This window comes from Actinoplanes subtropicus (assembly GCF_000721705.1).
Taxonomy (GTDB): Bacteria; Actinomycetota; Actinomycetes; order Mycobacteriales; family Micromonosporaceae; genus Actinoplanes; species Actinoplanes subtropicus.
This window is the reverse complement of record NZ_JOJL01000006.1, coordinates 111,481-168,953: the sequence shown is the minus strand read 5'-3', so window position 1 is coordinate 168,953 and position 57,473 is coordinate 111,481. Positions and strand designations below refer to the sequence as shown.

The window sequence follows — 57,473 nt, the reverse complement described above, 5'->3', positions numbered from 1 at the left end:
GCCGTCTTCCGTCCGGGCGTACACCGTCGTGCCGTCCGGCCCGAAGACCGCCAATTCGCCTGGGCAGACCAAGGTGTCCACCGCCGTGGCCAGCTCCCGCTCGACGATCCGCCGCGCCCCGCGTGGCCCGATCCGCAGAAGTGCCCGCTTTCCGTCCGGCGACACGTCCAGGAGGGACACGAGCCCGCCGGTCGCCACCACCGTGCGGCTGCCCGTTTCCGGATCGACCAGGATCGCGGTGGTCAAGTTCTCGGTCAGCGCCAGCAGCGGCCGCCACGGCAGCCAGCGCATGTTCTCCGCGGTGTCCGCGCCGAAACCGGCCACCTGGCGCAGCCCCGACCCGTCCGGCCGCACCAGCCACACCTCGTGTCGCGGCGCGCCACCGGGCGCCACCTGGCAGGCCAGCCAGTCGCCGCTGCTCGACCACTGCACCGCCGCGACCGGCGACTCTCCGGTGTCCACCAGGAACGCCCGCGCGCCGCCGACCGGTTGCACCCACGCCTGCGGCCGTCCGCCACGGTCGGAGATGTAGGCGCAGTGGCTGCCGTCCGGCGCGAGCGCCGGCCCCCAGCTCCGGCCGGTGTCGGGTGGGCGGACGCTGCTCCAGCCCACCGGCCGCACGAGCTGTTCCCTCATGAAGCGTCCTCCTCAGATCCGCTTGTCCTGCAGCCACATCTCCAGCAGGGCGAGCTGCCACAACTGGTTCGCGCCCAGTGTCGTACGCGGGGTGTTCGGATCGGCCAGCAATCGCGCGACGTACTCCGGCCGGAACAATCCGCGCGCCCGGGCCGCCGGCGACAGCAGCGCGTCGCGGACCCGGTCGAGCATCGGCCCCTGGAGATGCCGGATGCCCGGAACCGGGAAGTACCCCTTGGTCCGGTCGATCACCTCGTCGGGAACCACCCCGCGGGCCGCTTCCTTGAGGACCCCCTTGCCGCCGTGCGCCAGCTTGAGCTCGGGCGGGCAGGCCGCGGCCAGCTCGACGAACTCGTGGTCGAGGAACGGCACCCGCGCCTCCAGGCCGTACGCCATGGTCATGTTGTCCACCCGCTTCACCGGGTCGTCGACCAGCATCACCTCGGAGTCGATCCGCAGCGCCGCGTCGACTGCGGTGTCCGCGCCCGGCCGGCCGAAGCTGGCCGCCACGAAGTCGCGGCTCACGTCATCGGCAACCAGCCACTCCGGGGCCAGCTGCCGGGCCAACTCCTGGTACGGACGATCGAAGAACTCCCGCGCGTACGCGTCGACCGCGCGCCCGCGCGGCACCCCGGCCAGCGGCGGGTACCAGCTGTAACCGGCCAGGATCTCGTCCGCCCCCTGCCCCGACTGGACGACCTTGACCTGCTTCGACACGTCCTCGCTGAGCAGGTTGAAGGCGATGCAGTCGTGGCTGACCATCGGCTCGCTCATCGCCGCGACGGTCCGGTCGACGGCCGGCAGGAACCGGTCCCGCCCGATCCGGATCTGGTGGTGGTCGGTGCCGAACTGCTTGGCGACCAGGTCGGAGTAGGCGAACTCGTCGCCGCTCTCCCCACCGGCCGCCTCGAACCCGATGCTGAACGTGGTCAGCCCGCGCTGCCCCTGCCCAGCGAGCAGCGCCACGATGTAGCTCGAGTCGATCCCCCCGGAGAGCAGCACCCCGACCGGCACGTCGGCGACCATCCGCCGCTCGACCGCGATCCGCAGCCGCTCGTGGATCAGCTCGGGCCAGTCGGCTGCGTCGATGTGCCGGGTGAAGGAGGCCGCCCAATAGAGCTCGTCCCGGTAGCTGCCGTCGGCGCGGATCGTTCGAATCGTCGCGGGCGGCAGCTTCCGTACGCCGGAAAGGATCGTCCGCGGCGCGGGGACCACCGAGTGGAACGTCATGTAGTGCTGCAACGCGACCTTGTCGATCGAGGTGTCCACGTCCCCGGCCGCGAGCAGCGCCGGCAGCGTCGAGGCGAACCGCAGCCGCCCGGGTGCCCCGGCCAGGTACAGCGGCTTGATCCCGAGCCGGTCCCGCGCCAGGACGACCTCGCCCGACTCGTGCGACAGGATCGCGAAGGCGAACATCCCGAGGAACCGCTGCACGCACGAGGAACCCCACCGGTGGTACGCCTTCAGGATCACCTCCGTGTCCGACGTGGAGACGAAGCTGTACCCGTACGCCAAAAGCTCTTCTCGAAGCTCTCGGTAGTTGTAGATGCAGCCGTTGAAGACCACAGTGAGCCCCAGCGAGGCATCGGTCATCGGCTGCCCACCCGCGTCGGAGAGGTCAATGATCTTCAGTCGGCGGTGACCGAACGCTACCGGCCCGCGCTCGAAGAAGCCCTCGCCGTCCGGCCCGCGCGACGCCAGGGCCGGCAGCATCCGCCGGACCGCATCGGCGTCCGCCGGACGGCCGTCGAACCGGAGCTCACCGGCGAGTCCGCACATGCATCCTCCTCAAGACAGCAACCAGGTGTCCTTGGATCCGCCGCCCCGTGAAGAGTTGACGATCATGCTCCCGGCCGGGGCGACCCGGGTCAGCGCGGCCGGCGCGACCACCGGCGACGAGGCGCCGGTGAAGACGAAGGCGCGCAGGTCCACATGGCGGGGCGTGAGCCGATGCCCGTCGAAGACGGGATGTGTGGAGAGTCGCACCACCTCCTGCGCCACCCACCGGTGCGGCGCCGCGAGGATCTGCCGGCGCAGCGCCGCGAGCTCCTCCCGCGACGCGTGCGGGCCGATCACGATGCGGTCCCCGCCGTACCCGTCGACCGGCTTGCAGACCAGCTCGTCCAGCCTGCCGAGAACCTCCCCGGCCTGGGCCGGGATCCCGCAAAGATACGTCGGGACGTCCGCCAGCAGCGGCTTCTCGCCCAGGTAGTACTCGATGAGCCGGGGCACGTAGGCGTACACGGCCTTGTCATCGCCGATCCCGTTCCCCAAGGCGTTGGCCAGGGTCACGGTGTCCGCATGCAGCGCGGCCACCAGGCTCGGACCCAGTGGCATCCCGTCCGCGCCCGGCGAGTGCACGAGGCTGTCCTCCCCCATCCGCAGATAGATCACGTCGACCCGGTGACGCTTGCCGTCCCGCATCCGGTAGACGCGGGTGTCCTCGACGAACAGCTCGGTCGAGCGCACCACCGGCACGCCCATCTCCTCGGCCAGAATCCGGTGCTCGAACCAGGCCGCGTCGTCCGGCCCCTCGCTCAGCACCACCACCCGCGGATCGTCGCCGGCCGCCGGGCGGGCCGCCTCGCGCAGCACCCGCAGCAGCAACGCCGGGGTCGGCTCGACCGAGAGCAGTCCCTCGGGCACCGGCAGCTCGGGCAGCACGCTCGTGGTCAGGCGACGGTTCTGCATCGCGTACCCGATCCCGGACGGCACCCGCAGGTTGTCCTCCAGCACGCACCAGTTCCCACCGACGTCGCGCACCAGGTCCACCCCGGCCACCTGGGCACGCACGCCGTCGTGGCCGACCAGGGCGCCGCTGGGCCGCAGCTCCGGCGACCGGTCGATCACCCAGCCGGGCATCACGCCGTCGCGGACCACGGCCCGCTGGCCGTACACGTCGCTCACGAACCGATCGAGCGCCCGGACCCGCTGCACCAGCCCCGCGCTCAGCCGCCGCCAGTCCTCGGCCGGCACGATCCGCGGCACGAGATCGAAGGGGAACAGCCGGGTCGCCGCCTCACCGGCCACGCTGAACGTGATGCCCCTCGATCGCTGCTCATCGTCCCGGGCGTCCTCGCGGCGGCGGAGGCCGGCCGAACCGAGCCGGCTCAGGACCTGAACAATTCCGGCGTACGCGGGGACGACGTCACCACCGGCGAAAGCCTCGTCGCCGCTTCCGGCGTACGGGAAAAGGGCCGCCGCACCGGTACCGCTCCGCCCCGCCCAGCCGATCCCGTTCGATCCGCCACGCGTGTCCTCCACGACCAGGTCCACCACGTCGGCGATTCGGCCGCGCCGGGCCAGCGCCCGGCGTTGGCGGGCGGCCGAGCTGCCCCGGTTCAGCGCGCGAACCGACAGGTCGAAGACCTGCTCCCAGTCACCCAGCTCCTCCAGCTGCGACCGGAGCTCGCCGACCAGGCGCTGCACCGCCACCCTGGCCGGGACCGGCGCCGGCGAGCGCGGCAGGTCCAGCAGGTCGCCCTCGAGGCCGGACCGCGCGGCCCGCCACATCGCCGCTCGATGCAGCGGCGGACGCACATGCCGCACCGGCGGGCCGGCCCGATGCTCCTGCCGCGCCCGCAGCACCAGCGCCCGGAACAGCCCGGCCAGAAGCACCACCGTGTCCACATCCGGGCTCGAATCGGTGACCCGCAGCTCGACCGTGGGCAGGTGCGCCGACGGGCGAACGTCGAAGTAGACCATCTTCGGGTCGCTGATCGTGCCGGAGGTGATCAGGTCGGCGACCAACTCGTCGTGCTCGTCCGCCGAGCGCAGCACACCCGGGTCGCCGGCGGTCGGCCAGCGCATCCAGACCAGCGACCGGACGCTCGCGTAGCCGGAGTCCTCGCCCATCCAGTAGGGCGAGCTCGCCGAGAGCGCGAGCAACACGGGCAGCGCCGGCGCGACCCGCTGGGCGACCGCGACCGCCTCGTCCCGGTCCGGCACGCCCACGTGCACCTGAGCGCCGCAGATCAGCTGCTCCCGGGCGAGCAGCTGGTAGTCGTCGAGCATTCGCCGGTAGCGCGAGGTGGGGGTCACGGGCAGTGACTCCAGGTCGACCAGCGGGACGGTGCCGGCCGCGACCAGGCCCAGCCCTTTTGTCTCGGCCTCCCTGATCGCCCCACGCCGTAGGCCGACGATTCCGTTCCGCAAGCCGTCCAGGGTCCCGGCCACCGGGGTGTTGGTCTCGACCACCGAGCGGTGCAGCTCGGCGGAGTAGCCGTCGGTGTCGAGGCGGGCCAGGATCTCGGGCGCCCTCGGCACCAGCTCCCGGGTGACCAGATCGACGACGTGCAGCTCCTCCTCGACGCCGAGGGTGAGATCCGCGTCCTGAACGGCTTCGTACGCCGTCACGGGGAGAGACTCCGTCATGCCCTACCCTCGCCATCGCTTGTACCGGATGTGTGACGTGCCTGTTTCGCGCCTGTGCCATACCGGGCGACGTCCCGCCGCGGCATCAACCGGAAACGTTCGCCGCCTAGTCTTTCCGACCATGGTGGAGGCGGCGGATCTGCTGGTGCGGACCCTCGGCGAGGGCCGGATCGACTCACCGTTGCAAGGTTTGCTCGACCGGCGTGGCACCACCGAGCACTACGTCGACGAGGCGGATCGCGTGCTGTTCGACGACACCCTGGCCATGGTGGGCGAGCGGATCGGCAAGCCGCCGTCGTTCGAGCCCAGCGGTCCGCGGCGCCGTATCTTCTTCGACCCGGCGAAGATCCGGGTGGGCATCGTGACCTGCGGCGGGCTGTGCCCGGGACTCAACGACGTGATCCGCGGGCTGGTCCTGGAGCTGACCTCGCACTATGGCGTGTCGCGTATCGTCGGGTTCCGCAACGGCTACCGCGGGCTGGTCGCCCGGCACGGGCACGACGTGATCGACCTGACGCCGGCCGGGGTGCAACACGTCAACGAGCAGGGCGGGACCATCCTCGGCACCTCGCGCGGCAACCAGGATCCGGTCGAGATCGTCGACTGCCTCGACCACCTCGGCGTGAACATCCTGTTCGTGATCGGTGGCGACGGCTCGATGCGCGGAGCCCAGCGGATCGCCCAGGAGATCACCGCCCGCGACCGGCGGATCGCGGTGGTCGGCGTGCCGAAGACGATCGACAACGACATCCCGTGGATCGGGCACAGCTTCGGGTTCCAGACCGCGTTCGGCAAGGCGACCGAGTCGATCCGAGCCGCGCACACCGAGGCCATGGCCCAGCCCGGCGGCGTCGGCCTGGTGCAGCTGATGGGCCGGCACTCGGGCTTCATCGCCTGCTACGCGGCGCTGGCCACCAACGACGCCGACTACGTGCTGATCCCCGAGGTGCCGGTCGATCTGGGCGGGTTCCTGCCCCACCTGCGGCAGCGCGTACGCGAACGCGGGCACGCGCTCGTGGTGGTCGCCGAGGGCGCCGGCCAGGAGTACCTGGCGGCGGACGGCGCGGACGCCTCGGGCAACCGGCTCCTCGGCGACTTCGGCATCTACCTGCGCGGCCGGGTCCTGTCCGACTTCGCGACGGCCGGACAGGAGATCAACCTCAAGTACATCGACCCGAGCTACGTGATCCGCAGCGTCCCCGCCAACCCGTACGACAGCGTGTATTGCCTGCGTCTCGCCCAAGCGGCCGTGCACGCGGCGATGGCCGGCCGCACCGAGATGGTGGTCGGCAGCTGGCGGAACCGGTTCGTGCACGTGCCGATACCGCTGACCGTAGCCTCCAGGAACCAGGTCGACCCCGGGGGCGACCTGTGGATGTCTGTGCTGGAGGCGACGGGCCAGCCGACGTCGTTCGCCGTCCCGGACCGCGCCGCGGCGTAGAGACCTTCGGCAAGGACGCCGGCCTCGACACGGCCGAGCGGTTGTTGCGGCGCCGGGTGAGCCGGGGCGAGCTGCCGCCCCATCACGCACAGGGCCGGATGGGTGAGCTCATCTTGCCGTACGGAACTGGGCCGGCAAGCCATCGAGCAACTGGCTCAGCAGCGGGTATCCGCCGTCGACGCGGATCACTTGGCCGGTGACCGCGGCGAAGGCGCCGTCCACGAGCGCGGCGATCGGGCGGGCAATGTCTTCCGGCCGCAGCATCGCGCCGGTCACCGACCGGTCGCCGAAGTGGCGCCGGATGCCGTCAGTGAACACCTCGGCGGTGGCGTCGGTGCCCACCGCGCCGGGGGCGACGGCGTTGACCGTGATGCCGTCCCGGATGACTTCGCCGGCGATCTGCTGGGTGAAGGCGTTCACGGCGGCCTTGGCGGTGGACTGGGCGGCGCTGCCGATGATCAGCTCGGCCGCGGTGGCGGAGACGTAGACGATTCGGCCGGACCGCCGTTGGCGCATGACCGGCAGCACCCGTCCGGTCAAGTGGTAGACGCCGGCCAGCTCATCGTTCATCTTGGCGGCGAATGCCGCCCACGGCACCTGCTCCAGTGGGCCGAAAGGTGGCGTCGCGGTGTGGGCGTTGGCGACCAGAACGTCGATCCGGCCGTGCTCGGCGATCACCCGATCCACCAGCGCGAGCACCTGGGCCTCGTCGGTCACATCGGCCTGCATCGCCTGCGCGGCGTCGATCTGCTCGGCCACCAGTTGCGCGGACCCGGCGTCGCGCAGGTAGTTGACGATCACGTGATAGCCGAGCCGGCCCAACTCGCGGGCGGTCGCGGCCCCGATCCCGCGGCCGGCCCCGCTGACCAGTGCCACCTGCTTGCGGTTCATCTGTCTCTCCTGGGTTGTCGTACGAAGACGGGAGGACGCTAGGTTGTGGGCTTACATTTTGTAAGTACGCACCGTGGGGTGAGCCCTGGATACGGCGGTAGGTGAGCAGGTGGAGGAGAGCGACGCCCGGTGGATCAGTGACACGTTCCACAGCAACTGTCCCGGGCGGGAGGTGATGGAACACGTCACCGGACGGTGGGTTCCGCTGATCCTGGCTGCCCTGGCGCCGGGTCCGATGCGCTTCTTCGAGTTGCGGGAGCGAATCGAGGGCATCAGCGAGAAGATGCTCTCCGCCAAACTGAGGACTCTGGTCCGCGACGGGCTGGTGGAGCGCACTGTGGAGCCGACCACCCCGCCCCAGGTCAGCTACCAGCTGACCGAGTTGGGTCGAGGCTTGTCCCGCCCGTTCGCCCAACTGGTCCGCTGGATCTCGGCGCACACCCCGGAGATCATCGAGGCCCAGCATCGCTACGACCACGGCCTGAACGCGACTGACCAAATGATTCCGAACTCGTAGCGCAGACCCCGGTGAACTGGTCTTGACATCCTCAGGTCACTTGCCCGAGCCGTACTGACGTCGAAGCCGGAGAACGTCGCGATCGACAACGTCGTAATCGGGAGGAACCAACGAAGACCGCCGGTTCAACGGCGAACGGCTTGGAACATCACTTTCAGTGCCGAGCCGACGCCGGCCAGGCCATGGCGAGGTTCCTGGATACACTCGAGACCGGCCGGCCGCTGCAATGGCTTCTGCTCGACGCCGCCGACACGTTCGTCACCCAGGTGACCGCGGAGGCCCTGCTTCGGTGCGGGACGGCGAGGGGTGTGTATGGGGATGCGAGCGCCGGCAACGGCGTATGCGCGGCAGGAGGGTTTGTTACGCGCGTTCGGCATTGGCTTCGAGGATCTGCGTACGATCCAGACAGGGCGGCTCTCCGCGCGCCAGGTCAAGCGGATGTGGTGGCAGGTGACCGGGTGGGTCGTCGCGGTCATCGTGGCCGATGGCGCGTTGGTCGGCTGTTTCGTGGCGCCGGGAAGGCTGCCGGTGACCGTGGCGTGGACGGTCGCGGTGGCCGCGATGGTGGTCGTTGCGGCGCTGGGGTTTCTCGGGGCCCGGGCCCCGCTGCGTGCCGCCAGGGCGGGGACCGTCACCCGGGTGGTCGGCGACGTGACGATCACCGGTCGGGGTAAGGCGGCGGGATTGGCCGTCGGGGGCAGGCGATTCTGGCTGCCGGCCGTCGCCTGCTGGTGGGTGGTCGACGGCGGTCGCTACCGGGTGTACGTGACGGGGCGCAATGTCGTGGCGATGGAGCCCGAGGAAGCGCTGCGGTACACCAACCTGGGCGAGCGGTACACCGTCGGCATCGATGAAAAGTTCGGCTGCTACGTGTCGATCCCGGTCGCCAACCGGATGGCCGAATACAACGAGTTCTATGCGATCGATCGACCCACCTACGAACGGTTCCTCACTGATCCGGTCGCGGCGCGCGAGTTCGTCGACCGGTGCCGGCAGCGGCAGCTCGACCATCTTCTGATTTTCAAGCCAGGCACCGACCGGGGTTGGCCCATCTGCTGAAGAGCGGCACAGCAGGAACCGGCCACGTTCGCCGTCGTGCACAGTGGGCCATACCCCCGAATGCTTGGTAGGTCAGGCCCCACCAAAGGTCGGCGCCGGCCGACCTCCACCACCAGCCGACCGTCGCGAGCCCCTCCGGTCACCCAGGCGCGCCCGGCCCCGGCGTGCTTCATCGCGTTGGTCACCGCCTCGGCGACCACAAAGTACGCCGCCGACTCGACCACGGTCGGCAGCCGCTCGGGCACCTCCAGGTCGATGGTCAACGCGATGCCGCAGCCGTGCGCGAGCTCGGCCACCGCGGCGGGCAGACCGAGGTCGGTAAGCACCCGCGGGTGGATACCGCGGACGACGTCGCGCAGATCCGCCAGAGCGGTGCGAGCCTGCCCGGCGGCCCGCTCCACCAGCGCATGCATTGCCGCCGGGTCGTCGCGTTCAAGCTCGGCGAGCCCGAGAGTCATGGTGAGCGCGACGAGCCGCTGCTGCGCGCCGTCGCGCAGGTCGCGTTCGATCCGGCGGCGCTCCACCTCGAACGCGTCGACCAGGCGGGCCCGCGAACGGGTCAGGGTTTTGACGGTCTCCTCGGTGCCGGCGCCGAGCAACGCCCGGGCGACCTCACCGTGACCGACGGCGACCAGGGTCACGGCGTACGCGCCGAGGACGACAACGGCGATCTTCAGCTTCGCATTCGCCGGTCACGACAGCCACAGCTTCGCGTACGAGGATGCGGACCGACTTCCCCGCTGCACCCGCCAGTGGAGGCTGATGCGATCCGTCGGGCAGCGTCACGGCAAGTGGGGATGATCGGGGTGGGGCGTGTTCGGCGCCGCCCGGTATCGTCGCGGACCGTGCCGTTCCCGGACGAGAGCGTTGGTGTCACGGTGGTCAGCTATCGGCCGGAGTGGCCGGCGGCCTTTGAGACGCTGGCGGCTCAAATCCGAGCCTCGTTGGGCGGCTATGCGGCCGCCGTCGATCATGTCGGTTCGACCTCGGTTCCCGGGCTGGCGGCGAAGGACTGCATCGACGTTCAGGTACGGGTGCCGTCGATCGACGAGGACCGGCTGGTGGAGTTGTTCGACGGGATCGGTTTCCGTGGTCGGCCTGAACCGTGGAATCGGGCTGAGGTCGCCGGCGGCCGGGAGTATCGCAAGCTTGTTTTCGCTCCGCCGGTTGGTGCGCGGACCGCGAACGTCCACGTCCGGGAACACGGTGGAGGAAACGCGCGGTTCGCGCTGCTCTTCCGCGACTATCTGCGGTCGGATGGTGACAGTCGGCGGGCGTGGGGTGCCTTCAAACAGCGTTTGGCGGTGAGTGTGCCGAACCTTTTGGACTACGGGCAGATCAAGTCGCACGCCACTGAGATCCTGATGGCGGCGGCCGAACGGTGGGCGGCCGACGCCGGCTGGCGGGCTTCCTGAACAGCCGCGGCGTCCGGCGTCAATGCTCAATCAGATTGTCATCGGACTACGCAGCGTCACGTCCAGCGGAGCGGCCGGCGCGCGGCGTGCCGTGAGCCACGATCCGCGTTCGGCGGGCCGACATCGTCGGTGCCGGCAAACGACGAGTCCGGCCGATCGGCGACCGGCCGGACTCTCGCTTGGTGCGGCGAATCAGCGGAGGTCGAAGCGGTCCAGCTCCATGACCTTCGTCCAGGCGGCGACGAAGTCGTGGACGAACTTCTCCTTCGCGTCGGCGCTGGCGTAGACCTCGGCGAGGGCCCGCAGCTGCGAGTTCGAGCCGAAGATCAGGTCGGCCGCGGTGGCGGTCCACTTCACCTGGCCGGTGCTCAGGTCCTGGATCTCGTACACGTGCTCGGCGGACTCCGACGCCTTCCACCGGGTGCCCGGGGAGAGCAGGTTGGTGAAGAAGTCGTTGGTCAGCTTGCCGGGCTGGTCGGTGAGCACGCCGTGCGCGGCGCCGCCGACGTTGTTGCCCAGCGCGCGCAGGCCGCCGACCAGGACGGTCATCTCCGGCGCGGTCAGGTTCAGCATGTACGCGCGGTCGACCAGCAGGACCTCGGGCTGGGTCTTCTCGCCGGGGCGCAGGTAGTTGCGGAAGCCGTCGGCCCGCGGCTCCAGCACGGCGAACGACTCGACGTCGGTCTGCTCCTGGGTCGCGTCGGTGCGGCCCGGGTGGAACGGCACGGTCACCGCGACGCCGCCGTCGGCCGCCGCCTTCTCGACCGCGGCCGAGCCGGCCAGCACGATCAGGTCGGCGAGCGAGATCTGCGCGCCGCCGGCCGCGTTGAACTCCTGCTGTATCTTCTCGAGGACCGCGATCACGTCCGCGGCGCCCTGGTTGACCTCCCAGCTGCGCTGCGGCTCGAGACGCAGCCGGGCGCCGTTGGCGCCGCCGCGCTTGTCGGTGGAGCGGTAGCTCGCGGCCGACGCCCACGCGGTCGAGACCAGCTGGGCCACCGACAGGCCGGACTCGAAGACCTTCGCCTTGAGCGCGGCCACGTCGGCGTCGCCGACCGGCGCGCCCTGGGCGGCGGGCAGCGGGTCCTGCCACAGCTGCGGCTCGGCGACCCACGGGCCGAGGAAGCGGCTGACCGGGCCCATGTCGCGGTGCAGCAGCTTGTACCAGGCCTTGGCGAAGGCGAGCGCGAACTCGTCCGGGTTCGCCAGGAAGCGGCGGGAGATCTGCTCGTACGCCGGGTCGACGCGCAGCGACAGGTCGGTGGTGAGCATCGTCGGGACGTGCTTCTTCGACGGGTCGTACGGGTCCGGGATGATCGCCTCGGCGTTCTTGGCGACGTACTGCTTCGCGCCGCCGGGGCTGGTGGACAGCTCCCACTCGTACCCGAAAAGGATCTCGAAGAAGCGGTTGCTCCACTGCGTCGGCTTGTCGGTCCAGGTGACCTCGAGGCCACTGGTGATCGCGTCGGCGCCCTTGCCGCTGCCGTTGGTGCTCAGCCAGCCCAGGCCCTGCGCCTCGATCGGGGCGCCCTCGGGCTCGGGGCCCACGTGGTCGTCGGCCACGGCGGCGCCGTGGGTCTTGCCGAAGGTGTGGCCGCCGGCGATCAGCGCGACGGTCTCCTCGTCGTTCATCGCCATCCGGGCGAAGGTCTCCCGGATGAAGTGGGCCGCGGCGGCCGGGTCGGCGCTGGCGCGCGGACCCTCCGGGTTCACGTAGATCAGGCCCATCTCGGTGGCGCCGACGGTGTCGTCGGTCATCGTGGAGTCCGAGACGTACCGGGTGTCGGCCAGCCAGGTGTCCTCGGGGCCCCAGATGATCTCCTCGGGCTCCCAGACGTCCTCGCGGCCGAAGCCGAAGCCGAAGGTCTTGAAGCCCATCGACTCGAGCGCGACGTTGCCGGCCAGCACCAGCAGGTCGGCCCAGGAGATCTTCTGGCCGTACTTGGCCTTGACCGGCCAGAGCAGGCGGCGGGCCTTGTCCAGGTTCGCGTTGTCCGGCCAGCTGTTGAGCGGGGCGAACCGCTGGCCGCCGTCGCCGGCGCCGCCGCGGCCGTCCTGGATCCGGTACGTGCCGGCGGCGTGCCAGCTGAGCCGGATCATGAGACCGCCGTAGTGGCCGAAGTCGGCCGGCCACCAGTCCTGGGAGGTGGTGAGGACCTGGACGATGTCCCGCTTGAGGGCCTCGACGTCGAGCTTGGCGAACTCGGCGGCGTAGCTGAAGCTCTCGCCCAGCGGGTTGCCCTTGGACGAGTGGGCGTGCAGCACGGACAGGTCGAGCTGGTTGGGCCACCAGTCGCGGTTGGTCCGCGGGCGGCCGGGGGTCTTCGGGGTGGGCGCGTCGATCGCCGGGTTCTCACTCTCGCTGCCGTGGGCTACCGGGCAGCCGCCGGTCGTGGGGTCCTGGGTGTCGCTCATCAGATTCCTTCCGAACAGTCGGGGCAGGTGCCCCAATAGACGACCTCCGCCTCGTCGACCACGAACCCGTGGTCGTCGGAGGCGGTGAGACAGGGGGCATGACCGACGGCGCACTCGACGTCGGCGATGGCGCCGCAGGAGCGGCACACGACATGGTGGTGGTTGTCCCCGACCCGGGACTCGTAGCGCGCGGTCGCGCCGGCCGGCTGGATCCGCCGCACCAGGCCGGCCTCGGTGAGCGCCCGCAGCACATCGTAGATCGCCTGGTGGGAGACCGTCGGGAGATCGGACCGGACCAGCGCGATCACCGTGTCGGTGTCGACATGGCGGTGGTCCCGCAGCGCCTCGAGCACCGCCAGCCGGGGGCGGGTCACGCGCAACGAGACCGAACGCAGCCGCGCCGCTGGATCGGACGTCACCGGACCAACCTAGGACCTAATCTGGAATTAATCAAGAATCGCCATCGGGAATTGGCCCAGGGTTCAACGGCCCATCCCGGCGGTCAGCCCCTCGACGATCTGCCTGGTCGCGAGCAGGAACAACACCACCAGCGGCACGGTCGCGATGACCAGGCCGGCGAACAGCGCGGACCAGTTGGTCTGGAACTCGCCGAAGAACTGGGTGAGCCCGACCGGCAGCGTGTACCGGTCGGTGGTGCGCAACAGCACGAGCGGGAAGAAGAAATCATTCCACAGGGGCACGAACCGGAACACCACCACCGTGGCGATGGCCGGCTTGACCAGCGGCGTCAGCACCCGGGCGAAGATCCGGAACTCGCCGGCCCCGTCGATCCGGGCCGCCTCCTCCAGTTCGACGGGCAGGCCGCGGAAGAACGCCGACAGGATGAAGATCGAGAAGGGGACGCCGCTCGCCGCGTACACCAGGACCAGGCCCAGCCGGGAGTCGACCAGCCCGATGCTGCCGAGCAGGTAGAAGATCGGCAGGATGCCCAGCCGCACCGGCAGCATCAGCCCGGCCAGGAAGTAGGCGATCAGCACGCCCCGGCCGCGGAAGCGTTGCCGGCCCAGGACATACGCGGCCGGGAGGGACACCAGCACGTCGAGCGCCACCGCTCCGACGGTGACGAAAACCGAATTGCGGACGTACGTCGAAAAGGACGCCTCCGTCCACGCCGTGGCATAGCTGGCGAGATCGAGCGTCTTCGGGAGCCCGAGGGGGTCGGCGAGCACGTCCGTGTTCGGCCGCAGCGAGTCGAGCACCATCACCACCAAGGGCGCCAGCGCGACCACCGCGTACGCCCAAAGAATTAAATGTCCGAAAAATCTCTTCATGTCGTGCGTCGCCTGATCAGGCCATTGGCCACCACGGCGACGCCGAAGGTGAAGACGAACAGCAGGACGGCCAGCGCCGAGGAGAGCCCGATCGCGTTGGACCCGCCCTCCTGGAACGCCACCCGGTAGAAGATCAGCCCGAGCACGTCGGTGGCGCCGCCCGGCCCGGTCGGCTGGTTGCCCTGCGCGCCCTCCAGCGAATAGACCAGCTCGAAGGTGTTCATCGAGCCGATGAAGGTGAGGATGGTGACCACCCCGATCGAGGGCAGCAGCAGCGGCAGCGTCACCCGGAAGAACCGCTGCCGCGCGCCCGCGCCGTCCACCCGGGCGGCCTCGCCGTACTCCGGCGGCAGCCCGGCCAGCGCCGCGCCGAAGAGAAGCACCGGGAAGCCGAGGTACTGCCAGGCGTTGACCAGGATCACCACCGGCAGCGCGGTCGCCGGGTCGCCCAGCCAGGGCCGGGCCAGCGAGCCGAGCCCGGCCGCGTGCAGCCCGGCGTTGAGCGGGCCGAAGGCCGGGCTCAGCAGCAGGCTCCACAGGTAGCCGACGACCAGCCCGCCGATCAGGTACGGGATCGTGTAGACGGTCCGCAGGAATCGCCGGGCGGCCGGCAGCTCGACCAGCAGCACCGCGACCAGCAGCCCGAAGGTGTTCTGGACGACCATCGTGCCGAGGAAGAACACGACGGTGTGCCAGAAGGCCGGCTCGAGCTGGCGGTTGAGCGGGAAGGTGGTGAACAGGCCGGTGAAGTTGCCCGCGCCGGCGAACCCGCGCCGCGCCGTGCCCTCCCAGGTCCAGAAGCTGTCGGCCAGCGCGGACAGCAGCGGGTAGACCATGAACACGGTGTAGAGCACGAACGCCGGCAGCAGGAAGAGCAGTCTCTTTACGGCTTGAACCACTGCGCGAGGCCCGTCTGGATGTCGTTGGCCGCCTGCGCCGCGGTCTGCTGGCCGAGCAGCATCTTCTGCAGTCCGGCCGCCTGAAGGTCACTGCCGAGCGGCGTGCCGTACCGGAAGTCGACCAGCATCAGGTACGGCGTGGGATCGCTCCGGTACGCGCTCACCATCTGGCCGAGCAGCGGGTCGCTCGACTGCACGCCCTTGACCAGCGAGACCTGCTTGAGCTGATCGGCGACCAGCTTGCCGAACTCCGCGGTGGTCATCCACTGCAGCAGCTCGAGCGCCTCCTTCTGATGCTGGGACTTCGCATTCAGCCCGTACGAGGCGTCCACCCAGCCGACCTGCAGCGGCTTGGTGACCAAAGCGCCCGGTGGCGGCGGCGGGTTGAACACGCCGAGGTTCAGGTTCGGGTTGATCGCCTTGAGCGGGCCGAGCGCGAACGACCCCTCCGGGATCATCGCGGCCTTGCCGGTGGCGAACAGCGTCTGCACGTCGGCCTCGCCGAGACCCATCTGGTCCTTCGGGAAGTACGGCTTGAGCTGGTTCAGGACGTCGAGCGCGGCCACGTACTCCGGGTCGGTGAACTTCGCCCGCCCGGCCAGCACCTTCTTCTCGAAGTCGCGGCCGCCGTACCGGGTGGCCGCGAACGTCTCGTCGTACAGCGGCAGCAGCCAGGTGTCCTTGCCGGCCGCCGCGAACGGGGTGATGCCGGCGGCGAGCAGCTTCTTGGCGTCCGCGATCAGCTGGTCCCAGGTGGCCGGCGGCTGCAGCTGGTACTTCGCGAAGATGTCCTTGTTGTAGTAGACCTGGAACGTCGACATCTCCAGCGGCACGCCGTAGACCTTGTGGTCCTTCTTGCCGCGCGGGCCGTCCAGGGAGGTGGTCTCGAAGTTGGACAGTCCGGCCACCTGACCGTCCAGCGGGACGAGATCGCCGGCCTGGATCAAGGGCTGGAGGATGCCGTACGACCGCAGCTGAGCCACGTCCGGCCCGCCGGCCTGGGTGAGCCCGGTGGACAGGATGGGGTTGTACTCGGTCGACTTGTAGGGCTTGAAGTCCACCTGGATGTGCGGGTGCGACTCGTGGAACTTCGCGAAGATCTGCCGGTAGACGGCCGCGTCCTCCGGCCGCCACGACCAGACCGACAGGGTGACGTCGCCGTTGCCGTTCGAAGATCCGGTCGCGGTGCAGGCGGCGGTGGCGGCCAGCGCCGTCGCCGCGAGAACCGCGAAACCGTTGCGCGCTCTCATCTTTGCCCCTTCGGTGTCAGTTTCCGGGCCCGGCGATGGCCAGCGCCGGCCGCACCGCACCCCCCGTCTCGGCCAGCGCCCGCCGCGCCGCCGGCACCGGCACCTCGGCCAGCAGCGACACCAGCGCGACCCGGCAGTCGCCCTCGGCGAGCTCGGCGGCCTCCGCGCAGACCCGCGGCTCGAGCCCGGTCGCCTCGACCAGGATCCGCACCACCCGCCCGCGGAGCTTCGCGTTGCGGGCCGCGACCGCCACCATCAGGTTCGAGTAGGTGCGGCCCAGTCGCACCATCACCGCCGTGGAGAATGCGTTGAGCAGCATCTTCTGCGCGGTACCGGCCTTCATCCGGGTGGATCCGGCGATCACCTCCGGGCCGGTGGCCACGCCGACGTGCACGTCGACCTCGGCGCCGAGGCTCGCCGCGGGATTTGCGGATATCAATATCGTACGGGCTCCGCGCCCCCGCGCCGCCCGCAACGCGCCGACCACATAGGGCGTACGCCCGCTCGCGGCCAGCCCGACCGCCACGTCCCCCGGCCCCAGCTCGCCACCCTCGGCGGCGCCGTTGGCCTCGCGGTCCTCGACGCCCTCGATCGGGCGCTGCACCGCCTCCAGGCCGCCGGCGTGGTGCGCGACCACCTGCGCCGGGTCGGTGCCGTAGGTGGGCGTGAGCTCGGCCGCGTCCATCATGGCGATCCGCCCGGACGTGCCGGCCCCGAAGTAGTGGACGCGGTGGCCGGCCCGCAGCGCGACGGTGGCCAGGTCGACCGCGGTGGCCAGCGCGGGCAGGACCGCGCGAACCGCGGCGGGCACCTTGGCGTCCTCGTCATTGATCATCCGGAGCAGGTCGAGCGTGCTCGCGAGATCGATGTCGACCGTCTCGGGATTGCGCTCCTCGGTGGGGGCGACAACCCAGGGCGGCGTCGCGTCGGTGCTGTTTTGCGATGGCGGCACGGAAGAAACTTTCCATCTCCACAGTGCATACGTCAATGGCTTACCTGGGCCGCCGACGAGTCCCTGTCCCTGATCAGACATTGAGCGTCATTGACTGGAACTATTCCATGTCAGTAACCTACGAACTCAGCAAGGAACCGGTAAGGAAGCTACGGGGACTACGGGGGACGTAGCTTCGGGAACGGGGGCCCGCGGTTGGGCGACGGCGATGCCGCCCAGCCGCGCGGGCCGATGACGGAGGGGAGCACCCCGTGCCGGTGGGCCGACGAGGGGTCCTGGCCGGGGCGCTGGGCGCCGCGGCGGGAGCGCTCGCCACCCCGGCATCGAGCGCACTGGCGGCGAGGGGGCGGCCGCGGGTGCGTACCGGCATCGAGCTCTTGATCTCCTCGCGGTATGCGACGCTGCGCGGGCAGCGGGTCGGGGTGATCACCAACCCGACCGGGATCGTGCCGGACCTCCGGCACGAGGTGGACGTTATGCACGCCGATCCTGGCGTCTCGCTGGTCGCCGTGTTCGGCCCGGAACACGGCTTCCGCGGGACCGCTCAGGCGGGCGGCTCCCAGGGCTTCTACGAAGATCCGCGCACCGGACTGCCGGTCTACGACACGTACCGGAAAAGCGGTTTGGATCTTGCCAAGGTTTTCACCGCGTCCGGCGTGGACACCGTCCTCTTCGACATCCAGGACGTCGGCGCGCGGTTCTACACCTACATCTGGACGCTGTACGACTCGATGGTCGCGGCGGCCCTGGCCGGCAAGCGCCTCGTGGTGCTGGACCGGCCGAACGCGATCTCCGGCCGGCGGGCGAGCGGCCCGGTGTTGCACCCGGAGTTCGCCACGTTCGTCGGCCGCAAACCGATCAGCCAGCAGCACGGCATGACCGTCGGCGAGCTGGCCCGGCTGTTCAACGCCGAGTGGGTGCCCGCCGACGCCGGCCGACCGGTGTCGCTGGAGGTGGTGGAGATGACCGGCTGGTCGCGGGGGATGTACTACGAGGAGACCGGGCTGCCGTGGGTGCCGCCGTCGCCGAACATGCCGACCGTGGACACCGCCTTGGTCTACCCGGGGACCTGCCTGTTCGAGGGGACCCAGGCGTCGGAGGGGCGCGGCACCACCCGGCCGTTCGAGGAGATCGGCGCGCCGTACGGGGACTGGCGCTGGGCCGAGGCACTCACCGCGCTCGAGCTGCCCGGCGCGGCGTTCCGGGAGAACTACTTCACGCCGACGTTCGCCAAGTACAGCGGGCAGACCGTGGGCGGCGTGCAGCTGGTCGTCACCGATCGGCACCGGTTCGACGCGGTCCGCACCGCGATCGCCATGCTGGTCACGCTCCGGCGCACCTATCCGGCCGGGTTCGCCTGGCGGCCGGACAACTGGATCGACAAGCTGACCGGCTCGGCGTACGTGCGGACGTCCGTCGACGCCGGCCTGGAGACCGACGCGATCGTGGCCGGCTGGCGGGACGAGCTGGCCGCCTTCCGCGCGCTGCGCGCGAAGTACCTGCGCTATCCCGACCGGGGCGGCAGCCGATGATCCCGGCGCTGGTCGCGGCCGTCGCCGCGCTGAGCCTGATTCCCGGCCCGCCCACGGTGACCGGCGACGACGTCCGCTTCACGCCGGGCGTACGGCTGCACTACGGCAGCGCCGAGCGGGCCGGCCTGGTGCCGGCCGAGATCGAGAAGATCGCCACCGACATCGCCTGGTACACCCAGCCCGCGGCGAATCCCGCGGAGTACCCGGGCGCGGTCGCGCTGGCCGCGCACGACGGGGTCATCGTGGCGCACGACGCGACCGGGTACGCGCTGCGCTACGCCGACGACAAGCCCACCGAGCTGCCGCCGGACCAGTGGATCCCGATGCGGCGGGACACCATCTTCGACATCGCCTCGATGACCAAGCTCTTCACCACGATCGCCGCCGTGCAGCTGGCCCAGGCCGGGACGATCGGGCTGGACACCCCGGTGGCGGCCTACCTTCCGCAGTTCGCGGCGAACGGCAAGGCCGGCATCACCGTCCGGGAGCTGCTCACCCACACCTCGGGGCTGCCCGCCGACCCGGCGCCGTCGCTGTGCACCTACGCCACCGACGACGCACGCTGGGCGGCCGTCTACGCCGTCGCGCCGGTCGCGCCGCCGGAGACCGCCTACCTCTACAGCGACCTGAACATGATGGTGCTGGGCAAGATGATCGAGGCGGTCACCGGTTCGTCGCTCGACCGCGTGATCGCCCGGCAGATCACCGGGCCGCTCGGGATGACCGACACCATGTTCAACCCGCCGGCCGCGCTGCGACCGCGGATCGCCGCCGAGGAGTACCAGCCGTGGACCGGCCGCGGCATCGTCTGGGGCAGCGTGCACGACGAGAACGCGTACTGCGCCGGCGGCGTCTCCGGCCACGCCGGCATCTTCTCCACCGCGCACGACCTGGCCCTGCTCGCCCAGACCCTGCTCGACGGCGGCAAGCTCGGCCACACCCGGATCCTGTCCGAGTCGAGCACCCGGTCGTTCTTCACCAACTTCAATCGGGCGTACGCCGGACACGACCACGGTCTGGGCTTCGAACTCGACCAGCGCAAGTACATGGACGCCCTCAGCTCGCCGGTGACCGCCGGGCACACCGGCTACACCGGCACCGATCTCGTGCTGGACCCGCTGTCCCACTCGTTCGTCATCCTGCTCACCAACCGGGTGCACCCGAGCCGGGGCGGCGGCAGCCCCACCGCGGCCCGGGACGCGGTGGCCCGGGACCTGGCGCTGGCCCTGCCGGTGCGCCCGGTCTCCGGCCGGACCGACTGGTTCTCCGGCGTCGCCGATGCCACCACCGCGACGCTGACCGTGCCGCTACCGGCGGTCACCGGCGCCCGGCTGTCCTTCGCGCTCTGGTACGACACCGAGGAGACCGACGTCGGGCATCTCGAGGCCACCGCGGACGGGACGACCTGGCAGCCGGTGCCGTTCTCGCTGCGGACCGGCCGGAACGGGTGGACGACGGACGGGTCGTTCGACGGCTTCGAGGGCCGGCGATGGCTGGCCGCCGCGGCCGAGCTCCCGCCGGGGACCACGGCCGTGCGCTGGCGCTACCAGACCGACGCCGTCTACGAGGGGCGCGGCGTCTACGTCGACGCGATCCGGGTCAGCGGTCCGCGGGGTCTCCTCTTCGACGACCGCCGGCCGGGCGACGCCGCCCGCGTTCAGCTGGGCGGATGGCAGGTCAGCCGAGATTGAGGGTCGACTACCTTGACTGCTATGGCACCACGCACCCGTAACCTGGCGGCCCCGAAGGGGCCCGGGTTCTCCGCGCCGTCCGTAGGACCAGGCGTCGGTAGCAGCACAGCCACGGCGGTGCACATCAGGTCGCTGTTGCCGAGCCTGCAGCCGTCGATGCGGCAGGTGGCCGATCAGGTGCTGTCGGACACCAGCGCCACCGCGTCGCTCACGGTCACCGAGCTCGCGATCGCCTCCGGCGTCTCCGAGGCGACCGTCATCCGGTTCTGCAAGGCGATCGGCTTCGCCGGGTATCCCCAGCTGCGGCTGGCGCTGGCCGCCGAGAACGGGCGCGCCCAGGGCGCCGACCGCGTCGACCGCGACCTGGAGAGCGACATCGCCCCCGGCGACGACCTCGCCAAGGTGGTCGAGAAGATCGCCTTCGCGGACGCCCGGGCGGTCGAGGAGACCGGCGCCCAACTGGACATCGTCATGCTGGAACGGGTGGTCGAGGCGCTGGTCCGGGCCCAGCGGGTCGACCTCTACGGGGTGGGTGCCAGCGCGTACGTGGCCCTGGACTTCCAGCACAAGCTGCACCGGATCGGCCGGGTCGCCTTCGCCTGGTCGGACACGCACGTGGCGCTGACCAGCGCCGCCCTGCTCCGCCCCGGCGACGTCGCGATCGGCATCTCGCACACCGGCACCACCACCGACACGATCGACGCCCTGGCCGAGGCCCGCGCGCACGGCGCCACCACGGTCGCGCTGACCAACTTCCCCCGCTCTCCGATAGCCCACGCGGCCGAGCACGTGCTGACCACGGCGGCGCGCGAGACGACGTTCCGCTCGGGCGCCACAGCGAGCCGGCTGGCCCAGCTGACCGTGGTCGACTGCCTCTTCGTGGGGGTGGCCCAGCGGACGTACGGGCAGACCCTGGCCGCCCTCGACGCCACCCGGGCGGCGGTCGGCGCCCGGCACACGTCGACCCCGCGGCGCCGCTAGCGTTGCTGTGCGTCAGGGGGCCAGCAGGACGCGGCCGATCGTGGAGCGGTCCTCGAGCAGCTCGTGCGCCTTGGCCGCCTCCGTGAGCGGCAGCGTCGCCCGGACGTCCATGTGGAGCCGGCCGTCCGCGAAGTACTCCGCCACCTCGGCCATCTCGGCGCGGGCCTGGTCGGGGCGAGCCTTGCGCCAGGCCAGCAGGGAGAAGCCGGAGACGGTTCGCTGGGCGAAGAAGGAGCGGACCGGCAGGTCGGCCAGCTCGCCGCCGGCCAGGCCGTAGATGACCGCGCGGCCCATCGGCGCGAGCAGGTCGATGCTGTGCGTCAGCGTGGCGCCGCCGACCGCGTCGAGGGCGACGTCGACGCCGCCGGGCGCGGCGGCCCGCACCTGGTCGGGCCAGTCGTCGGCGGTGTAGTCGATGCTGACGTCGGCGCCCAGCTCGCGGGCGTGCCGGCGCTTCTCCTCGGTGCTGGCGGTGGCGATCACCAGGCCGGCGCCGAGCAGCTTGGCCAGCTGGATCGCCAGGCCGCCGATGTTCCCGGCCGCGGAGTGGACCAGCACGGTCTCGCCCGCGGCCACCTGCCCGGTGCGCAGCACGCGCAGGGCGACCGGCCCGGCCGTCGGCAGCAGGCTGGCCGGGCCGGCGGGCAGGCCGGCCGGCACCGGGGCCAGCCAGGCCGCGTCGGCCAGCGCGTAGTCGGCGAACGCGTCCGGGTCGACCAGCGCCGCCACCCGCTCGCCGAGCCGCGCCGGGTCGACGCCGGGGCCGGTCGCGTCGATCGTGCCCACCACGTCGCCGGTGGGGGAGCCGGGCAGCGGGCGGTAGAAGATCCCGCCGGCGTTCCCGCGGATCTTCGTGTCGACGAAGTTCGCGCCGATCGCCTCGGCCCGCAGCCGGACCTGGCCGGGGCCGGGCTCGGGCAGCGAAGTCTCCTCGACGGTCAGCACCCCGGGCCCGCCGTACTCGTAGTAGCGGACGCGTCGCATGGCAGCCTCCTGGTAAATTGGACCGGCGGTCAACTTAGCCGACCGTACGGCATAAGTTGACCGCCGGTCCAGTTATTTGAGGGGCGAAGGCATGGCCGAGCGCGCCGACGCGGCCCGCAACCGGCAGGCGATCCTGCGCGCGACCGAGGAGTTGCTGACCCGGCTGCCGCCCGAGCAGATCTCGATGGAGCGGGTCGCCGCCGCGGCCGGGGTCGGCAAGGGCACGGTCTTCCACCGGTTCGGCAGCCGGGCGGGGCTGATGCGGGCGCTGATGCAGGAGCGCGCGATGGTCCTGCAGGAGGCGGTGGTGGACGGGCCGCCGCCGCTGGGCCCGGGCGCGCCGGCGCGGGAGCGGCTGCTCGCCTTCGTCGACGGGGTGATCGAGGTCGTCTCCCGCAACAAGGGGCTGCTCGCCGCCCTCGACCACGCCGAGGCGGTGGTGTCCGCCAAGATCCCCGACGACGACCCGCCGCCGCTGCACGCGATCTGGCACCGGCACATCGCCGGCCTGCTGCACGAGGCGCGGCCCGGCCTGGACGCCGACGTCACCGCCCACCTGATCCTCGCGTCCCTGCACAGCGACCCGATCCAGCGGCTGGTGGTCACCGGCGAGGGCGCCGCCCGCGTCGCCGCCGGCCTCCGCACTCTGATCACGGGCGTCCTCGACTAGCCGCTCAAGCCGGGCGAGTGCGAGCATTACCCGCGGGTAAGCGGGAGGCCGGATGGGTGACGAGAACCCTTCAGTGGCGCACGGCCGCGCCGATCGGTCCGGCGTGGCCCAGCCGATGACCGACAGCGCCGCGCGCTCCGCCGAGCTCGACCGCCTGGAGGACTGGACCGGCCTCGACCCGCGCGGCCGCTCGGCCCGCGCGGCCGAGCTCGAGCTGATCGCGGCGGCCGCCGGGGACGCGCCGGCCGAGATGCGGGCGCGGCTGATCCAGGCCGACGTGGCCGAGCGCGCCGGCGACGCCAAGCCGGCGGTCGCCGTCATGTGGCAGGTCAACGAGTGGGCGCGGGCGCACGGCCACCGCTATCTGATCGCCCGCAGCCACCTGCTGCTCGGCCGCACGTACCGCAACATGGGTGACGTGGCCGCCCTGCTCGAGCACGCGGTCGCCGCCGTCGAGCACCTCGACGACTCGGTGCACCCCCGCCGCCGCCTCCCGTACGTCGTCAAGTACGCCGACGCCCTCACCGAGACCGGCTCCATCGAGGCCGCCCGGGAGCGCTACCGCCAGGCCGCCGACCTGGCCCGGCACAGCACCGACGTACGGGATGAGGTGATGGTCCTCAACAACCACGCCTACGCCGAGTACCTCGCCGGCGAGCCCGGACGCGCCTGGCAGCTGATCGAGCGGCTGCGCGCGGTCGCCGCCGCCCGCGGCCATCGCCTCGACCCGAACGACCTGGACACGGTGGCGAACGTGCAGCTCGCCCTGGGCCGGCACGCCGAGGCGGAGCAGACCGTCCTCGAGGCGATCGCCGCGTACCCGGACGGCCACCAGGAGTCCGACGCCCTGCCGGAGTTCCTGCTCACCCTCGCGGTCACCCGGCGCCTGCAGGGTGACGTCGCCGCCGCCCGGGACACGCTCGACGAGTGCCGGGCGCTCTGCGTGGCGCACGGGCACGGCGAGATCCTGGTCCGGGTGCGGCAGGAGCAGGCCGAGCTGTACGCGATGGCCGGCGACTTCCAGCGGGCGTTCGATGAGTACAAGCGGTTCCACGCGGCCGAGAAGCGGGTGCTGGACGAGCAGCGGGAGGCCCAGGCCCGTACCCGGCAAGCGCTTTTCGAGGTGAACGAGGCGCGGCAGGAGGCCGAACGCTTCCGGGAACAGGCCCGCCGCGACCCGCTGACCGGCCTGCGCAACCGCCGCTACGTCGACGAGCACCTGCCCGGCCTGATCGAGCGGGAGTCGCCGCTCTGGGCGGCCGTGCTCGACCTCGACCACTTCAAGCAGGTCAACGACCGGTGCTCGCACGAGATCGGCGACCAGGTGCTGGTGGCGGTGGCGGCGCTGCTCGCCGACGCGGTGGCCGGCGTGGACGAGCACCGGGCGTTCGCGGCCCGGCTCGGCGGCGAGGAGTTCCTGCTGGTGCTGACCGGCCTGGGCCGGGCCGACACGCTCGCCTTCCTGGAGCGGCTGCGCCGCCGGGTGGCCGCGCACCCGTGGGGCCCGGTCACCGGCGACCTGCCGGTGACGATCAGCGTCGGCGTGGCCCTGGCCGCGGTCGGCGGAACGCAGGCGACCCTCCTAGCCGCCGCCGACGACCAGCTCTACGAGGCGAAACGGGCCGGGCGGAACCGGGTGCGGATGGCCGCCCGGGCGACGCGACCCACTCTGACAAGAGGCTAGGACGATCAGCCGCCGGGGCAGCGCGTGTCGCCGCCGCTGCGCTCGATGCATCGGCTGGGTGTCGGTGGCGCCGGGATGCGCGCCGGGGTGGCTTTCCAGCCGAGGTCGGCCATCCCCGCGGGGACCAGGAGTAACGCCGCGGCCAACCCGACGACCGTGATCAGCCCGCAGAGCCCGGCGATGATCGGTCGGCGGTACCGGGCACCGATCACCGTGGCCGCGCCGGGCAGCAGCACCAGTACTACGGCGAGGGCCAGGATCAGCCTCCCGGCCTCGGCCTGCCGCCCGGCGGCGATGGGAGCGGCCCTGGGCAGAGTGAACCCGGTGAAGAAGGCCGCAACGGCAAGGAACGGCACCGCGAGCAGCCACACCGCCATGACGGCGGCGATCGTGCCGGCGGCACGCCGCCGGCGCGCCTCGAACACCTCGGGACCGCGGATCGGCACCACCGCACTGTAGGTCCTCGAGGCTCGCCGGATCAGGAGGGGCGGGTCCAGTCGAAGGTGCGCTCGACCGCCCGCCGCCAGTTGTGGTACTCGGCCGTGCGGATCTCCGGGTCCATGGTGGGCAGCCACTGCGCGGCCCGGTGCCAGTTCTGCCGCAGGCCCTCCAGGTCGGGCCAGTAGCCGACCGCCAGGCCGGCCGCGTACGCCGCGCCCAGCGACACCGTCTCGGCGGCGAGCGGACGGACCACCGGCACGTCCAGCACGTCGGCGATGAACTGCATGAGCAGGTTGTCGGCGGTCATCCCGCCGTCCACCCGCAGCGTGGTCAGGTCGAGGCCGGAGTCGGCGTTCATCGCGTCGACCACCTCGCGGGTCTGCCAGGCGGTCGCCTCCAGCACCGCCCGGGCCAGGTGACCCTTGGTGATGTACGAGGTCAGGCCCACGATCACGCCGCGCGCCTCGCTGCGCCAGTACGGCGCGTACAGGCCGGAGAAGGCCGGCACGATGTAGCAGCCGCCGTTGTCGGCGACCGTGCGCGCCAGGGTCTCGATCTCCGGCGCGGTGGCGATCAGCTCCAGCTGGTCGCGGAACCACTGGACCAGCGAGCCGGTGATCGCGATCGAGCCCTCCAGCGCGTACGCGACCGGCCCGCCCGCGATCTGGTAGGCGACCGTGCTGAGCAGCCCGTGCGTGGATCGTACCAGCTCGTCGCCGGTGTTCAGGAGCAGGAAGCTGCCGGTCCCGTACGTGCACTTGGCCTCGCCCGGGAAGAAGCAGGTCTGCCCGAACAGCGCCGCCTGCTGGTCGCCGAGCGCGGCCCCGATGCGTACGCCCGGGAAGGCCGCCACCGCCGTGCCGAAGACGCCGATCGATGGCCGCACCTCGGGCAGCATCGCCCGCGGGATGCCGAAGAAGGCGAGCGCCGACGGCGACCAGTCGAGGCTGTGCACGTCGAGCAGCATGGTCCGGCTGGCGTTGGTCACGTCGGTGACGTGCAGGCCGCCGGTCAGCTTCCAGATCAGCCAGGTCTCCATCGTGCCGAACAGGATCTCCCCGCGCTCGGCGCGTTGCCGCAGCTCGGGGTGGTTGTCCAGGAGCCATTTCATGCGCGGGCCGGAGAAGTAGGTCGCCATCGGCAGCGCCGAGTCGTGTTCGACCTCCGGCGCACCGTCCGCCTCCTTCAAGAGCTCGACCAGATCATCCGTACGCGTGTCCTGCCAGACGATCGCGTGGCCGATCGGTGCGCCGGTGTCCCGGTCCCAGAGCAGCGTGGTCTCCCGCTGGTTGGCGATCCCGACCGCGGCGACCTGCTCCTCGGTGATCCCGGCGTTGCGCAGCGCCTCGGGGGCGAGCCGCTCCACATTGCGCCAGATCTCGGCGGCGTCGTGCTCGACCCAGCCCGGCCGGGGGTAGTACTGCTTGTGCTCCTGCTGGGCCAGGGAGACGAGCCGGCCGCGGCGGTCGAAGACGATGCATCGGGTGGACGTGGTCCCCTGGTCGATGGCTACGACGTAGCGCTCGGTCATGCTCTTCCCTCCCCATTGAGGCCTCAGCGCCGGGCGGCTCCGAGTTCCCGGGAGATGGCGCGGGCCGCGTCCCGGACGTAGGCGACGAGATGCTGGTGCGGGCGGTAGTGGCTGTCGCAGATCCGCTCGACCAGCCCGTTGATGCCGATGGCGCCGACCACCAGGCCGCCGTACCCGCGGATGGGCGCGGCCACCGAGGCGTTGCCGGGCGTCATCTCCTCGGCCTCCAGGCTCCAGCCGTTGTCGCGGACGTGCTGGAGCTCGGCCGCCAGGGCGCGCCGGGTGCGGATCGTCCGGCGGGTGAAGCGGTCCAGCTCCTCGGCCGGTTCGGGACCGGCCGCCCGGTACGCGAGCAGCACCTTGCCGATCGCGGTGGCGTGCAACGGCAGCATCGTGCCGACGTCGAGGGTCTGAAAAGTGTCGTCGGGGCGGAACACGTGGTGCACGATCAGCGCCTGCCCGTCCCGGAGGGCGCCGATGCGTACCGCCTCGCCGCTGCGCGCGGCCAGCGGGTCCGCCCAGTTGATCGAGCGGCTGCGTAGTTCGTTGACATCCAGGTAGCCCGAGCCCAGGTGGGGGAGGGCCGGACCGAGTTGATAGTGGCCGGAGACGCGGTCCTGCTCCACGAATCCGACGTGCTGCAGCGTACGCAATATGCCGTGGGTTGTGCCTTTTGCGAGATCCAGCGAGCGGGCTATGTCGCCCAGCGCCAGATGGCCCGATCCGCCGGCGAGCAGACGCAGGATCGCGGCGGCCCGCTCGATGGACTGCACGGTTCCGGGCACGTATCCGACTCTATGCCAGTATGTGAACGCCCACCGTTGTCGAAGTTCGACAATGCCGAACGCCCTTCGTTGCCCGTGCCGTGACCGCTACCTAGCGTCCACGGCATCGAGCAAGGAGGGCACATGGCAGAACGTCTGAAGATCCCGGGCCTGCTCGGCGAGCTACTCGCCGAGTTCGCCGGGACCATGATCCTCATCCTCTTCGGCGTGGGCGTCGTCGCGCAGGTGGTGGCCGGCGGCTTCGGCGGCCACGACAGCATCGCGTGGGCCTGGGGCCTGGGCGTGACGCTCGGCGTCTACGTCGCGGCCCGCACCAGCGGCGCGCACCTCAACCCGGCGGTCACCGTCGCGCTGGCGGTCTTCAAAGGCTTCGCCTGGCGCAAGGTGCTCCCGTACTCCCTCGCGCAGTTCCTCGGGGCGTTCGTCGCCGCCCTGATCGTGCGCTGGACCTACAGCGACGTGCTGCACCACGCGGACCCTGGTCTCACCATCAAGACGCAGGGCGTCTTCTCCACCCTGCCGGGCAACGGGGCGCTGCCGGTCACGCACTGGACCGCGTTCCTCGACCAGATCGTCGGCACGGCCATCCTGCTGTTCCTGATCCTGGCCATCACCGACGAGCGGAACACCTCACCCGCCGCCAACCTGGCGCCGTTCATCATCGGCCTGCTGGTGGTCGGCATCGGCATGGCGTGGGGCACCAACGCCGGGTACGCGATCAACCCGGCCCGCGACTTCGGCCCGCGACTCGCCAGCTTCCTGACCGGCTATGGCGGTGCTTTCCGCGACCAGACCGGGTATCTCTATTTCTGGATACCGATCGTCGCGCCCGTCATCGGCGGTGTGCTCGGCGCCGGTCTGTACCAGTTCCTGATCGCGCGGTTCCTGCCGGCCGCGGGTGAGCCGCAAGAGCCGGGCCGGATTCCCACGCCGCCCGGAGAAGAGACATTGGAGGCAAGCCGTGGCTGACTTCGTCGGAGCCGTGGACCAGGGCACGACCAGCACCCGCTTCATGATTTTCGATCACGGCGGGAACGAGGTGGCCCGGCACCAGCTCGAACACGAGCAGATCCTGCCGCAGGCCGGCTGGGTGGAGCACAACCCGGTGGAGATCCTGGACCGCACCACCACCGTCGTGCGTACCGCGATGCAGCACGCGAACCTGCAGGCCACGGACCTGGCCGCGCTCGGCATCACGAACCAGCGGGAGACCGCCGTGGTGTGGGACCGGCGCACCGGGCGGCCCTACTACAACGCGATCGTCTGGCAGGACACCCGCACCGACCGGATCGCGTCCGCGCTGGACCGGGACGGCCGGGGCGACGTGATCCGCCGCAAGGCCGGCCTGCCCCCGGCCACCTACTTCTCCGGCGGCAAGATCCAATGGATCCTGGAGAACGTCGACGGGGTCCGGGAGGCGGCCGAGCGCGGCGACGCGATCTTCGGCAACACCGACAGCTGGCTGCTGTGGAACATGACCGGCGGGGTCGACGGCGGCAACCACGTCACCGACGTGACCAACGCCAGCCGCACGATGCTGATGAACCTCGAGACCCTGGACTGGGACGACGAGCTGCTCGGCTTCTTCGGCATCCCGCGGTCGATGCTCCCGGAGATCCGGCCGTCCTCCGATCCCAACACGTACGGCGTGGCCCGCTGGCCGGGTCCGCTGGGCGGCGAGGTGCCGCTCACCGGTGACCTGGGCGACCAGCAGGCGGCCACGGTCGGGCAGGTCTGCTTCTCGCCCGGCGAGGCCAAGAACACGTACGGCACCGGCAACTTCATGCTGCTGAACACCGGGACCGAGCTGGTCCGCTCGGAGAACGGCCTGCTCACCACGGTCTGCTACAAGCTCGGCGACGCTCCGGCGGTCTACGCGCTGGAGGGTTCGATCGCGGTGACCGGCTCGGCCGTGCAGTGGCTGCGCGACCAGCTCCACGTGATCAACTCGGCGGCGGAGAGCGAGAGCCTGGCCGCCACGGTGCCGGACAACGGCGGCGTCTACTTCGTGCCGGCCTTCTCCGGCCTGTTCGCGCCGTACTGGCGCTCCGACGCCCGCGGCGCGATCGTCGGGCTGTCCCGGTTCAACACCGGCGCGCACATCGCCCGGGCCACCCTCGAGTCGATCTGCTACCAGAGCCGCGACGTGGTCGACGCGATGGCCCAGGACTCCGGCGTCCACCTGGACGTGCTCAAGGTCGACGGCGGCATCACCGCCAACAACCTGTGCATGCAGATCCAGGCCGACGTGCTCGGCGTGCCGGTGAGCCGCCCGGTGGTGGCCGAGACCACCGCGCTGGGGGCGGCCTACGCCGCGGGTCTCGCGGTCGGCTTCTGGAAGTCGACCGACGAGCTGCGGGACAACTGGAACGAGTCGCAGCGCTGGCAGCCGACCTGGACGGATGAACAGCGCGCGGATGGGTACGCACGGTGGAAGAAGGCCGTGCAACGCACTCTCGACTGGGTTGACGTGGACTGATCATGGTTGCTCTGTCACCGGAGTATCGGGACTCGGCGCTGGCCGCGCTGGCCGGCGCCGAGCTCGACGTGCTGGTCGTCGGCGGCGGCGTGGTGGGCGCGGGCTGCGCTCTCGACGCCGCCACCCGCGGCCTGACGGTCGGGCTGGTCGAGGCGCGCGACTTCGCCTCGGGCACCTCCAGCCGGTCCAGCAAGCTGATCCACGGCGGGCTGCGCTACCTGGAGATGCTCGACTTCGCGCTGGTCCGCGAGGCGCTGCGGGAGCGCGGGCTGCTGCTCACCCGGCTCGCGCCGCACCTGGTCCGGCCGGTCCGCTTCCTCTATCCGCTGCAACATCGAGGCTGGGAGCGGTTGTACGCGGGCAGCGGCGTCACGCTCTACGACGCCATGGCGATGGGCGGCGGGCTGCCGCATCACCGCCACCTGTCACTGCGCGGCGCGCTGCGCGAATGCCCGGCGATGAAGAAGGAGGCGCTGGTCGGGGCGCTGCAGTACTACGACGCCCAGGTGGACGACGCGCGGCACACCATGTTCCTGGCCCGGACCGCCGCGTCGTACGGGGCGCACGTGGCCTCGCGTACGAAGGTCGTGGGTTTTCTGCGGGAGGGCGAGCGGGTCACCGGGGTCCGCGTGCACGACCTGGAGCACGACCGGACCTTCGAGATCCGCGCCCAGCAGGTGATCAACGCGACGGGGGTGTGGACCGACGACACCCAGGCGCTGGTCGGCGAGCGCGGCCAGTTCCACGTGCGCGCCTCCAAGGGGATCCATCTGGTGGTGCCCCGGGACCGGATCCAGTCGAAGACCGGGCTGATCCTGCGCACCGAGAAGAGCGTGCTCTTCGTGATCCCGTGGGGCCGGCACTGGATCGTCGGCACCACCGACACCGACTGGACCCTCGACAAGGCGCACCCGGCGGCCTCCAGCACCGACATCGACTACCTGCTCGAACACGTCAACTCGGTGCTGTCCACCCCACTGACCAGGGCGGACGTCCAAGGGGTGTACGCCGGCCTGCGGCCGCTGCTCTCCGGCGAGTCCGAGTCCACGTCGCAGCTCTCCCGGGAGCACACGGTCGGCAGCCCGGTCCCGGGCCTGGTCGTGGTGGCCGGCGGCAAGTACACGACGTACCGGGTGATGGCCCGCGACGCGGTCGACGCCTGCGTGCACGGGCTGGGCCGCTCGGTCCCGCCGTCCTGCACCCAGGCGGTGCCGCTGCTCGGGGCGGACGGCTTCGCCGCGCTGTGGAACCGCCGCCGCCTGCTGGCCGCTTCATCCGGCTTGCACGTGGCTCGGGTCGAACACCTGCTCGGGCGGTACGGCACGCTGGTCACCGAGGTGCTCGAGCTGGTCGAGAAGGAACCGTCGCTGGGCGGGCCGCTCGAGGGCGCCGACGACTACCTGCGGGCCGAGGTGGTGTACGCGGCGAGCCACGAGGGCGCCCGTCACCTGGAAGACCTGCTGACCCGGCGGACCCGGATCTCGATCGAGACCTTCGACCGGGGCGTGACCGCGGCGCCGGTGGCCGCCTCTCTGGCGGCCGGGGTGCTCGGCTGGAGCGAGGAGCAGACCGAGCGGGAGGTGGAGCATTACCGCCTGCGGGTCGAGGCCGAGCGGCGCTCCCAGGAGCAGCCGGACGACGAGACCGCCGACGCGGCCCGGCTCGGCGCCCCGGAAGTGGTCCCGCTGAGCACCGCCGAGGGATAGGGCTCCGGTTAGCCCTACCCCCGGCGGGGGAGTTGGCACCATCGACCCCCGTCCACGCCTTTCGTACGTTTCGAGAGACAGCTCGGAACGTACGAAGGGACAGCTCATGCGCACAAAAGCCGCCGTCGCCGCGATCCTGGCCGGCGCCCTGATCGCGGGCGGCGTGGCGCCGGCCGCCCAGGCCGCCGGCCGGCCCGACCAGCGGCGGTTGCAGACCGCCGTCGACGATCTGCACGCCATCGGCATCACCGGCGTGCAGGGGCTCACCGGTGCGGGCGGCCGCACGACCACGGCGCGATCCGGCGTCGCGAACCTCGACACCGGGGCGCCGGTGCCCCGCAACGGCTACTTCCGGATGGGCAGCGACACCAAGACGTTCGTCTCGGTGGTCCTGCTGCAACTGGTCGGCGAGCGGCGGCTGTCGCTGGACGACCCGGTGCAGCGCTGGCTGCCCGGCGTGGTCTCGGGCAACGGCAACGACGGCGCCAAGGTGACCGTACGGGAGCTGTTGCAGCACACCAGCGGCATCGCGAACTACACCGGCGACCTGACCGCGCTCGGGTCGCCGGCCGCCTACTACGCCCACCGGTTCGACCACTACGACCCGGCCGACCTGGTCGCGCTGGCGATGAAGCACCCGCCGCTGTTCGCCCCCGGCACGTCGTGGAGCTACTCCAACACCAACTACATCCTGGCCGGCATGATCATCCAGAAGGTCACCGGGCATTCCTGGGCGCGGGAGGTCCACGACCGCGTCCTCGCCCCGCTGCACCTGAGCCAGACGTACGTGCCGGGCGACAACCCGACGCTGCGCGACCCGCACGCCGAGGGCTACAACCAGTTCGCCCCCGGCGGCCCGCTCATCGACACGACGCTCTTCAACCCGACGGCCGCCGACGCGGCCGGTTCCATGGTGAGCACGCCCTCCGACCTGGCGCGCTTCTGGCAGGCATTGCAGACCGGGCGGCTGCTGCGCCCGGCGCAGATGGCGCAGATGCACGACACCGTCCCCGCGCCCGGCCTGGCGGACCCCTTCCCGGGCGCGCGGTACGGACTGGGCATCATGTGGATCGACGACAGCTGCGGCGGCTACTGGTCGCACGCGGGCGACGTGCCCGGCATGAGCACCCTCAACGCCGTCAGCCCGGACGGCCGGCGGGTCGTGGTGCTCTCGCTCACCACCGAGCTCGCCGACCCGGCCGGCGAGCTGGCCGTCTACCGGCGAGCGCACCAACTGATCGACGACACCTTCTGCGCTGATCGTTCGCGGTAGGCGCGCCGAAGTTGCCCGGTCCGCCGCACCTGGGCGGTGAAGCCGGGAAATCGGGTGGCCGCGCGCGCCCGGGCGTCGTGCGTGCGCGGCTGCGGCCTGGATCCCAGGTCGCCCACGCCACAGCCGAGAACATACCGGGCCCCGGACACCCGGAGCGAGGACCGCTCTGACCCGGGCCAGAGCCCGTCGGCGGAACCTGACAATGCGCGCGCCGCGGCATGAGCGCGCCGCCTCGAGCCGCACCCGTTCTCGTTGTAGCGGGGCCGCACGCATTGACGCATTCAAGTAGTTTGAGGTGTCATGACGCGTCTTCGCCTCGTGCTGACCGCCGCTGTCATCGCAGCCCTCGGCGGCACCCTCGTCGCGCCGGCCGCGGCCTCGGCCGGGAACGGCACCTCCGTTTCCTGGTCGGACTGCGGCTCCGGCTTCCAGTGCGCCACTGTCCCGGCCCCGCTCGACTACGATCACCCGCGCGGCGCTCAGATCGCCCTGTCCCTGATCAGACTGCCCGCCACCGACCCGGCACAGCGGATCGGATCGCTCCTGATCAACCCGGGCGGCCCCGGCGGCTCCGGGGTCGACTTCGTCCGGGAGGCGGGCGCCTACTACCCGGCCACCGTCCGCCAGCACTTCGACCTGGTCGGGTTCGATCCGCGCGGCATCTACCGCAGCTCGCCGCTGCTCTGCTTCGACTCGCTCGAGCAGGCCATGGCGTCGCTGCCGCCGTTCCCGTTCCCCCAGACGCCGGCCGAGGAGCAGCAGCAACGGGCCGCCGACGCCCGCCTGGCCGGCGCCTGCGCGAGCCACGGCGGCGCCATCCGCGACCACATGTCCAGCGCCGACGCGGCCCGTGACATGGACCTGCTGCGCCGCGTGCTGGGCGACCGCAAGCTCACCTACCTCGGCTACTCGTACGGCTCGCTGCTCGGCCAGAACTACGCCAACCTGTTCCCGAACAACTTCCGCGCGCTGGTCATCGACGGCGTGGTCGACCCGATCGCGTGGAGCACCGGGCGCGGCGCCCAGGCCCTCACCACCCCGGTCGGCACCCGGATCGGCAGCGCCGACGGCGCCCAGGCGACCCTCCGCGAGTTCTTCCGGCTGTGCGACGCGGCCGGCCCGAATTGCGCGTTCTCCGGCGGGGCGAGCAAGCGGTTCGACGCGCTCGCCGCCAAGCTGCGCGCCCACCCGGCCCAGGTGATCAACCCCGGCACCGGTCAGACGATCACCTTCACCTACAACGACCTGATCGGACTGACCCTCGGCGACCTCTACCAGGCGGCGGTCTGGCCCGACCTGGCCTCGGTCCTCGCCTACCTGGAGGGGCAGGTCTCCCCGGCGGTGCTGGGGGAGAAGCTGGCCGCGATCCGGGCCGATTTCGGGCTGACCGCGAACGCCGCTCCGACGCCGGCCTACTACGCCAACGAGGTGGAGGGCTCGCCCGGCGTGGCCTGTTCGGACACGCTCAACCCGCGGTCGTTCGGCGCCTGGCAGCGGTCCGCCGATCGCAACGAGCGCCAGTACGGCTACTTCGGACGGGTCTGGAACTGGACATGGAGCTCGTGCCGGGTCTGGCCGTCGAGCGCCGGACAGGACCGCTATCTCGGGCCCTGGACCACGCGTACGGCCGCTCCGGTTCTGGTCGTGGGAAATTACTTCGATCCGGCGACCCGGTACCAGGGCGCGGTGACGGCGTCGCACTTGCTGCCGAACTCGCGACTGCTTTCCTACGCGGGGTGGGGGCACGCGGCGTTCTTCATCGCCTTCAATACCTGCGTGAATGACAACGTGGCGAACTACCTGGTCACCGTCCGGACGCCGGCGGCCGGCACGGTCTGCCAGCCGGAGGGCTCGCCGTTCGACCCGCGGTCCGCGACCAAGTCGGTCGCGACCGCCGCCACCGGTGTCGTCCTACCGGCGGCCGTACGACAGGCCCTGCGCGCCAACTGATCGCGTCCGTCCGGAAAGGCCCCGCGTCCCGGCGCGGGGCCTTTCCGCTGTCGAATAGGAAAACGCTTTCCGAAAAGGTTTCAGGCGCCTCGGGCCGGCCGAGGTGGCGTCCGCCCCCTGTGCGCCGACCCCGATTCGCGCGTCATCGCCGCAGGTCGGAGCGTTCCCGCGACCCCGTCATTGACAATGGTCATGATACCGGCTTAGAGTCCCCCCGAAAAGGTTTTCCGTGCCAATGTGAAGCCGCCTCCAGGCTGGTACGGACGGTGTCGCCGACCCGCTCCACGGCCACCGGCCCCCGCCTTCAGTCGACCCCACAGGTTCGCGCTCGCGAAGGGGGATGCCGTGCGTAAAAGGACCGGAGTGGGCGCGTTGTGTCTCGCCCTGATCGGCACGCTGGTGCTGCCGGCCATGCCGGCCGGCGCCGCGCCCGCCGGCGGGTACCACCCGGGCGAGCCGCCCGCGGTCGACCCGGGGGAGCCCACCTTCACCGGCTCGGCCACCCCCATCCCGCCCGAGCCGGCCGGCTACCAGCCGCGCGGCAGCATGCTGCGCGCCATCTACAACGCCGACATCGCGGCCGGCGGCGAGTCGTACTGGTTCGACCGCATCCTCGCCCGCCCCTTCCTGTCCAATGCGGACTCCGCGCTGATGACCCGCGGCCGCGCCCTCTACATGTACACGCACAACCCGCGCGTGCTCGGCTTCGGCGCGGGTGGCGGCGGCGCGAACGGCGGCGGCGGGTACGCGTACCGGCAGCCACCCACCACCGCCGCACCGCAGAGCCTGTACACGGTCGGCGTGACCGGCGATGCGCTGGTGGAGGACACCACCCAGCGCGTCCAGTACCCGAGCTATTTCGCCGGTGTGTACACCCGGCCTGGCCTGTCCGTACAGGAAAAGAAGTTCATCACCGACAACGACGTGGCCGTCACCGACCTGACGCTCACCAACACCGGCACGGCCGCGCTCTCGACGACCCTGACCGCCGCCTCGCCGATCGCGACCGTCGCCTCGGCCGACGGCGCCGAGCTGACCGGCACGGTGACCCTGCGGTACGGGCTGTCCACGATCTTCCCGCGCTTCTCCGGCGACGGGTTCACGGCCGCCGGCGCCGGCCTCACCCGCGCGATCGCCCTCGACCCGGGTGCGTCGGTCACGGTCAAGCTGCAGCTCGGCGCGGTCGCGAACGAGATACCCGCCTCCGCGACCGACTACGCGCGCTACCGGGCGTACGACCCGCGCACCGCGTGGCTCACCCAGATGCGCGAGTACAACCGGTTCTGGGTCGACACCGTGCCCTATCTCGACCTCCCCGACAAGAACGTCGAGAAGATCTCCTACTACCGCACCTGGCTGAACCGCTACAACACGTTCGACGGCAACATCCCGGGCAACGACTACCAGTTCCCGGTCGATCTCGAGGGCGCGCTCGGGTACAACAACCAGATCTCGCTGACCGTCCCGATGCGCCTGCAGGACCTGCAGTTCTGGCGAAACCCGCTCTACCCGTACGGCTCCTGGCTGTCGCAGGGCGAGGAGTCCGGCTGCCAGGCGTTCCACGACAACCCGGGCAACACCGGGAACTGGAACAACACGTACGAGCAGTGGACCGGCGTGCAGGCCTGGCAGAGCTACCTGGTGCACGGCGGGCCGAGGTCGGTGGTGGAGAAGCTGGCCAAGTACGCCGAGTGCGACCTGGACGGCACGCTGGCCAAGTTCGACACCAACGCCGACCACCTGATCGAGTACTCGTCCGGCACGCTCCCCGGCAACGACGCGGACTCGGTGGCCTTCAAGTACTACGGCACCCGCCCGCAGGACCGGACGGAGTCCTCGTACTGGTACGCCGAGGCGCGGACCGCGGCGGACGAGTACCGGCTGCTCGGCAACAAGGCCAAGGCGGCGAAGATGACCGCCGTCGCCGAGGCGATCCGCAAGGCGATCCTGAGCAACCTGTGGGCCGCCGGCCCGGTGACCAACGCGGACGACAGCGGCGGCGGCCAGGCGACCGGCCCCCGCGTGCCGGGGAGGCTGGGCAATGCGGTCAGGCTCAGCGGCAGCAACGAGTTCGTGAACCTGCCGGCCGGCATCGTCGGCGGGCTCTCCGACTTCACCATCTCGGCCTGGGTGAACCCGGACGCCACCACGACCTGGTCCCGGGTGTTCGACTTCGGCACCGGCACCGGTGACTACATGTTCCTGACCGTCAACGCCGGCGGCGGCCCGCGGTTCGCGATCACCACCGGCAGCGGCGAGCAGCAGCTCAACGCCGCCACCCAGCTGCCCGTCGGCACCTGGTCGCACCTGGCGGTCACGCTCTCCGGCAGCACCGGCACGCTGTACGTCAACGGCGCCGCGGTGGCGACCAACACCGCGATGACGCTGCACCCGTCCAGCCTGGGCAGCACGAACCAGAACTGGATCGGCCGCTCGCAGTTCGACGACCCGTACCTCGACGCGACCGTGGACGACTTCCAGATCTACGGGCACGCGCTCGCGGCCGCCGACGTGGCGGCGCTGGCCGGCGGGCAGCCCGGCGCCGGCGACGTGGCGGACTACCGGTTCGACGAGCAGTCCGGCGCGACGGCCGTGGACTCCTCGGGCAGCGGCCACGACGCGACCGTCGTCACGCTGGTGCGGCCCACCGTCACCTGCCCGGGCAAGGTGTTCCTGCAGAAGGACCTGACCACCGGCAATCTGGTGTGCTGGAAGGACCAGCAGAACTTCGCGCCGTTCATCGACAACGTGCCGCCGGACACCCCCGAGTACACCCAGGCGCTGCGCTACTACGCCGACGCCGCCGAGTTCCCGATCATGCCGATCTACACGGCGGACCAGGCCGACCAGGCCGCCGATGTCGCCTGCGAGGCGTGCAGCCACGGCAGCAACAACTTCTCGAACATCAACGCGACGCTGCAGGCGCGGCTGTATTCCAACGCGCTGCGGGCGTACTCCTCGCAATACATCACCCCGGACATGTACCGGCAGCTGATGTCCTGGCTGGCCTGGAACGAGGACATCAACGGCGACAACCGGTTCCCGGACAACAACGAGTTCTTCTTCGACTGGGACCCGGCGACCAAGACCTACGGCCGCTCCGGGATCCACCACGACGTGCTCGGCTCGTACAACTGGATGTTCTTCCAGGACGTGGCCGGCCTGCGCCCGCGGCTGGACGACAAGGTCGAGCTGTGGCCGATCGACATGGGCCTGGACCACTTCACGGTGAACAACCTGAGCTACCACGGCAGCGACCTGACCATCGTCTGGCAGAAGCCCGGCGGGACGGTGTATTACCCCGCCGCGCCGGCCGGGTACTCGCTCTACGTCGACGGCCGGCGCGTGTTCACCGCGCGCACCCTGGCCCACGTCGTCGTCCCGGCGCCGCTGCGGGCGGCCGACCAGGTCAGCCTCGCCGGCAACGCGCGCCTGGTGGACAGCTTCCAGAAGGCCGGCCTGGACGTCTCCCGCGAGCACCCGGCGGTGGATCTCGCGGCCGGGAAGGCCACGACCGCCTCGTACGCCGCGACGACCGCCGCGAACGCGGTGGACGGCTTCACCATCAGCGGGCTGCCGGTGACCTTCGGGCCCTACGTGGGCACGAACCCGATCTGGGGCACCCTCGGCTCGCCCGACGCGCAGGACTGGCTGCAGGTCGATCTCGGCCGGGCCACTCGATTCGACACCGTCCAGCTCTACTTCTACAGCAACAAGGCGTTCGGCTCCGGCGGCAGCACCTACCGGGAACCGGCCGCCTGCACGGTTCAGTATTTCGACGGCTCTGCCTGGGTGGACGTCCCGGGGCAGAAGGCGTCCCCGGCAACACCGGCCCCCAATTTCAACGAGGTCACCTTCCCGCCGATCTCGGCCCGGCAGGTACGCGTGCTCGTCACGCCGGCTGCCGGACGCGCGGTCGGGGTCAAGGAGCTTCAGATTTTCGACATGAGGAGCGGACATGGCCATTAACAGGTGGCGATTGCCGGTCATAGGCGTGGTCGTGGCGCTGACCGTGGCCGCATGTGGCGGCGGTGGCAGCAAGACGAGCAGCAGCAGCAACCCGGACGACGGCACCCAGCTGACGATGTGGGTGCGCTCGGCCACCGACCAGTTCAGCCAGCGGCTGGTCGACGCGTACAACTCGAGCCACAAGAACCACGTGGCGCTGACCATCATCCCGAACGACAACTACCTGACCAAGGTCGGTGCCGCGGCCGGCTCGAAGAGCCTGCCGGACATCCTGGCCTCCGACGTGGTCTACTCGCCCAACTACACCAAGCAGGGGCTGTTCCAGGACATCAGCGCCGACGTGAAGGCGCTGCCGTTCTACCCCAGCATCGCCCAGTCCCACCTGAAGGTCGCGTCCTACGACGGCAAGATCTACGCGGTGCCGCACAAGCTGGACTCGTCCGTGCTGTTCTACAACAAGGACCTGTTCAAGCAGGCCGGCCTCGACCCGGAGAAGGCGCCGGCCAACTTCACCGAGATGCTCGCCGACGCACGTAAGATCACCGCGCTCGGGCACGGCATCACCGGCTTCGACCTCGCCGGCAGCTGTGGCGGCTGCGGCGTCTACACCCTGTTCCCGTACGCGTGGGCGGCGGGGGAGCAGGTGCTGTCCGACGACGGCAAGAAGGTGATGATCAATACCCCCGCCTTCAAGTCGATCTTCACGATGTACAAGCAGATGAGCGACGAGAAGCTGGTCGACTCGAGCGACAAGGCGCAGGACGGCTCGACCTGGCCGGCCAACTTCGAGGCGGGCAAGGTGGGCATCCTGCCGCTGGGCTCGCCGATCGTGGGCGACCTGCTCAAGCAGACCAAGTTCAAGTGGGGTGTGGCCCCGCTGATGGCGCCGGACGGCTCCGGCACCTCGACCTTCATCGGCGGCGACGTGGCCGGCATCTCGGCCACCTCCAAGCACCGGGCCCAGGCGTGGGACTTCCTCAAGTGGACCCTCGAGGACAACGCGCAGGTGGAGATCATCGCCAAGAACGGTGACCTGCCGGGCCGCACCGACCTGTCGGGCAACAAGTACACGGCCGCGGACCCCCGCACCAAGCTCATCGCGGACGGCCTGAAGAACGGCCACACGCCGTTCGCCCTGCCGTTCGGCGACCTGTTCAACAACCCGAACGGGCCGTGGGTGGCCACGATCCGGGCCGCGCTCTACGGACCCGGCGTCGACCAGGCGCTCGCCGACGGACAGTCCAAGATCCAAGCGGGCCTGGACGCGGCGAACTGATGAGGAAGATGTCGTGTCGTTGACGACGACTCGGGCGGGAGCCGAGGCCCCCGCGACCGGTGCCACCGCGCGCCGGTCGCGGGGGTCCGCGGCCCGCCGCCCGTTCACCGGTCTGCTGTTCGTCACCCCCACCGCGGTGATCGTGGCGGGGCTGTTCCTGGTACCGCTGGCGATCCTCGTCTCCATGTCCTTCATGGACTGGCCGCTGCTCGGCACGCCGCAGTTCGACGGGCTCGACAACTACCGGCACCTCGCGCACGACAACCAGTTCATCGGCGCGATCACGTTCACCCTGCTGTACACCGCGATCACCACGGTGGTGCTGTTCGCGGTCGCGTTCGTGCTGGTGGCCGTCTCGAACAGCCCGCGCCGCGGCGCCCGCTTCTACCGTACGGCGTTCTTCCTGCCGTACGTCGTCGGCACCGCCGCCGCCTCCACGATGTGGTGGGTCGACTCCAGCGACCGGCTGGGCATCTTCAACCAGGCGCTGCAGGCCGTCCACCTCACCGACAAGCCGGTCGGCTTCCTGGACACGCCCGGCAAGGCACTGTTCTCGGTCATCACGCTCGTGACGTGGAAGTTCGTCGGCTTCCAGATGGTGGTGCTGCTGGTCGGCGTGCAGTCCATCCCGGGCGAGCTGTACGAGGCGGCGCGGGTGGACGGCGCCTCGACCATGCAGCGGCTGCGGTACATCACGCTGCCCGGCATCAAGCCCACGCTCGCGCTGCTGACCGTGCTGTCGGTGACCGGGTCGCTGCTCGCCTTCGACCAGTTCTACGTGCTCACCCACGGCGGGCCGGACAACAGCACGATGACGGTCGTGCTCGCCCTCTACAACAAGGCCTTCCAGTCGTACCGGCTGGGCGACGCCGCCGCCGAGGCGGTCGTCCTGCTGGTGGCCCTGATCCTGCTGAACTTCGTGCAGCTGCGCCTGCTGCGCACCAAGGAGGACTGATGACCACCGAGGCGGCCCGGCGGTTGACCCGGAGCACGCTGTTCCACCTGGTCAGCATGGCGCTCGCGATCGCCTTCCTGTTCCCGCTGCTGTGGGCGCTGCTCAACTCGTTCAAGTCGAAGTCCGAGGCCAACCAGCAGCCGCCGACGTGGTTCCCGCACAGCCTGTCCATCGCCAACTACCGCAGCCTGGCCGGCTTCGACCAGGGCATCGGGACGTACCTGACGAACAGCGTGCTGCTCGCCGTGCTGACCGTCATCGGCTCGGTGGTGGTGTGCGTGCTGGGCGGTTACGGCTTCGCGCGGTTCGCCTTCCGCGGGCGCACCCTGCTCTTCGCCGCGACGCTGGGCATTCTCATGGTGCCGTACGCGACGATCCTGCTCCCGCTCTACATCGTGCTCGGCCACCTGGGCCTGCAGAACAGCCTGATCGGGCTCGCGCTGGTGCTCGTGATGTTCCAGCTCCCGTTCGGCATCTACCTGATGCGCAACAGCTTCGAGTCGGTGCCCCGGGAGCTGGAGGAGGCCGCGCTGGTGGACGGCGCGTCCAGCTTCGGCGCGATGCGGCACGTCTCGCTGCGCATCGTGCTGCCCGGCGTGGTCACCGTCGCGCTGTTCTCGTTCCTGACGTCCTGGAACGAGTACCTCGCGCCGCTGATCTTCCTCAACGACGGTTCCAAATACACCCTGCCCGTGATGCTGGTCAACATCCGGTACGCCTCGTACAACATCATCGATTTCGGGGCGCTGCAGGCGGGCGTGGTCGTGGCGATGATGCCCTGCCTGCTGGTGTACCTGCTGCTGCAGCGCTTCTACGTCAGCGGCCTGGTCACCGGCGCGCTGCGCGGCTGATCCGCCCATCCATAAGGAGAACCGTCGTGACTTCTGTGCTCGGACCCGTCTCCCCACGGTCCGCCGACCGCCTCGCCGTGCGCCCGCTGGGCCTGCGTGACGCGGCGCTCACCGGCGGCTTCTGGGGCCGGTGGCAGCAGGCCAACCGGGAGGTCACCACGCGGCACGCGCTGGGCTGGCTGGAGCGCGACGGCTCCGTGGACAACCTGCGCCTGCTCGGCGGCCCGCATCGCGGCCTGTGGTTCAGCGACTCGGATGTCTACAAGGTGCTGGAGGCCATCTCCTGGGACATCGGCCGCCAGCCGACGGCCGAGTTCGACGAGGCGGTGAGCGGGCTGGCCGGCGTGCTGCGGGCGGCCCAGGAGGCGGACGGCTACCTCAACTCCAACGTCCAGGCCGGCCACGAGGCGCAGTGGAACAACCTGATCACCAGCCACGAGCTGTACTGCATCGGGCACCTCATCCAGGCCGGCGTGGCACACCGCCGGGCGGCCGGCGGCGACGAGCTGTTCGACATCGCCCGCCGCGCCGCCGACTGCGTCGCGCGCGAGTTCGGTGAGCGGCGGCGCAAGGACACCGACGGGCACCCCGAGATCGAGATGGCGCTCGTCGAGCTGTACCGGGAGACCGGCGACCAGACGTACCTGGACCTGGCGCGCCAGCTTCTCGACGTGCGCGGGCACGGCGTGCTGGACGCGCAGGGCCACTTCGACTCGACCTACTTCCAGGACGCCGTGCCGGTCCGCGAGCAGTCCACCGTGGCCGGTCACGCGGTCCGCGCGCTGTACCTGGTCTGCGGCGTGGTCGACGTCTACCTGGAGACCGGCGAGCGGGCGCTGCTGGACAGCGCGCTGCGGCAGTGGGAGTCGATGACCGCGACGAAGACGTACCTCACCGGCGCGGTCGGCTCCCGCTTCGACGGCGAGGCGTTCGGCGAGGAGTACGAGCTGCCGCCGGATCTCGCGTACGGCGAGACCTGCGCGACGATCGCGAACATCATGCTGTGCTGGCGGCTGCTGCTGGCCACCGGCGAGGGCCGGTTCGCCGACGCCATCGAGCGGGCGCTGTACAACCTGCTCGCCGCCTCCACCTCGGTCGAGCGCACCGGGTTCTTCTACAACAACCCGGTGCAGCGGCGGGTCGCCCGGCCGGCCGCCTCCACCCGGACCCGCCCGGCCCGCGCCGAGGCGCCCGGCACCCGGCCGCCGTGGTTCGCCTGCGCCTGCTGCCCGCCGAACATCATGCGGACGGTCGCCTCGCTCGGCGGATACCTCGCCACGTACTCGGATTCCGGCGTTCAGCTCCACCAGTACGTGCCGGCGACCATCCGGACCGGCACGGCCACCCTCGCCGTGGCCACCGAGTACCCGCGGGACGGCGCCATCGAGGTGACCGTTCTGGAGAGCGCCGATGAGCCGTGGACGCTCGCGTTGCGGGTGCCCGCCTGGTGCCGGGGCGCCACCGTGGCGGTCAACGACACGCCCGTGCCGGCGGCCGCGGGCGCGACCGGCTACCTTTCGCTCGAGCGGCAGTGGCGGACCGGGGATCGGGTGGCGCTGACCCTGCCGATGCCGGTACGGCTGACCGTCGCGCACCCGTCGGCCGACGCGCTGCGCGGAGCGGTGGCGATCGAGCGCGGCCCGGTCGTCTACTGCCTGGAAAGCGTCGACCAGCCCGACGGCGTCGACGTCAACCGCGTGGAGTTGTGCGTCGACGAACCGCTGCACGAGGAGGTCCGGGAGGGCCTCCTGGGCGAGGATGCGATTCTGGTGACCGCGTCCGGGCTGGCCCGCGACGACTCGGGCTGGGCGGGCGCCGGCTGGGCGGCCCTGTCGGAACGCCCGCCCGAGGACGGCCGCAGCGTCACCCTCACGGCGATCCCGTACCACCTGTGGGCGAACCGCGGCCCGTCGGTCATGCGGGTCTTCATCCCCGCCCGGCGCGCCCGATGACCGCGCCGACCGCCCAGCCGCCGGCCTCGGTCGGGCCGGCGGTCAGCTGACCGCCCTCCTGCTGGATCCGCTCGCGCAGACCGGTCAGGCCTCGCCCGGTCCCGGGGAGGGCGGGACGGTCGGTGCGGGCGGGCTCGTTCTCCACCCGTACGCGCAAAAGGCGATCGGAACCGCTCACCGCGACCCGGACCGCCGCGCCGGGCGCGTAGCGCAACGCGTTCGTCAGGCTCTCCTGCACGACCCGGAACGCCAGGTGGGCGAGGGGCGCCGGGACGCCGTCCCGAGTGCCCTCGAAGCGGCACGAGACGTCCAGCCCGCTGCGGGCCGCCCGGGTCACCACCTCGTCGATCAGCGCGAGGTCGGGGCTGTCCACCGAGGTGCCGCCGAGCAGGTCGACCAGGCGCCGCAGGTCGTCGCGCCCCTGCCGGGCCGACTCGGCGATCCAGGCGAACGCTTGCTTGGCGGCGGCCGGATCGCGGTCGGCCAGCCGCTGCCCGGCCGCCGCCTGGATGATCATCACGCTGATCGCGTGGCCGATGATGTCGTGCAGTTCGGCGGCGATCCGGGCCCGCTCGTGCCGCAGCGCGAGGTCGGCGAAGAGCTCCCGCTCCTCCTCCAGCTCGCGGCCGCGGTCGGCCAGCTGCTCGGCCGCCTCCCGGCGCAGCCGCAGCACGGTGGCGGCGAGGAACCCGGGCACACCGAAGATGATCAGCGGGACCGGGTTGGTCTCGCCGCCCACCAGGTGCAGCACCGCGAACAGCGCGATCAGGTAGCCCGCCAGGAAGAGCCCCGCCCAGCGGCTGTGGAAGCCGAGCGCCGCCACGGTGGAGAGCAGCGCCATGATCACGAAGGCGAGGTCGGGGAACCAGCCGTGCCCGGCGAGCGCGGCCCCGGCCAGCCACAACGCCCCGCCGGCCAGCGCGACCGCCCGCGGATGCGTGCGCCACCACAGCAGGCACAGGCCGCTGGCCACCACGCAGGCGGTCAGCGCCGAGAAGAGCGTGCCGTGCCACGCGGCCGGCAGCACGGCCACCAGCAGCACCAACGGGAGCACCAGCCAGCGCACCGCGCGTCACCCCAGCACGGAAAGCTGCGTCACCACGCGCGCCGAGCCCCGGGAGAGTTTCAGGTCGACCGAACCGGCGTGCAGCTTCGCGCGCTCGCGCACCCGGGCGACGGCCGCGCGCAGGTCGGCGCCGCGGCCGACCGAGCCCTGTACCTGAATCTCCAGGGCCTCCTCCGCGAACCGCATCGACACCTGCACCGGCCGGTCGTCGAGCGCGGCGACCAGATACTCCACGATCCGGTACGCGGAGAGCTCGATCGTGGCCGGAAGCGATCGGGGATCGCCGCTCACGGTCAGTTTCGACTGCGGCGATCGGTGCCGGGCCAGCAACGCGTCCAGGTGCGCGACCGTCGGCGCCGGGGCGAGCGCCACCTCGCCGCCGCGCAGCAGGCCGACGATCTCCCGCATGTCGTCCATCGTCCGCCGGCTGCCGGATTCGATCGTTTCGAACAGCTCCCGGGTCTCGGCCGGCGACAGCCCGTCCGCCGACTCGGCCGCCCGGGTGAGCTCCGCCAGCCGCTCCTGCAGCAACCCGTCGAGCTCCCGGGACAGCCGCGCCCGATCGTCCGCGACCATCAGCGCCGCGCGGTCGTCGCGCAGCTGCCGCAACTCCGCGTCCCGCTCCTTGAGCTGCCGGTTCAGCACGGCCCGATGGCGCGCGGCCCGCCCGACGCCGAACACGATCAGCGCCACCGGCAGGGCCAGCACGAGCGCGCCGGGCCCGGCCGAGGCGTCCACCGCCAGCACGGCGCCCACCACCAGAACGCTCAAGAAACAACAAACCCATGCTTGCGTACGCCGATGGCCGAGCGCTCCGAGGAATCCGAGCACGAACGCCAGCGGCAGCCCGGCCCCGCACCGGGTGACCCACCCGAACAGCAGGTCGTGGACCACCAGGACGCCGAGCGCGACGCCGGTGACCGCCAGCGCGCTCCGCCGCCACCACAGCACCGGAACGGTCGCCGCCGCGAACACCGGCACCATCCACGGCGAGTGGCTCTCCAGCGCGTGCTCCATCCCGCCGGTGGCGACCTGCCGGGCCACCTCGGCGTCCGTGGCGACGATGTTCTCCAGCATCAGCACGGCGCCCAGCAGGGTGAGGGCCCCCGCGAGCAGCCAGTCGAGGGGCTTCACGCCGCGAAGGACCTCACCCATGGTCGCGCTCCTTCAGACTGTGGCGCGCTCGGCCGCTGGTACGGCGACCTGCCGCTTGCTGACCCGATTCTGAACCAGCAGACCCGCGCCGTAGAAGAGGGCGACACCGGGCAGGGCGATCGGAAGCGCTCCGGCGAGGTCGGCCGAGCTGTCCCGGAACAGGGTCACGACCAGCAGGGCGACGATCGCTGCCAGGCCGAGGACGTGGTCGCGGCGGGTGCGCGCGAACCGGGCCACCGCGTACCCGAGAGCGAACGCGAGCGGCAGCACCACGCCGCACCGGGTGAGCCAGTCGAACGCCACCACGTGCACGGCGGCCGCCGCGGCGGTCACCCCGGCGACCAGCGCCACGTTGCCGCGACGCCACAGGATCGGCACCGTGACCAGCAGGAACGCCGGGATGATGAGCCACGACGTGGTGGACGGCTGGTGGATCAGCGACGGGTCGTCGCCGGCCGTCATGTTCTCCACCATCAGCAGCACACCGCCGGCGGTCATCAGGGCGGCGAGGACGTAGTCGAGTGGCCGGATCTTGTTCATTTTCTCCCCCTCTTTCTTTCTTGCGTGCCATCGACGCTAGAGATCAGGGGTCGTAGCCCTCGTCTTCCGCGAGGACGATTGTCGGTCGCCCGCATCCTCCTCAGGGATGACCCGGCGGCGTCGCGGGGGACGGGAGAATCGCTGCATGATCCGGGTTCTCATCGCCGACGATCAGACCCTCGTGCGTACCGGCTTCCGGGTGATCCTGGAGGCCGAGGGCGACATCGAGGTGGTCGCCGAGGCGGACACCGGCGCCGAGGCGATCCGCCAGGCCCGGCTGGCCGCGCCGGATGTGATCCTGATGGACATCCGGATGCCCGAGGTGGACGGCCTGGTCGCCACCGAGGAGATCCTCCGGCAGCCGGATCCGCCCACGATCGTCGTGCTGACCACCTTCGACCAGAACGAGTACGTGTACCGCGCCCTGCACGCCGGGGCGGCCGGTTTCCTGCTCAAGGACGCCCCGTCCAGCCGCCTGATCGCGGCGGTCCGGGCGGCGACGACCGGCGACTCGCTGATCGAGCCGTCGATCACCCGCCGGCTGGTCGAGCGGTTCGCCGTGCCCGCCCCGGCGCCCGGCCCGCCGCCGGAGCTGGCCGCGCTGACCGAACGCGAGCGGGATGTGCTGCGCCTGATCGCGCGCGGCCTCTCCAAACGCCGAGATCGCCGCCGAACTGGTGGTCGCCGAGACGACCGTGAAGACGCATGTCGCCCGCATCCTCACCAAGCTGGGCCTCCGGGACCGGGTGCAGGCGGTGGTGCTCGCCTACCGGACCGGCTTCGCGACTAATCCCGAACGGTGACGACCACCTTGCCGCGGAGCGCGCCCTGCTCGCCGAGCGCGTGCACCTCGGGCAGGTCGGCCAGCCGATAGCGGGCGCTGATGTCCAGCTTCAGCGTGCCCGCCTCGACCCGCCGGGCGAGTTCGGCCAGCTGGGCGGCGTCGCTGCGTACGCCCATCGGAATGGTTCGAATGCCGTCGGCCTCGACCGGACCGACCGCGGAGACCAGCACCCCGCCCGGCCTGATCTGTTCGACGATCGCGCTCGCGTCGCCGCGGGCCAGGTGCACCACCACGTCGACCGGCCGGTCCGTGCGCACCGGCCCGGCCGTGTAGTCGATGACCTCGGCGGCGCCCTGTGCCCGGACCGCCTCCCGGCTGCGGGCGCTCGCCGTGGCGATCACATACGCTCCGGCTTGCGCGGCCAGCTGGATCGCGAACCCGCCGACCGCCCCACCGCCGCCGTTGATCAGCACCCGCTGCCCGGGCTCGAGCTTGGCGTGCTCGAACAGCGCCTGCCACGCGGTGAGCGCGCTGGACGGCAACGCCGCCGCGTCCGCCAGCGGCACGTTCGCCGGGGCCGGGGCCAGCAGCCCCCGGTCGACCGCCACGTATTCGGCGCTCGCGCCGTCGGCCAGCATCGGCAGGAACGCGATCACCCGCTCGCCGCTGCCGTCGACCGTGCCGGCCAGGTCGATGCCCGGGGTGTGCGGCAGGGTCACCGGCATCGCCTGCCGCATGTACCCGGCCCGGATCGCGGCGTCGATCGGGTTGAACGTGGTGCCGGCGACCCGGACCAGCACCTGGCCGTCGCCGGGGACGGGCCGGTCGGCGTCCTCGTAGCGCAGGACGTCCTGCCCGCCGTACTCGTGGAACCGCACTGCCTTCATGACCGACCTCCTGTAGGCTTGCTTCGAACTCGAAGCACGTGGTTGAAGGTAGAACTGCTTCGAACTCGAAGCAATAGTCGAGCCCGAGGAAGTTGCGTGACCGACCCCACACCCCCCGCCCCCACACCGCTGGCGCCCGCCCAGTTGGCCGCCTATTTCGCGCTGACCGAGGTGAGCAGCCTCCTGCAGCACGCGGTCGAGCAGCAGCTCAAGACCGACGGCGGCCTCACCACCCCGCAGTTCCAGATCCTCGCCCGGCTCAACTCGGCGGGCGGCCGGCTGCGGATGACCGACCTCGCCGACGGGCTGGTCTACAGCCGCAGCGGGCTCACCTACCAGGCCGCCCAGCTGGAAAAACGGGGCCTGGTCACGCGTACGCCCGGCGCCGACGACGAACGCAGCGTCGAGGTCACGCTCACCCCGGCCGGCCGCGAGGTGCTCGGCGACGTCTTCGGCGGCCACATCGAGGTCGTCCAGCGCCTGATGATGACCGGCCTCGCCGACGACGACATCGCCGCGCTGAACGACGTGCTCGGCCGCCTGCGCGATCACATGCGATCGGCCCCGCCGCGCTCGGCGGCGCCCCGGGCGGCCAGGCGGCGCTAGGGCCGTACCCGGAAGAGCATCGCGCCATGAGCGGGCACGTTCGCTCGGATCTCGCCATTTGCGGTCGCGACCGCCCCGGTCCAGACGTCGGTCGCGGTGTGGCCGGGGGAAGGGGTCGTGATCGTGGCCGCCGTATCGGTCTCGTTGAACAGGACGACCGCGGTGTCGCCGTCGGCCAGCGGGCGGGACAGCACATCGAGACCGTTTGTGGCCGAGACCAGCCGGGCCGGTCGGCCGAGCGGGTCCTGATCGATCGCGATCACGCCGGGGTTGGTGAGTGCCGCGATCGTTTCCGATCGCGCGTGCACGAGATCGGTGCCGATCACCAGGGGAGCGGCCAGCGCCGCCCACAGCGTCAGCTCGGTGCGATCTTCGAGGGCCGTCATGCCGTTGCCGACCTCGAGCATGTCCGGGTCGTTCCAGCCACCCGGACCCGCGTATCCGCCCAGCCCGACGGTCTGATGAAAGATCGAAACCAGGCTTGCGTACGTCGCCGTGATGTCCCCGGTGGTGCGCCAGAGGTTGCCGTAGCCGGCCGCCCACCGCGCCACGTCGCCCGTGCCCCAGGAGCAGATGCTGAACACGATCGGGCGGCCGCTCGCCAGCAGCGCGTCCCGCATCCGGGCGTACCGGTCGCGGGCCGGCACCTCGGCGCCGTCCGGGCACGAGTGGTCGGCGCAGCCCGGTCCGGCATAGCAGTTGTCGTACTTCAGGTAGTCCACGCCCCAGGCCGCGAAGAGCGCCGCGTCGTCCCGCTCGTGCCCGAGACTGCCCGGCAGCCCGCCGCAGGTGTGCACCCCGGCGTCCTCGTAGATGCCCAGCTTCAGCCCGCGGGCATGCACGTAGGCGGCCAGCGCCGCGATCCCGTGCGGGAAACGGGCCGGGTCCGGCCGCAGTTTCCCGTGCGCGTCGCGGGTCGCCGCCATCCACCCGTCGTCGATGGTCACGTACCGATACCCGGCGTCCCGCAGGCCCGACGCGACCATCGTGTCGGCCGTCTCCCGTACCAGCTCCTCGGTGACGTCCAGCCCGTACGCGTTGTAGTCGTTCCAGCCCATCGGCGGCGTCCCGGCCAGCCCGTTGTAGCCGCGGGCCAGCGGCGCCGCCCCCGAGTGCTCACCGACGAGAACGCCGAGCAGGAGGGCGAGCACGACGGCGAGGCGGACGACCATGGTCAGCAAGTGTGCCAATCGATTCTGTGCGGCTACTGTCCAGCGGTCTCTCAGCCCACTCCTAGAAAACCGCAGTACAACGAAGAAGTGACCATTCCCGATCAGTACACCTACACGCCCGGCCCGGGTGGGTGGCCACCTCCGGGTCAGTGGCAGCCGTACCAGGATCCTTACCAGCAGCAGTATCAGGATCCGTACCAGCAGCCGGCCCCCCGCCCCCGGAAGCGGACCGGTCGCGTGGTCGCCGCGGTCGGCGGCGGCGTCGCCCTGCTCGCGCTCGTCGGCGCGGGTGGGTTCGCCGCGGGCTGGTCGCTGCGGCCGGTCGCGTCGTCCTCGGCGTCGTCCGACAGCGGTTACAACTCCCCCTACCTCCCCTACAACCCCGGCAGCGGCAGCGGCAGCGGCAACGGCAACGGTGCCCAGTCCGGCGGCGGCACCGGCGCCCAGCAGGGCAACGGGCAGGACCAGGGCAACGGCGGCTCGACCGGCTCGACCGGCGCCACCGACGCCCAGGTCGCCGCGGTCGCGAAGAAGGTCGACCCCGCCCTGGTCGACATCGACACCGTGCTCGGCGCCCAGAACGGCGAGGCCGCCGGCACCGGCATCGTGATCGCCTCGGACGGCGTCGTGCTGACCAACAACCATGTGGTCGCGGGCGCCACCAGCATCACCGTCACCGACATCGGCAACTCGAAGCAGTACCGCGCGGCCGTGGTCGGTTACGACCGGTCCGGCGACATCGCGGTGCTGCGCCTCTCCGGCGCCTCCGGCCTGGCCACCGCCACGCTGTCGGCGACGACCGTCAAGGCCGGCGACCCGGTGGTGGCGATCGGCAACGCGGGCGGCACCGGCGGCACCCCGAGCGCGGTCGGCGGCTCGGTCACCGCGCTGAACCAGTCGATCACCGCCTCGGACGAGGGCACCGGCTCGTCCGAGAAGCTCACCGGGCTCATCGAGGTGAACGCCGACATCCGCGCCGGCGACTCGGGCGGCCCGCTGCTGACCACCTCCGGCGAGGTGATCGGCGTGGACACCGCCGCGTCGGCGGGCTTCCAGTACCAGTCGGCCGGCGGCGACGGCTTCGCCATCCCGATCGCCACCGCCACGACGATCGCCGACCAGATCCGCGCCGGGCAGTCGTCCAGCACGATCCACATCGGCGCCACCGCCTACCTCGGCATCGGGGCGAGCGCCAGCAACGGCCAGGGCTTCACGAACGAGTCCGGCGCGGCCGTGCTGGGCGTGGTCCAGGGCACGCCGGCCGAGGCCGCGGGCCTGGCCCGGGGCGACGTGATCACCTCGGTGGCCGGTGTCAAGATCACCTCCGCCACCGACCTGACCGCCGAACTCGACCGGCACCACCCCGGCGACAAGGTGAAGCTGGTCTGGACCGACGTGTCCGGCCAGTCGCACTCCGCCTCGGTGAAACTGGCGACCGGCCCGGTGGGCTGACCGCTCCCGTCCCTCTTCGTGGTCGCCGCGGCGATCGCTCTGGCCGGCAGCCAGGCGGTCGCCGCGCTCGTTCCCGGACCGGACCGCTCCGCTCTTCAGGAATCGGACCTTACCGATGTGGTGGCCGCCGGTTAGCGTCGTGAGCATGCCGATCGGATACGCCATCCCCGTCGCGCTCATCGCGTTCTGCACCGCGGTGGCCGTGATCGGGCCGCGACCGCCGCACACCCGCCCGTCGTACTGGGGCTACTGGGTGACGTTCCAGATCAACGAGCAGCCCTTCCTGCCGCTGTACGTGCTGGTCGCGATCAGCGCGCTCGCGCTGGCCCAGGGCGATGTGGACTCGCTCGGCGGCGGGATCGTCTTCGCCGTGGCGCTGCTGACCGCGGCCGGCCTCTTCGCATTGGTGCGGCGGGCGCTGGCCACCGGGCCGGCCCTCCGGCGGGCCCTGGCCGAGGGCGGAATCGAGCTCACCTTGGCGCGGCGGCCGTGGGCGCACATCCTGCTGGCGCCGTTCACCGTGCGGCGGCGGGACGTGGCGCTGGTGCGCAACCTCTCGTACGGCGACGCCGGCCGGGCGAACCTGCTGGACGTCTACCACCGCCACGACCGGCCGCCCGGCGCGCCGGTCCTGGTGTTCTTCCACGGCGGCGGGTTCCGCCTGGGCAGCAAGAACCGGGAGGCCCGCGCGCTGCTCAACCACCTCGCCGCGCAGGGCTGGGTGTGCGTCAACGCCAACTACCGCCTCGCCCCGGCCGCGCACTATCCGGAGCATCACATCGACGGCAAGAAGGTGATCGCGTGGGTGCGCGCGCACGCGGCGGAGTACGGCGGCGATCCCCGTACGATCGTGGTCTCCGGAACCTCGGCCGGCGCGCACATGGCCTCGATGATCGCGCTCACCCCGAACGACCCGGCTTTCCAGCCCGGCTTCGAGGAGGCGGACACGTCGGTCGCCGCGGTGGTCGCCTTCTCCGGCTACTACGGACGCCTCGACGGGCCGGGCTCGTCGCCGCTCGACCGGCTCGGCGACGCGCCGCCCTTCCTCGTCGTGCACGGCGCCAACGACAGCCTGTCGCTGGTCGAGGACACCCGCGACTTCGTCAGCCGCCTCCGGGAAAAAAGCAAAAGCCCGATCGTGTACGCCGAACTACCCGGCGGCCAGCACGCCTTCGATCTGTTCTTCTACCTGCGCTACAGCTACGTGATCGAGGCGGTGGCCGCCTTCGGGGCCGGGATCGCCCGGCGCGCCTCGGCCGTCGATTAATGCGTTGCCGGGCGGCGCGGGCCGCCCTACCGTAGAGATCACCACCGACGACCACGGTCAGGAGCAGAGCGATGGAACGGCAGACCTCGATCACCCAGCAGCGGCCCGAGCCGCGCGGTGGGCGGGTCGTGGGCTGTTCCGGTCCGATCAGCTCCTACTACCGGGAACGGTGGCGTCGCTAGCAGTGCTAGCCAGGCTTACGCCGCCGCCCCCGTTCGGGACGGCGGCTTTCTTGTTTTCGACGTTCTTTGACAACTCCACAGCGGATGGCAGAAGCGCCCGTGAGGCTGAGGCAGGTAGACCACCGGACTCTCACTCCGGAAGACCGGGTTCAACCCCCGGACGGGCGACGCGACATCGTGCGGTCCTGGTGAACTCGGCGGACATGCCGGTCTTCCAAACCGGAGAAGCGGGTTCGATGCCCGCGGGCCGCTCGCGGCAACACGCGGTTGTAGCTCAGTTGGTAGAGCGCCACCTCGCCATGGTGGAGGTCACCGGTTCGAACCCGGTCAGCCGCTCGACTTCCGGTCCGCCGCACGGCGGGCCGTCACCCGGCGCCCGGGTGACCGGACCCCTGGTCCGAGGCGCGAACAGCGCTTGTCCCGGCGCCGAGGCCGGCCGGCGGGCCATCACCCCGCCGGCCGCGATGGGAGCTGATGTAACCAGGCAGCATGACCGGCTCTGGACCGGTCCGTGGAGGTTCGAATCCTCCGCTCCCAGCAGCGTGGAGAGCTGGCCGAGTCAGGACGAAGGCGACGGACCGCTAATCCGTAGCAGGGGAAACCTTTGCCGGGGGTTCAAATCCCTCGCTCTCCGCCAATGTCGCCGTAGCTCAGCGGGTGAGAGCGCCGCCCTGATAAGGCGGAGGCCGGTGGTTCGAACCCACCCGGCGACACGTACGGGTTGTGGCGCAGCTTGGTCAGCGCGCTCGCTTCGGGAGCGAGAGGCCGCCGGTTCGAATCCGGCCAACCCGACTCCGGAGACGCCAGCCGATTGGCGCCGGCCGCGGTCCCGAAAACCGTTGGGGGTAACACCCGTGGGAGTTCGACTCTCCCCGTCTCCGCCCTGATAGATGACACAAACTCGCGCGTCGTGGACGGCGGCACGTCCAGCGGTCCGTAACACCGTCGCCCTCGTGGCAGACCTGGGTCGGCACCAGGGACGCGCACCATCTTGCCCATCTTGCCCCCGTAGCTCAGCGGAGAGAGCGTGGCGTTCCGAGCGCCGAGGCCGCTGGTTCGAGTCCAGCCGGGGGCACGCACGGCCGTATGCCCGAGTCTGGTTCAGGGGACCGCCTGCAAAGCGGTGCACGCCGGTTCGAATCCGGCTACGGTCTCGCCCGCCATCCGCTGTGGAGTCCTCCCACCCGTACGCCATCGGTGGTTGGGGTAGTCCTACGCCCTGCTCTCGGGAGTCAGCTCGGCAAGGAACGGGCGCACGGCCGCCAGCCACGCCTCGGGCACCTCGGCGTGCGGCTCGTGCCCGCACCAGAACCGGGCCAGGCGCGCCCCGGGCAGGAGCCGGGCCGCCCGCCGCCCGTCGCTGAGCAGGGGCAGGACCGGGTCGCCGCGGCCCCAGGTGAGCAGCACCGGCATCGGCAGCCCGGCGACCCGGTCGCGCAGGTCGTGCTCTGGGTCGAGGAACGAGCGCCAGACCGCGCAGGCGACGGCTCGCCGCTGGGGGTCGCGGCCGGTGGCGTACGCCCGGCGCAGCGCCGCCCGCGCGACCGGGGTGCGGCGCCAGGTGTAGAGCGACGCCAGCGGGCCGAGCAGCCAGCGGGCCGTGGCCGGGTAGCCCATCAGCCGGCAGAGCGCGCGGGAGAGCGGGTTGAGCCGGGTGAAGCCGCCGGGCGAGATCAGCACGAGGCCGGCGACCCGGGCCGGCTCGCGCAGTGCCTGCACGAGGGCCGCGTACCCGCCGACGCTGTTGCCGACCAGCACCATCGGCCCGAGTTCGTCGGCGCGCAGTTCGGTGAGCACCTCGCCGAGCACCTGGGCGAACCTGGCGGCGCCGGCCGGCCCCGCGGGGGCTGCCGGGCCCGCCGCGCCGGCCGAGCCCGCAGCGACGACCGGGCCCGCCGCGCCGGCCGGGCCTGCAGCGACGACCGGACCAGCGGCGCCGGCCGGGCCCGCACCGACGACCGGACCCGCGGGGGCGGGCGAGTCGCCGTAGCCGGGCCAGTCCGGGCGGATCACCGTGCGCCCGGTGTCGGCGAGCGCGGCCACGACGGCGTCGAAGTCGCGGGCGTCGCCCGGATTGGCGTGCAGCAACACGATCGCCGGGCCGGCGCCCCGCACGTGGCACGCGACCGGGCCGACCGAGGTCGGCACCAGCCGGGTGTGCTCGTTGGTCATCGGCTCATTCTCGCGGCGGCGGCGCGCAGGACGCGGGGGACCAGCCACCGGTGCACGGCGGACAGCGGCGGCCAGATCAGCGGGGCGGGCGCTCGGTCGTAGCGCAGCCGGGTGGTCAGCGAGGCCTCGCCGCCGCTCGCCCGTACCACCAGGTTGGCCGTCATCATCCGGGACGCGGTCTCCAGCCGGATCCAGTCGTCGCCGCGGCCGCCGACCCGCCAGCCGGCCACGGTCTCGGGCGAGCGGCCGCGGCTGAGCCGCAGGCCGAGGAGGACGCGCCAGATGAACAGCTCGCCGAGGCTGGGCTCGTTGCCGAACATCGCGCGGGCCCACTGCTCGGCCGTCCCCGGCGCGTCGGTCCGGATGCCGAAGTGGTCGGTGTAGTCGACGGTGGATGTGGACAGCTCGGTCATCGTCCGCTCTCCGTTCGCCTGTACGGCTCCGTATATACGGTACCGTACAGGGAGGAGGTGCGAGGTGCCACAGAGCGGATTCCCGTTGCGTACGCCGCGGGAGGCTTGGATCGAGCAAGGGTTACGGGCGCTGGCGGCGGGCGGTCCCGATGCCGTACGCGTGGAAGCCCTGGCCAAACAGCTGGGCGTGACCAAGGGCGGCTTCTACGGCTCGTTCGCGGACCGCGACGCGCTGCTGGCCGCCATGCTCGACACCTGGGAACGGGAGAGCACCGACGAGGTGCTCGACCGGATCGAGCGCGAGGGCGGCGACCCGGCGGCCAAGGCCACCCGAGCCGGTCTGCTCACCTTCTCCAGCGACCGGTTGCTCCCGATCGACCTCGCGATCCGCGACTGGGCCCGCCGCGACGAGGCGGTCGCCGAGCGTCTACGCCGGGTCGACAACCGGCGGATGGCCCTCCTGCGGGAGATGATCGGCACGTTCTGCGCCGACCCGGTCGAGGTCGAGGCCCGCAGCGTCCTCGCCTTCTGCCTGGTGATCGGCTCGCATTTCCTGGCGGCCGATCACGGCGACCAGGTCCGCGCACAGGTCCTGAAACGGGCCGGCGAGCTGATCCTGTCCCCGCGCGCCGGCCCGTCCTAGGTGTTCTCAGCCGCGGTCGACGACCTCGGCGTCGACCGACGGCATCGAGGCCCAGTCGGAGGAGGCGATGCTGGCGTGCTTGCCGGCGACCAGCGCCACCCGGGCCTGGGCGGCCGCGACGTCCCCGGCGGTGACCGCCGGCGAGATGCTCTGCACGTCGGTCATCACCAGCAGGTAGTGGTTGGTGTCGTACCAGGAGGTGTCGATCCCGCCGGTGACGTACGCGCTGGCGTCGCCGTCGAACGCCACGAACCACGGGCGCAGCGTGGTGTCGCTGTAGCGGGTGCGCGGGTCGCCGCTCGCCGCGTTGTGCACGGCCGGGAAGATCTGCGCCTTCGCGAGCGTACCGGCGGCGGCCAGGCCCTTGAGGTACTGGGCGTACTCCTTGTCGGTCCAGAGCGTGTCGGTCGGGTTGCCCTCCTCGACCGTGCCCGGGATGGCCTCGATGATCACCTTGCCGGCCAGCTGCGCGCGGGTCGGCCAGGCGTTCGCCTTGGCGGCGGCGTCCAGCGAGGCGTAGCTGCCGAGCAGGTCGGCCGGCTTGAAGACGGCCGAACCGAGGTGCGCGGCGATGGCGGCGTCGAGCTGCGCCGGCCCCTGGTTCGTACGGCTGCTGAAGCCGGTCTTCATCTCGAGCTTGACGATCAGCGGCCCGCTGTCCGGATGCGCGCCCAGCCACAGCCGGATGTCGTCCAGGCAGTACTCGAGATTCTTGTTCGCGCCCCCGGAGTAGAGCTGCGACGCGCTCGTGGCGGCCACGCAGTTGTTCGCGTTGCCGAGCGGGTTCGAGTGGCTCACCTTCCACTCGCGAGTGATGATGTCCGGCCAGACATCGAGTTCGATCAGCCCCGGGTGCAGGTCGAGAGCCTGCGCCAGGTAGCCGAAGGTGGCCGGGTCGTAGGTGTTGTGGATGCCGACCGTGGTCGTCTGCGAGACCTTCGTCGACCCGTCCGCGGCGGCCGCCGGACCGGTCGCCGCGAACGTCACCGCCATCGTCGAGAGCACCGCCACCGCGCCGCTGATCAGGGATTTGCGCACAGGAACCTCCCGCTGGGCCGATCCCACGCCGGCCCGGACAGGAGGATACAAATCGAAGAACATGAACGCGTACGGAACGCGCCGTGACCCGCCGATAATGGTTGGACGGTGCGGCGGTCGAGCTGGTAACTTTCGTCGCGCCGTGACACTGCTCGAGGAGGTGAGACCCGTGAACGTTTGTTTCGACGTGGGTGCTCCCCTCGCCGTCACGGACCGGCCGCTGACGTAGGTGCCGCCGGGAGCGC

Annotated in this window: 45 protein-coding genes, 10 tRNA genes and 1 pseudogene (1 of these 56 running past the window's edge); 33 read left to right on the top strand and 23 right to left on the bottom strand. The window is 71.3% G+C overall.

Going from position 1 to position 57,473, the window contains the following annotated elements:
- The 3 genes in view from IH26_RS0110320 to IH26_RS0110310 are tightly spaced (at most 12 nt apart) and all read right to left on the bottom strand, a layout consistent with a single transcriptional unit that may run on beyond the window.
- Positions 1-636: the 5' end (the start) of a S9 family peptidase gene (locus IH26_RS0110320; protein WP_084598768.1), read on the bottom strand. Its footprint begins 1,221 nt before the window's first position; 636 of the gene's 1,857 nt are visible here — the first part of the coding sequence; it begins with the start codon at positions 634-636; the stop codon falls past the left edge of the window.
- Between the two features lie 12 nt (positions 637-648).
- Positions 649-2,415: an N-acetylglutaminylglutamine amidotransferase gene (locus IH26_RS0110315; protein ID WP_030435912.1), complete on the bottom strand. Its 1,767-nt coding sequence runs from the start codon at positions 2,413-2,415 to the stop codon at positions 649-651.
- Between the two features lie 9 nt (positions 2,416-2,424).
- The gene (locus tag IH26_RS0110310; RefSeq protein WP_051807900.1) at positions 2,425-5,010 is read right to left on the bottom strand and encodes a glutamate--cysteine ligase; all 2,586 of its coding nucleotides are present in this window, start codon (positions 5,008-5,010) and stop codon (positions 2,425-2,427) included.
- 121 nt (positions 5,011-5,131) lie between these two features.
- Here IH26_RS0110310 and IH26_RS0110305 point away from each other — a divergent pair, with 121 nt between their 5' ends.
- Positions 5,132-6,451 (top strand): ATP-dependent 6-phosphofructokinase, encoded by a 1,320-nt coding sequence (locus IH26_RS0110305; RefSeq protein WP_030435910.1) that lies wholly within the window; start codon positions 5,132-5,134, stop codon positions 6,449-6,451.
- A 108-nt stretch (positions 6,452-6,559) separates the two neighbouring features.
- Here IH26_RS0110305 and IH26_RS0110300 read toward each other — a convergent pair whose 3' ends face one another.
- Positions 6,560-7,342, bottom strand: coding sequence for an SDR family NAD(P)-dependent oxidoreductase (locus tag IH26_RS0110300; protein WP_034214517.1), 783 nt, complete (start codon positions 7,340-7,342; stop codon positions 6,560-6,562).
- Positions 7,343-7,451: 109 nt separating this feature from the next.
- Here IH26_RS0110300 and IH26_RS0110295 point away from each other — a divergent pair, with 109 nt between their 5' ends.
- Positions 7,452-7,859 carry a winged helix-turn-helix transcriptional regulator gene (locus IH26_RS0110295; RefSeq protein WP_030435908.1) on the top strand — a complete coding sequence of 136 codons (408 nt, stop codon included), beginning with the start codon at positions 7,452-7,454 and terminating at the stop codon, positions 7,857-7,859.
- 935 nt (positions 7,860-8,794) lie between these two features.
- On the opposite strand, the gene IH26_RS57820 is transcribed toward IH26_RS0110295, so the two are convergent.
- Positions 8,795-9,559, bottom strand: a complete 765-nt coding sequence (locus tag IH26_RS57820; RefSeq protein ID WP_211268620.1) for a sensor histidine kinase — start codon at positions 9,557-9,559, stop codon at positions 8,795-8,797.
- Between the two features lie 204 nt (positions 9,560-9,763).
- Here IH26_RS57820 and IH26_RS0110285 point away from each other — a divergent pair, with 204 nt between their 5' ends.
- Complete coding sequence (locus tag IH26_RS0110285) at positions 9,764-10,333, top strand: GrpB family protein (protein ID WP_030435906.1); 570 nt, start codon at positions 9,764-9,766, stop codon at positions 10,331-10,333.
- A 192-nt stretch (positions 10,334-10,525) separates the two neighbouring features.
- Here IH26_RS0110285 and katG read toward each other — a convergent pair whose 3' ends face one another.
- From katG to murQ, 6 genes are all read right to left on the bottom strand, one after another.
- Positions 10,526-12,748 (bottom strand): catalase/peroxidase HPI, encoded by a 2,223-nt coding sequence (katG, locus tag IH26_RS0110280; protein WP_030435905.1) that lies wholly within the window; start codon positions 12,746-12,748, stop codon positions 10,526-10,528.
- Entirely contained in the window at positions 12,748-13,167 is a 420-nt protein-coding gene (locus tag IH26_RS0110275; RefSeq protein ID WP_030435904.1) for a Fur family transcriptional regulator, read from the bottom strand. Before IH26_RS0110275 ends, katG begins: the two co-directional genes overlap by 1 nt.
- A gap of 63 nt (positions 13,168-13,230) precedes the next feature.
- Positions 13,231-14,040 carry a carbohydrate ABC transporter permease gene (locus tag IH26_RS0110270; protein WP_030435903.1) on the bottom strand — a complete coding sequence of 270 codons (810 nt, stop codon included), beginning with the start codon at positions 14,038-14,040 and terminating at the stop codon, positions 13,231-13,233.
- Positions 14,037-14,939: a carbohydrate ABC transporter permease gene (locus IH26_RS0110265; protein ID WP_034214512.1), complete on the bottom strand. Its 903-nt coding sequence runs from the start codon at positions 14,937-14,939 to the stop codon at positions 14,037-14,039. The genes IH26_RS0110270 and IH26_RS0110265 overlap by 4 nt, the downstream gene beginning before the upstream one ends.
- Positions 14,924-16,189 (bottom strand): ABC transporter substrate-binding protein, encoded by a 1,266-nt coding sequence (locus IH26_RS0110260; RefSeq protein ID WP_030435901.1) that lies wholly within the window; start codon positions 16,187-16,189, stop codon positions 14,924-14,926. The genes IH26_RS0110265 and IH26_RS0110260 overlap by 16 nt, the downstream gene beginning before the upstream one ends.
- Before the next feature lie 16 nt (positions 16,190-16,205).
- A complete protein-coding gene (gene murQ / locus IH26_RS0110255; protein WP_030435900.1) occupies positions 16,206-17,141 on the bottom strand; it encodes an N-acetylmuramic acid 6-phosphate etherase in 936 nt (311 codons plus the stop codon).
- Positions 17,142-17,392: 251 nt separating this feature from the next.
- On the opposite strand from murQ, the gene IH26_RS0110250 reads away from it, so the two are divergent.
- From IH26_RS0110250 to IH26_RS0110240, 3 genes are read left to right on the top strand one after another with little or no spacing between them, the layout of a single operon-like run.
- Positions 17,393-18,673, top strand: a complete 1,281-nt coding sequence (locus IH26_RS0110250; protein WP_030435899.1) for an exo-beta-N-acetylmuramidase NamZ family protein — start codon at positions 17,393-17,395, stop codon at positions 18,671-18,673.
- Entirely contained in the window at positions 18,670-20,364 is a 1,695-nt protein-coding gene (locus tag IH26_RS0110245) for a serine hydrolase domain-containing protein (RefSeq protein ID WP_034214504.1), read from the top strand. The genes IH26_RS0110250 and IH26_RS0110245 overlap by 4 nt, the downstream gene beginning before the upstream one ends.
- 21 nt (positions 20,365-20,385) lie before the next feature.
- Positions 20,386-21,345, top strand: a complete 960-nt coding sequence (locus tag IH26_RS0110240; RefSeq protein WP_281179718.1) for a MurR/RpiR family transcriptional regulator — start codon at positions 20,386-20,388, stop codon at positions 21,343-21,345.
- Between the two features lie 12 nt (positions 21,346-21,357).
- On the opposite strand, the gene IH26_RS0110235 is transcribed toward IH26_RS0110240, so the two are convergent.
- Positions 21,358-22,329, bottom strand: coding sequence for a quinone oxidoreductase family protein (locus IH26_RS0110235; RefSeq protein ID WP_030435896.1), 972 nt, complete (start codon positions 22,327-22,329; stop codon positions 21,358-21,360).
- Between the two features lie 91 nt (positions 22,330-22,420).
- On the opposite strand from IH26_RS0110235, the gene IH26_RS0110230 reads away from it, so the two are divergent.
- Together IH26_RS0110230 and IH26_RS0110225 are read left to right on the top strand one after the other, a co-directional pair.
- On the top strand, positions 22,421-22,999 hold the full coding sequence (locus tag IH26_RS0110230) for a TetR/AcrR family transcriptional regulator (RefSeq protein ID WP_030435895.1): 579 nt from the start codon (positions 22,421-22,423) through the stop codon (positions 22,997-22,999).
- A 52-nt stretch (positions 23,000-23,051) separates the two neighbouring features.
- On the top strand, positions 23,052-24,683 hold the full coding sequence (locus tag IH26_RS0110225) for a sensor domain-containing diguanylate cyclase (protein WP_157437146.1): 1,632 nt from the start codon (positions 23,052-23,054) through the stop codon (positions 24,681-24,683).
- 5 nt (positions 24,684-24,688) lie between these two features.
- Here IH26_RS0110225 and IH26_RS0110220 read toward each other — a convergent pair whose 3' ends face one another.
- The 3 genes from IH26_RS0110220 to IH26_RS0110210 are packed head-to-tail and all read right to left on the bottom strand — an operon-like array spanning position 24,689 to position 27,440.
- Complete coding sequence (locus IH26_RS0110220) at positions 24,689-25,129, bottom strand: hypothetical protein (protein ID WP_157437145.1); 441 nt, start codon at positions 25,127-25,129, stop codon at positions 24,689-24,691.
- Positions 25,130-25,161: 32 nt separating this feature from the next.
- A complete protein-coding gene (glpK, locus tag IH26_RS0110215; RefSeq protein WP_030435892.1) occupies positions 25,162-26,655 on the bottom strand; it encodes a glycerol kinase GlpK in 1,494 nt (497 codons plus the stop codon).
- Positions 26,656-26,678: 23 nt separating this feature from the next.
- Complete coding sequence (locus IH26_RS0110210; RefSeq protein WP_030435891.1) at positions 26,679-27,440, bottom strand: IclR family transcriptional regulator; 762 nt, start codon at positions 27,438-27,440, stop codon at positions 26,679-26,681.
- A 123-nt stretch (positions 27,441-27,563) separates the two neighbouring features.
- On the opposite strand from IH26_RS0110210, the gene IH26_RS0110205 reads away from it, so the two are divergent.
- The 10 genes from IH26_RS0110205 (at position 27,564) to IH26_RS0110155 (ending at position 43,851) form a co-directional block, all read left to right on the top strand.
- Positions 27,564-28,409, top strand: coding sequence for an MIP/aquaporin family protein (locus tag IH26_RS0110205; protein ID WP_030435890.1), 846 nt, complete (start codon positions 27,564-27,566; stop codon positions 28,407-28,409).
- Positions 28,402-29,919 (top strand): glycerol kinase GlpK, encoded by a 1,518-nt coding sequence (glpK, locus tag IH26_RS0110200; RefSeq protein ID WP_030435889.1) that lies wholly within the window; start codon positions 28,402-28,404, stop codon positions 29,917-29,919. Before IH26_RS0110205 ends, glpK (IH26_RS0110200) begins: the two co-directional genes overlap by 8 nt.
- Before the next feature lie 2 nt (positions 29,920-29,921).
- Positions 29,922-31,625 carry a glycerol-3-phosphate dehydrogenase/oxidase gene (locus IH26_RS0110195; RefSeq protein ID WP_030435888.1) on the top strand — a complete coding sequence of 568 codons (1,704 nt, stop codon included), beginning with the start codon at positions 29,922-29,924 and terminating at the stop codon, positions 31,623-31,625.
- 106 nt (positions 31,626-31,731) lie between these two features.
- The gene (locus tag IH26_RS0110190; protein ID WP_034214499.1) at positions 31,732-32,898 is read left to right on the top strand and encodes a serine hydrolase domain-containing protein; all 1,167 of its coding nucleotides are present in this window, start codon (positions 31,732-31,734) and stop codon (positions 32,896-32,898) included.
- 300 nt (positions 32,899-33,198) lie between these two features.
- Entirely contained in the window at positions 33,199-34,848 is a 1,650-nt protein-coding gene (locus IH26_RS0110185; protein WP_157437144.1) for an alpha/beta hydrolase, read from the top strand.
- Positions 34,849-35,193: 345 nt separating this feature from the next.
- Positions 35,194-38,817: a LamG-like jellyroll fold domain-containing protein gene (locus tag IH26_RS55740; protein ID WP_157437143.1), complete on the top strand. Its 3,624-nt coding sequence runs from the start codon at positions 35,194-35,196 to the stop codon at positions 38,815-38,817.
- On the top strand, positions 38,807-40,093 hold the full coding sequence (locus IH26_RS0110170) for an ABC transporter substrate-binding protein (protein WP_063763672.1): 1,287 nt from the start codon (positions 38,807-38,809) through the stop codon (positions 40,091-40,093). Before IH26_RS55740 ends, IH26_RS0110170 begins: the two co-directional genes overlap by 11 nt.
- Positions 40,094-40,112: 19 nt before the next feature.
- Complete coding sequence (locus tag IH26_RS0110165; RefSeq protein WP_211268619.1) at positions 40,113-41,048, top strand: carbohydrate ABC transporter permease; 936 nt, start codon at positions 40,113-40,115, stop codon at positions 41,046-41,048.
- Positions 41,048-41,899: a carbohydrate ABC transporter permease gene (locus IH26_RS0110160; RefSeq protein WP_030435883.1), complete on the top strand. Its 852-nt coding sequence runs from the start codon at positions 41,048-41,050 to the stop codon at positions 41,897-41,899. Before IH26_RS0110165 ends, IH26_RS0110160 begins: the two co-directional genes overlap by 1 nt.
- A 26-nt stretch (positions 41,900-41,925) precedes the next feature.
- Complete coding sequence (locus IH26_RS0110155) at positions 41,926-43,851, top strand: glycoside hydrolase family 127 protein (RefSeq protein ID WP_034214495.1); 1,926 nt, start codon at positions 41,926-41,928, stop codon at positions 43,849-43,851.
- On the opposite strand, the gene IH26_RS55735 is transcribed toward IH26_RS0110155, so the two are convergent.
- From IH26_RS55735 to IH26_RS0110140, 3 genes are read right to left on the bottom strand one after another with little or no spacing between them, the layout of a single operon-like run.
- Complete coding sequence (locus IH26_RS55735; RefSeq protein ID WP_051807888.1) at positions 43,826-44,917, bottom strand: sensor histidine kinase; 1,092 nt, start codon at positions 44,915-44,917, stop codon at positions 43,826-43,828. The genes IH26_RS0110155 and IH26_RS55735 overlap by 26 nt on opposite strands.
- A gap of 6 nt (positions 44,918-44,923) precedes the next feature.
- The gene (locus IH26_RS0110145) at positions 44,924-46,072 is read right to left on the bottom strand and encodes a sensor histidine kinase (RefSeq protein ID WP_030435880.1); all 1,149 of its coding nucleotides are present in this window, start codon (positions 46,070-46,072) and stop codon (positions 44,924-44,926) included.
- A gap of 12 nt (positions 46,073-46,084) precedes the next feature.
- Positions 46,085-46,612: a hypothetical protein gene (locus IH26_RS0110140; protein WP_030435879.1), complete on the bottom strand. Its 528-nt coding sequence runs from the start codon at positions 46,610-46,612 to the stop codon at positions 46,085-46,087.
- Between the two features lie 145 nt (positions 46,613-46,757).
- Here IH26_RS0110140 and IH26_RS53400 point away from each other — a divergent pair.
- A pseudogene (locus IH26_RS53400) lies at positions 46,758-47,415 on the top strand (response regulator).
- Here IH26_RS53400 and IH26_RS0110130 read toward each other — a convergent pair.
- Positions 47,399-48,283, bottom strand: a complete 885-nt coding sequence (locus IH26_RS0110130) for an NADP-dependent oxidoreductase (protein ID WP_030435878.1) — start codon at positions 48,281-48,283, stop codon at positions 47,399-47,401. The pseudogene IH26_RS53400 and the gene IH26_RS0110130 sit on opposite strands and share 17 nt — an antisense overlap.
- 96 nt (positions 48,284-48,379) lie before the next feature.
- On the opposite strand from IH26_RS0110130, the gene IH26_RS0110125 reads away from it, so the two are divergent.
- Positions 48,380-48,889 carry a MarR family winged helix-turn-helix transcriptional regulator gene (locus IH26_RS0110125; RefSeq protein WP_030435877.1) on the top strand — a complete coding sequence of 170 codons (510 nt, stop codon included), beginning with the start codon at positions 48,380-48,382 and terminating at the stop codon, positions 48,887-48,889.
- Here the strand turns inward: IH26_RS0110125 and IH26_RS0110120 are convergent.
- Positions 48,886-50,061, bottom strand: coding sequence for a glycoside hydrolase family 27 protein (locus IH26_RS0110120; protein WP_084598778.1), 1,176 nt, complete (start codon positions 50,059-50,061; stop codon positions 48,886-48,888). The two genes, IH26_RS0110125 and IH26_RS0110120, sit on opposite strands and share 4 nt — an antisense overlap.
- 87 nt (positions 50,062-50,148) lie before the next feature.
- Here IH26_RS0110120 and IH26_RS53395 point away from each other — a divergent pair, with 87 nt between their 5' ends.
- The 12 genes from IH26_RS53395 (at position 50,149) to IH26_RS0110065 (ending at position 54,116) form a co-directional block, all read left to right on the top strand.
- Positions 50,149-51,513 carry a S1C family serine protease gene (locus IH26_RS53395; RefSeq protein ID WP_084598765.1) on the top strand — a complete coding sequence of 455 codons (1,365 nt, stop codon included), beginning with the start codon at positions 50,149-50,151 and terminating at the stop codon, positions 51,511-51,513.
- Positions 51,514-51,658: 145 nt separating this feature from the next.
- A complete protein-coding gene (locus IH26_RS0110105; protein ID WP_030435874.1) occupies positions 51,659-52,780 on the top strand; it encodes an alpha/beta hydrolase in 1,122 nt (373 codons plus the stop codon).
- Positions 52,781-53,056: 276 nt separating this feature from the next.
- Positions 53,057-53,130, top strand: a tRNA-Glu gene (locus IH26_RS0110100).
- A gap of 11 nt (positions 53,131-53,141) precedes the next feature.
- Positions 53,142-53,214 (top strand) — tRNA-Gly (locus IH26_RS0110095).
- Between the two features lie 11 nt (positions 53,215-53,225).
- A tRNA-Gly gene (locus tag IH26_RS0110090) sits at positions 53,226-53,298 on the top strand.
- A 129-nt stretch (positions 53,299-53,427) separates the two neighbouring features.
- Positions 53,428-53,500, top strand: a tRNA-Gln gene (locus IH26_RS59670).
- 6 nt (positions 53,501-53,506) lie between these two features.
- Positions 53,507-53,599, top strand: a tRNA-Ser gene (locus IH26_RS0110085).
- Positions 53,600-53,601: 2 nt separating this feature from the next.
- Positions 53,602-53,675, top strand: a tRNA-Ile gene (locus IH26_RS0110080).
- A 4-nt stretch (positions 53,676-53,679) separates the two neighbouring features.
- Positions 53,680-53,754: transfer RNA gene (locus tag IH26_RS0110075), tRNA-Pro, on the top strand.
- Positions 53,755-53,758: 4 nt separating this feature from the next.
- Positions 53,759-53,843, top strand: a tRNA-Ser gene (locus tag IH26_RS59665).
- Between the two features lie 121 nt (positions 53,844-53,964).
- Positions 53,965-54,037, top strand: a tRNA-Arg gene (locus tag IH26_RS0110070).
- Between the two features lie 5 nt (positions 54,038-54,042).
- A tRNA-Cys gene (locus IH26_RS0110065) sits at positions 54,043-54,116 on the top strand.
- A 58-nt stretch (positions 54,117-54,174) separates the two neighbouring features.
- On the opposite strand, the gene IH26_RS0110060 is transcribed toward IH26_RS0110065, so the two are convergent.
- Both IH26_RS0110060 and IH26_RS0110055 read right to left on the bottom strand, forming a co-directional pair.
- Entirely contained in the window at positions 54,175-55,134 is a 960-nt protein-coding gene (locus IH26_RS0110060; protein ID WP_030435873.1) for an alpha/beta fold hydrolase, read from the bottom strand.
- Entirely contained in the window at positions 55,131-55,547 is a 417-nt protein-coding gene (locus tag IH26_RS0110055; protein ID WP_051807884.1) for a hypothetical protein, read from the bottom strand. The genes IH26_RS0110060 and IH26_RS0110055 overlap by 4 nt, the downstream gene beginning before the upstream one ends.
- Before the next feature lie 64 nt (positions 55,548-55,611).
- Here IH26_RS0110055 and IH26_RS0110050 point away from each other — a divergent pair, with 64 nt between their 5' ends.
- Entirely contained in the window at positions 55,612-56,190 is a 579-nt protein-coding gene (locus tag IH26_RS0110050) for a TetR/AcrR family transcriptional regulator (RefSeq protein WP_034214491.1), read from the top strand.
- A 6-nt stretch (positions 56,191-56,196) separates the two neighbouring features.
- Here the strand turns inward: IH26_RS0110050 and IH26_RS0110045 are convergent, their stop codons facing one another.
- Positions 56,197-57,228 (bottom strand): phosphatidylinositol-specific phospholipase C domain-containing protein, encoded by a 1,032-nt coding sequence (locus tag IH26_RS0110045; protein ID WP_245665083.1) that lies wholly within the window; start codon positions 57,226-57,228, stop codon positions 56,197-56,199.
- Between the last annotated feature and the right edge of the window lie 245 nt (positions 57,229-57,473).

Coding starts and splice junctions, on each gene's coding strand:
- IH26_RS0110205 (WP_030435890.1), top strand. CDS start 27,564: ATGGCAGAACGTCTGAAGATCCCGGGCCTGCTCGGCGAGCTACTCGCC.
- IH26_RS0110105 (WP_030435874.1), top strand. CDS start 51,659: ATGCCGATCGGATACGCCATCCCCGTCGCGCTCATCGCGTTCTGCACC.
- IH26_RS0110185 (WP_157437144.1), top strand. CDS start 33,199: ATGACGCGTCTTCGCCTCGTGCTGACCGCCGCTGTCATCGCAGCCCTC.
- IH26_RS0110160 (WP_030435883.1), top strand. CDS start 41,048: ATGACCACCGAGGCGGCCCGGCGGTTGACCCGGAGCACGCTGTTCCAC.
- IH26_RS0110145 (WP_030435880.1), bottom strand. CDS start 46,072: ATGGGTGAGGTCCTTCGCGGCGTGAAGCCCCTCGACTGGCTGCTCGCG.
- glpK (WP_030435892.1), bottom strand. CDS start 26,655: ATGACCGAGCGCTACGTCGTAGCCATCGACCAGGGGACCACGTCCACC.
- IH26_RS0110260 (WP_030435901.1), bottom strand. CDS start 16,189: ATGAGAGCGCGCAACGGTTTCGCGGTTCTCGCGGCGACGGCGCTGGCC.
- katG (WP_030435905.1), bottom strand. CDS start 12,748: ATGAGCGACACCCAGGACCCCACGACCGGCGGCTGCCCGGTAGCCCAC.
- IH26_RS0110310 (WP_051807900.1), bottom strand. CDS start 5,010: ATGACGGAGTCTCTCCCCGTGACGGCGTACGAAGCCGTTCAGGACGCG.
- IH26_RS0110230 (WP_030435895.1), top strand. CDS start 22,421: ATGGCCGAGCGCGCCGACGCGGCCCGCAACCGGCAGGCGATCCTGCGC.
- IH26_RS0110120 (WP_084598778.1), bottom strand. CDS start 50,061: ATGGTCGTCCGCCTCGCCGTCGTGCTCGCCCTCCTGCTCGGCGTTCTC.
- IH26_RS0110240 (WP_281179718.1), top strand. CDS start 20,386: ATGGCACCACGCACCCGTAACCTGGCGGCCCCGAAGGGGCCCGGGTTC.
- IH26_RS0110245 (WP_034214504.1), top strand. CDS start 18,670: ATGATCCCGGCGCTGGTCGCGGCCGTCGCCGCGCTGAGCCTGATTCCC.
- IH26_RS0110170 (WP_063763672.1), top strand. CDS start 38,807: ATGGCCATTAACAGGTGGCGATTGCCGGTCATAGGCGTGGTCGTGGCG.
- IH26_RS0110130 (WP_030435878.1), bottom strand. CDS start 48,283: ATGAAGGCAGTGCGGTTCCACGAGTACGGCGGGCAGGACGTCCTGCGC.
- IH26_RS0110140 (WP_030435879.1), bottom strand. CDS start 46,612: ATGAACAAGATCCGGCCACTCGACTACGTCCTCGCCGCCCTGATGACC.
- IH26_RS0110055 (WP_051807884.1), bottom strand. CDS start 55,547: ATGACCGAGCTGTCCACATCCACCGTCGACTACACCGACCACTTCGGC.
- IH26_RS0110190 (WP_034214499.1), top strand. CDS start 31,732: ATGCGCACAAAAGCCGCCGTCGCCGCGATCCTGGCCGGCGCCCTGATC.
- IH26_RS0110300 (WP_034214517.1), bottom strand. CDS start 7,342: ATGAACCGCAAGCAGGTGGCACTGGTCAGCGGGGCCGGCCGCGGGATC.
- IH26_RS0110225 (WP_157437146.1), top strand. CDS start 23,052: ATGGGTGACGAGAACCCTTCAGTGGCGCACGGCCGCGCCGATCGGTCC.
- IH26_RS0110305 (WP_030435910.1), top strand. CDS start 5,132: ATGGTGGAGGCGGCGGATCTGCTGGTGCGGACCCTCGGCGAGGGCCGG.
- IH26_RS0110060 (WP_030435873.1), bottom strand. CDS start 55,134: ATGACCAACGAGCACACCCGGCTGGTGCCGACCTCGGTCGGCCCGGTC.
- IH26_RS0110235 (WP_030435896.1), bottom strand. CDS start 22,329: ATGCGACGCGTCCGCTACTACGAGTACGGCGGGCCCGGGGTGCTGACC.
- IH26_RS0110270 (WP_030435903.1), bottom strand. CDS start 14,040: ATGAAGAGATTTTTCGGACATTTAATTCTTTGGGCGTACGCGGTGGTC.
- IH26_RS0110315 (WP_030435912.1), bottom strand. CDS start 2,415: ATGTGCGGACTCGCCGGTGAGCTCCGGTTCGACGGCCGTCCGGCGGAC.
- IH26_RS0110195 (WP_030435888.1), top strand. CDS start 29,922: ATGGTTGCTCTGTCACCGGAGTATCGGGACTCGGCGCTGGCCGCGCTG.